The sequence below is a fragment of the Mesorhizobium sp. M1006 genome (assembly GCF_040318825.1).
GTDB lineage: Bacteria > Pseudomonadota > Alphaproteobacteria > Rhizobiales > Rhizobiaceae > Mesorhizobium.
Genome location: NZ_JAMYMZ010000011.1, coordinates 1 through 55,194 on the forward strand (window position 1 = coordinate 1; position 55,194 = coordinate 55,194).

54 protein-coding genes (1 of these 54 only partly in view) are annotated in these 55,194 nt (G+C 62.6%); 27 read left to right on the plus strand and 27 right to left on the minus strand.

Annotated features, from left to right (window positions below):
- Positions 1–132: 132 nt before the first annotated feature.
- Positions 133–912, minus strand: coding sequence for an SDR family oxidoreductase (locus NKH60_RS12805; protein WP_352816684.1), 780 nt, complete (start codon positions 910–912; stop codon positions 133–135).
- A 120-nt stretch (positions 913–1,032) separates the two neighbouring features.
- On the opposite strand from NKH60_RS12805, the gene NKH60_RS12810 reads away from it, so the two are divergent.
- Together NKH60_RS12810 and NKH60_RS12815 are read left to right on the plus strand one after the other, a co-directional pair.
- Entirely contained in the window at positions 1,033–1,854 is an 822-nt protein-coding gene (locus NKH60_RS12810; RefSeq protein ID WP_352471734.1) for a UDP-2,3-diacylglucosamine diphosphatase, read from the plus strand.
- Positions 1,855–1,981: 127 nt separating this feature from the next.
- On the plus strand, positions 1,982–3,199 hold the full coding sequence (locus NKH60_RS12815) for an MFS transporter (RefSeq protein ID WP_352872354.1): 1,218 nt from the start codon (positions 1,982–1,984) through the stop codon (positions 3,197–3,199).
- Here NKH60_RS12815 and dgcA read toward each other — a convergent pair.
- Complete coding sequence (dgcA, locus tag NKH60_RS12820) at positions 3,170–4,153, minus strand: N-acetyl-D-Glu racemase DgcA (protein WP_352872356.1); 984 nt, start codon at positions 4,151–4,153, stop codon at positions 3,170–3,172. The genes NKH60_RS12815 and dgcA overlap by 30 nt on opposite strands.
- 78 nt (positions 4,154–4,231) lie before the next feature.
- Between dgcA and NKH60_RS12825 the strand changes: the two genes are divergently transcribed.
- From NKH60_RS12825 to NKH60_RS12840, 4 genes are read left to right on the plus strand one after another with little or no spacing between them, the layout of a single operon-like run.
- Positions 4,232–5,416, plus strand: a complete 1,185-nt coding sequence (locus NKH60_RS12825; protein ID WP_352833125.1) for an ABC transporter permease — start codon at positions 4,232–4,234, stop codon at positions 5,414–5,416.
- Between the two features lies 1 nt (position 5,417).
- The gene (locus tag NKH60_RS12830; protein ID WP_352593549.1) at positions 5,418–6,236 is read left to right on the plus strand and encodes an ABC transporter ATP-binding protein; all 819 of its coding nucleotides are present in this window, start codon (positions 5,418–5,420) and stop codon (positions 6,234–6,236) included.
- Between the two features lie 13 nt (positions 6,237–6,249).
- Positions 6,250–7,623 carry an MlaD family protein gene (locus NKH60_RS12835; protein WP_352540616.1) on the plus strand — a complete coding sequence of 458 codons (1,374 nt, stop codon included), beginning with the start codon at positions 6,250–6,252 and terminating at the stop codon, positions 7,621–7,623.
- A gap of 37 nt (positions 7,624–7,660) precedes the next feature.
- Positions 7,661–8,314 (plus strand): ABC-type transport auxiliary lipoprotein family protein, encoded by a 654-nt coding sequence (locus NKH60_RS12840; RefSeq protein WP_352742602.1) that lies wholly within the window; start codon positions 7,661–7,663, stop codon positions 8,312–8,314.
- A 41-nt stretch (positions 8,315–8,355) separates the two neighbouring features.
- Here NKH60_RS12840 and NKH60_RS12845 read toward each other — a convergent pair whose 3' ends face one another.
- The 3 genes from NKH60_RS12845 to NKH60_RS12855 all read right to left on the minus strand — a co-directional run bounded on the left by NKH60_RS12845 (position 8,356) and on the right by NKH60_RS12855 (position 15,329).
- Positions 8,356–8,508, minus strand: a complete 153-nt coding sequence (locus NKH60_RS12845; RefSeq protein WP_352872359.1) for a macro domain-containing protein — start codon at positions 8,506–8,508, stop codon at positions 8,356–8,358.
- 15 nt (positions 8,509–8,523) lie between these two features.
- Entirely contained in the window at positions 8,524–8,811 is a 288-nt protein-coding gene (locus tag NKH60_RS12850) for a macro domain-containing protein (RefSeq protein ID WP_352872477.1), read from the minus strand.
- 131 nt (positions 8,812–8,942) lie between these two features.
- The gene (locus NKH60_RS12855; RefSeq protein ID WP_352850208.1) at positions 8,943–15,329 is read right to left on the minus strand and encodes an apolipoprotein A-IV repeat region-like domain-containing protein; all 6,387 of its coding nucleotides are present in this window, start codon (positions 15,327–15,329) and stop codon (positions 8,943–8,945) included.
- Between the two features lie 285 nt (positions 15,330–15,614).
- Between NKH60_RS12855 and NKH60_RS12860 the strand changes: the two genes are divergently transcribed.
- From NKH60_RS12860 to NKH60_RS12870, 3 genes are all read left to right on the plus strand, one after another.
- Positions 15,615–15,983 carry an Hpt domain-containing protein gene (locus NKH60_RS12860; RefSeq protein WP_292660938.1) on the plus strand — a complete coding sequence of 123 codons (369 nt, stop codon included), beginning with the start codon at positions 15,615–15,617 and terminating at the stop codon, positions 15,981–15,983.
- A gap of 97 nt (positions 15,984–16,080) precedes the next feature.
- Entirely contained in the window at positions 16,081–16,401 is a 321-nt protein-coding gene (locus NKH60_RS12865; RefSeq protein WP_023674833.1) for a 2Fe-2S iron-sulfur cluster-binding protein, read from the plus strand.
- Between the two features lie 81 nt (positions 16,402–16,482).
- Complete coding sequence (locus NKH60_RS12870) at positions 16,483–17,511, plus strand: NAD(P)/FAD-dependent oxidoreductase (protein ID WP_352766685.1); 1,029 nt, start codon at positions 16,483–16,485, stop codon at positions 17,509–17,511.
- Positions 17,512–17,538: 27 nt separating this feature from the next.
- Here the strand turns inward: NKH60_RS12870 and NKH60_RS12875 are convergent, their stop codons facing one another.
- Positions 17,539–19,020: an MDR family MFS transporter gene (locus NKH60_RS12875; protein ID WP_352833119.1), complete on the minus strand. Its 1,482-nt coding sequence runs from the start codon at positions 19,018–19,020 to the stop codon at positions 17,539–17,541.
- 200 nt (positions 19,021–19,220) lie between these two features.
- On the minus strand, positions 19,221–19,838 hold the full coding sequence (locus NKH60_RS12880) for a DUF922 domain-containing Zn-dependent protease (RefSeq protein WP_023674836.1): 618 nt from the start codon (positions 19,836–19,838) through the stop codon (positions 19,221–19,223).
- 96 nt (positions 19,839–19,934) lie between these two features.
- Here NKH60_RS12880 and folP point away from each other — a divergent pair, with 96 nt between their 5' ends.
- The 3 genes from folP to folK are packed head-to-tail and all read left to right on the plus strand — an operon-like array spanning position 19,935 to position 21,651.
- A complete protein-coding gene (gene folP, locus NKH60_RS12885) occupies positions 19,935–20,780 on the plus strand; it encodes a dihydropteroate synthase (protein ID WP_352502492.1) in 846 nt (281 codons plus the stop codon).
- Positions 20,781–20,783: 3 nt separating this feature from the next.
- Complete coding sequence (gene folB, locus NKH60_RS12890; protein ID WP_352471721.1) at positions 20,784–21,143, plus strand: dihydroneopterin aldolase; 360 nt, start codon at positions 20,784–20,786, stop codon at positions 21,141–21,143.
- Positions 21,127–21,651 (plus strand): 2-amino-4-hydroxy-6-hydroxymethyldihydropteridine diphosphokinase, encoded by a 525-nt coding sequence (gene folK / locus NKH60_RS12895; RefSeq protein ID WP_352833116.1) that lies wholly within the window; start codon positions 21,127–21,129, stop codon positions 21,649–21,651. The genes folB and folK overlap by 17 nt, the downstream gene beginning before the upstream one ends.
- A 24-nt stretch (positions 21,652–21,675) precedes the next feature.
- Here folK and NKH60_RS12900 read toward each other — a convergent pair whose 3' ends face one another.
- Together NKH60_RS12900 and NKH60_RS12905 are read right to left on the minus strand one after the other, a co-directional pair.
- Positions 21,676–22,224: a DUF924 family protein gene (locus tag NKH60_RS12900; protein ID WP_352471797.1), complete on the minus strand. Its 549-nt coding sequence runs from the start codon at positions 22,222–22,224 to the stop codon at positions 21,676–21,678.
- A gap of 20 nt (positions 22,225–22,244) precedes the next feature.
- Positions 22,245–24,080, minus strand: coding sequence for a monovalent cation:proton antiporter-2 (CPA2) family protein (locus tag NKH60_RS12905; RefSeq protein ID WP_352682898.1), 1,836 nt, complete (start codon positions 24,078–24,080; stop codon positions 22,245–22,247).
- A 134-nt stretch (positions 24,081–24,214) separates the two neighbouring features.
- On the opposite strand from NKH60_RS12905, the gene NKH60_RS12910 reads away from it, so the two are divergent.
- Positions 24,215–24,379, plus strand: coding sequence for a hypothetical protein (locus NKH60_RS12910; protein ID WP_352540610.1), 165 nt, complete (start codon positions 24,215–24,217; stop codon positions 24,377–24,379).
- Positions 24,380–24,442: 63 nt separating this feature from the next.
- Here NKH60_RS12910 and NKH60_RS12915 read toward each other — a convergent pair whose 3' ends face one another.
- From NKH60_RS12915 to NKH60_RS12930, 4 genes are all read right to left on the minus strand, one after another.
- Positions 24,443–24,997: a hypothetical protein gene (locus tag NKH60_RS12915; RefSeq protein ID WP_023674843.1), complete on the minus strand. Its 555-nt coding sequence runs from the start codon at positions 24,995–24,997 to the stop codon at positions 24,443–24,445.
- A gap of 87 nt (positions 24,998–25,084) precedes the next feature.
- A complete protein-coding gene (locus tag NKH60_RS12920) occupies positions 25,085–26,179 on the minus strand; it encodes a YcjF family protein (protein ID WP_352833113.1) in 1,095 nt (364 codons plus the stop codon).
- Positions 26,176–27,654, minus strand: a complete 1,479-nt coding sequence (locus NKH60_RS12925) for a YcjX family GTP-binding protein (protein ID WP_352833110.1) — start codon at positions 27,652–27,654, stop codon at positions 26,176–26,178. Before NKH60_RS12925 ends, NKH60_RS12920 begins: the two co-directional genes overlap by 4 nt.
- 62 nt (positions 27,655–27,716) lie before the next feature.
- On the minus strand, positions 27,717–28,220 hold the full coding sequence (locus tag NKH60_RS12930) for a SixA phosphatase family protein (protein WP_352471715.1): 504 nt from the start codon (positions 28,218–28,220) through the stop codon (positions 27,717–27,719).
- A gap of 260 nt (positions 28,221–28,480) precedes the next feature.
- On the opposite strand from NKH60_RS12930, the gene dksA reads away from it, so the two are divergent.
- Positions 28,481–28,897 (plus strand): RNA polymerase-binding protein DksA, encoded by a 417-nt coding sequence (gene dksA, locus NKH60_RS12935; protein WP_023674847.1) that lies wholly within the window; start codon positions 28,481–28,483, stop codon positions 28,895–28,897.
- Between the two features lie 82 nt (positions 28,898–28,979).
- On the opposite strand, the gene NKH60_RS12940 is transcribed toward dksA, so the two are convergent.
- Positions 28,980–29,732, minus strand: a complete 753-nt coding sequence (locus NKH60_RS12940; RefSeq protein WP_352502494.1) for a hypothetical protein — start codon at positions 29,730–29,732, stop codon at positions 28,980–28,982.
- Between the two features lie 203 nt (positions 29,733–29,935).
- Here NKH60_RS12940 and cckA point away from each other — a divergent pair, with 203 nt between their 5' ends.
- Both cckA and NKH60_RS12950 read left to right on the plus strand, forming a co-directional pair.
- Positions 29,936–32,509, plus strand: coding sequence for a cell cycle histidine kinase CckA (gene cckA, locus NKH60_RS12945; RefSeq protein ID WP_352742617.1), 2,574 nt, complete (start codon positions 29,936–29,938; stop codon positions 32,507–32,509).
- A gap of 83 nt (positions 32,510–32,592) precedes the next feature.
- A complete protein-coding gene (locus NKH60_RS12950) occupies positions 32,593–33,303 on the plus strand; it encodes a purine-nucleoside phosphorylase (protein WP_352502496.1) in 711 nt (236 codons plus the stop codon).
- 42 nt (positions 33,304–33,345) lie between these two features.
- On the opposite strand, the gene NKH60_RS12955 is transcribed toward NKH60_RS12950, so the two are convergent.
- The gene (locus NKH60_RS12955) at positions 33,346–33,741 is read right to left on the minus strand and encodes a hypothetical protein (protein WP_352502497.1); all 396 of its coding nucleotides are present in this window, start codon (positions 33,739–33,741) and stop codon (positions 33,346–33,348) included.
- 301 nt (positions 33,742–34,042) lie between these two features.
- On the opposite strand from NKH60_RS12955, the gene urtA reads away from it, so the two are divergent.
- From urtA to NKH60_RS12985, 6 genes are all read left to right on the plus strand, one after another.
- Complete coding sequence (urtA, locus tag NKH60_RS12960; RefSeq protein WP_352455694.1) at positions 34,043–35,353, plus strand: urea ABC transporter substrate-binding protein; 1,311 nt, start codon at positions 34,043–34,045, stop codon at positions 35,351–35,353.
- 100 nt (positions 35,354–35,453) lie between these two features.
- Complete coding sequence (gene urtB, locus NKH60_RS12965) at positions 35,454–37,070, plus strand: urea ABC transporter permease subunit UrtB (RefSeq protein ID WP_352613776.1); 1,617 nt, start codon at positions 35,454–35,456, stop codon at positions 37,068–37,070.
- Entirely contained in the window at positions 37,067–38,299 is a 1,233-nt protein-coding gene (gene urtC / locus NKH60_RS12970; RefSeq protein ID WP_352872367.1) for an urea ABC transporter permease subunit UrtC, read from the plus strand. Before urtB ends, urtC begins: the two co-directional genes overlap by 4 nt.
- A gap of 7 nt (positions 38,300–38,306) precedes the next feature.
- Positions 38,307–39,053 (plus strand): urea ABC transporter ATP-binding protein UrtD, encoded by a 747-nt coding sequence (urtD, locus tag NKH60_RS12975; RefSeq protein ID WP_023674855.1) that lies wholly within the window; start codon positions 38,307–38,309, stop codon positions 39,051–39,053.
- Between the two features lie 70 nt (positions 39,054–39,123).
- Entirely contained in the window at positions 39,124–39,819 is a 696-nt protein-coding gene (urtE, locus tag NKH60_RS12980) for an urea ABC transporter ATP-binding subunit UrtE (protein WP_126041867.1), read from the plus strand.
- A 211-nt stretch (positions 39,820–40,030) separates the two neighbouring features.
- Entirely contained in the window at positions 40,031–40,231 is a 201-nt protein-coding gene (locus NKH60_RS12985) for a hypothetical protein (RefSeq protein ID WP_023674857.1), read from the plus strand.
- Positions 40,232–40,276: 45 nt separating this feature from the next.
- On the opposite strand, the gene NKH60_RS12990 is transcribed toward NKH60_RS12985, so the two are convergent.
- The 9 genes from NKH60_RS12990 to NKH60_RS13030 all read right to left on the minus strand — a co-directional run bounded on the left by NKH60_RS12990 (position 40,277) and on the right by NKH60_RS13030 (position 47,934).
- Positions 40,277–41,083: a DUF72 domain-containing protein gene (locus NKH60_RS12990; protein WP_352816651.1), complete on the minus strand. Its 807-nt coding sequence runs from the start codon at positions 41,081–41,083 to the stop codon at positions 40,277–40,279.
- A gap of 28 nt (positions 41,084–41,111) precedes the next feature.
- Positions 41,112–41,576, minus strand: coding sequence for a GNAT family N-acetyltransferase (locus NKH60_RS12995; protein ID WP_352872369.1), 465 nt, complete (start codon positions 41,574–41,576; stop codon positions 41,112–41,114).
- Positions 41,573–41,983 carry a DUF302 domain-containing protein gene (locus NKH60_RS13000; RefSeq protein ID WP_352872479.1) on the minus strand — a complete coding sequence of 137 codons (411 nt, stop codon included), beginning with the start codon at positions 41,981–41,983 and terminating at the stop codon, positions 41,573–41,575. Before NKH60_RS13000 ends, NKH60_RS12995 begins: the two co-directional genes overlap by 4 nt.
- Positions 41,983–44,904, minus strand: coding sequence for an excinuclease ABC subunit UvrA (gene uvrA / locus NKH60_RS13005; RefSeq protein ID WP_352872371.1), 2,922 nt, complete (start codon positions 44,902–44,904; stop codon positions 41,983–41,985). Before uvrA ends, NKH60_RS13000 begins: the two co-directional genes overlap by 1 nt.
- Positions 44,905–45,600: 696 nt before the next feature.
- Positions 45,601–45,999 carry a hypothetical protein gene (locus tag NKH60_RS13010; RefSeq protein ID WP_352682877.1) on the minus strand — a complete coding sequence of 133 codons (399 nt, stop codon included), beginning with the start codon at positions 45,997–45,999 and terminating at the stop codon, positions 45,601–45,603.
- The gene (locus tag NKH60_RS13015; protein WP_352455702.1) at positions 45,996–46,601 is read right to left on the minus strand and encodes an ATP-dependent Clp protease proteolytic subunit; all 606 of its coding nucleotides are present in this window, start codon (positions 46,599–46,601) and stop codon (positions 45,996–45,998) included. Before NKH60_RS13015 ends, NKH60_RS13010 begins: the two co-directional genes overlap by 4 nt.
- A gap of 26 nt (positions 46,602–46,627) precedes the next feature.
- Positions 46,628–47,152, minus strand: a complete 525-nt coding sequence (locus tag NKH60_RS13020; RefSeq protein WP_352872373.1) for an SRPBCC family protein — start codon at positions 47,150–47,152, stop codon at positions 46,628–46,630.
- Positions 47,149–47,463 carry an ArsR/SmtB family transcription factor gene (locus NKH60_RS13025; protein WP_352448759.1) on the minus strand — a complete coding sequence of 105 codons (315 nt, stop codon included), beginning with the start codon at positions 47,461–47,463 and terminating at the stop codon, positions 47,149–47,151. The genes NKH60_RS13020 and NKH60_RS13025 overlap by 4 nt, the downstream gene beginning before the upstream one ends.
- 81 nt (positions 47,464–47,544) lie before the next feature.
- Positions 47,545–47,934: a cupin domain-containing protein gene (locus NKH60_RS13030; protein ID WP_352872375.1), complete on the minus strand. Its 390-nt coding sequence runs from the start codon at positions 47,932–47,934 to the stop codon at positions 47,545–47,547.
- Positions 47,935–48,142: 208 nt separating this feature from the next.
- Here NKH60_RS13030 and NKH60_RS13035 point away from each other — a divergent pair, with 208 nt between their 5' ends.
- A complete protein-coding gene (locus NKH60_RS13035) occupies positions 48,143–48,655 on the plus strand; it encodes a single-stranded DNA-binding protein (RefSeq protein ID WP_352448761.1) in 513 nt (170 codons plus the stop codon).
- A 122-nt stretch (positions 48,656–48,777) separates the two neighbouring features.
- On the plus strand, positions 48,778–49,203 hold the full coding sequence (locus NKH60_RS13040; RefSeq protein WP_352770376.1) for an OsmC family protein: 426 nt from the start codon (positions 48,778–48,780) through the stop codon (positions 49,201–49,203).
- Between the two features lie 8 nt (positions 49,204–49,211).
- On the opposite strand, the gene NKH60_RS13045 is transcribed toward NKH60_RS13040, so the two are convergent.
- Positions 49,212–49,841, minus strand: a complete 630-nt coding sequence (locus tag NKH60_RS13045) for a MarC family protein (RefSeq protein ID WP_023674869.1) — start codon at positions 49,839–49,841, stop codon at positions 49,212–49,214.
- A 74-nt stretch (positions 49,842–49,915) separates the two neighbouring features.
- Entirely contained in the window at positions 49,916–50,446 is a 531-nt protein-coding gene (locus tag NKH60_RS13050; RefSeq protein WP_352540597.1) for a hypothetical protein, read from the minus strand.
- A gap of 86 nt (positions 50,447–50,532) precedes the next feature.
- On the opposite strand from NKH60_RS13050, the gene NKH60_RS13055 reads away from it, so the two are divergent.
- Positions 50,533–51,360, plus strand: coding sequence for a helix-turn-helix transcriptional regulator (locus NKH60_RS13055; protein ID WP_352471698.1), 828 nt, complete (start codon positions 50,533–50,535; stop codon positions 51,358–51,360).
- A gap of 147 nt (positions 51,361–51,507) precedes the next feature.
- Positions 51,508–54,312, plus strand: coding sequence for a DNA gyrase subunit A (gene gyrA / locus NKH60_RS13060; RefSeq protein WP_352872377.1), 2,805 nt, complete (start codon positions 51,508–51,510; stop codon positions 54,310–54,312).
- Positions 54,313–54,365: 53 nt separating this feature from the next.
- Here gyrA and NKH60_RS13065 read toward each other — a convergent pair whose 3' ends face one another.
- Positions 54,366–54,518 carry a hypothetical protein gene (locus tag NKH60_RS13065; RefSeq protein WP_352502504.1) on the minus strand — a complete coding sequence of 51 codons (153 nt, stop codon included), beginning with the start codon at positions 54,516–54,518 and terminating at the stop codon, positions 54,366–54,368.
- A 195-nt stretch (positions 54,519–54,713) separates the two neighbouring features.
- Between NKH60_RS13065 and coaD the strand changes: the two genes are divergently transcribed.
- Positions 54,714–55,194, plus strand: partial view of a pantetheine-phosphate adenylyltransferase gene (gene coaD, locus NKH60_RS13070; protein WP_352448768.1) — the 5' portion only. Its footprint extends 20 nt past the window's final position; 481 of the gene's 501 nt are visible here — the first part of the coding sequence; the start codon lies at positions 54,714–54,716; the stop codon falls past the right edge of the window.

A 55,194-nucleotide genomic window follows, 5' to 3' on the forward strand; every position in this document is an offset into this window, starting at 1 on the left:
AGGCGAGGAGGTCGCGTCGACCTTAATCAAGACGCTTCGGTGCGAGTGGATCCACGGCTTCATCGCCGACTTCTTCAACACTATCGGTCGTTTCCCGCCGTTCCCAGCGGATACCAAAGCGTCAGATACCCACTAAAACGCACTGACATAGAGGCCGCCGTCGACCGGTATGTTCTGACCGGTCAGGTAACCGGCATGGACCGAGCAGAGGAAGGCGCAGATCTGGCCGAATTCCTCCGGTGTACCGAGCCGTTTGGCCGGAACGTTGGCTGCTGCTTGCGCTTTGCGCGCGGCGGCCGCTGCCGGATCTTCGGGCGTGCCGGCCTCCTTCGGATCACGCAGCCGGTCGGTGTCGAGCTTGCCTGGCAGCATGTTGTTGATCGTCACGTTGCGGTCGGCCACCGTGCGCGCGACGCCGGCGAGGAACGAGGTGAGGCCGGCGCGGGCGCCGGACGACAGGTCGAGGCCGGGGATAGGCACATAGACCGACAGCGAGGTGATGTTGACGATGCGGCCGAAGCCGCGCGCCGCCATGCCGTCGATCACGGCCTGAACCAGCTCGACAGGGGTCACCATGTTGTGGGTGACGCCCTCGAGGATCTTTTCGCGGTCGAGCGCGCGGAAATCGCGAAACGGCGGACCGCCATTGTTGTTGACGAGGATGTCGGGATCGGGGCAGGCGGCAAGCAGCGCCTTCTGGACATCGGGCTTGGATACGTCGCCGACGATTTCGGTCACCTTGACGCCGAATTTCTCGCGCAGTTCAGCGGCGGTTTTGGCCAGCACGTCGGCGTTGCGGCCATTGATCACCAGATCGCAACCTGCCTCTGCCAGTGCCATGGCGCAGCCGCGTCCCAAGCCTTTGCTCGAAGCGCAGACGATGGCCTTCTTGCCGCGAATGCCGAGATCCATGGTGATTTTCTCCTCTGATTGCCGCGGCAACCTATCCGGATGGCTGGACCAATCGCAACCGTCATACGGTTGTTGCATGAATCGGGGCATAGGCTCAGGCGAAAGCAACGGTGACAAATGATGTCCGGCGCAGAGCCTCGCACTTTCCGCAGCATGTTCATCTCCGACGTCCATCTCGGATCGAAGGCGGCGAAGGCCGAATTCCTGATCGATTTCCTGCGCCATCACGATGCCGATATCATCTATCTCGTCGGCGACATCGTCGACGGCTGGCGCCTGAGACGAAGCTGGCATTGGCCGCAAAGCCATAACGACGTGATCCAGAAATTGCTGCGCAAGGCGCGCAAGGGCGCCAGCATCACCTACATCGCCGGCAACCATGACGAGTTCGCGCGACAGTTCCAGGGCGTTCATTTCGGCGGCATTGTCGTCGCCGACCGCGCCATCCACGAGACCGCCGACGGCAAACGCCTTCTTGTCATCCATGGCGACCAGTTCGACACCGTCGTCCATAATGCGCGCTGGCTGGCCTATCTCGGCGACTATGCCTACGACGCGGCGATGCTGCTCAACCGCATCATCACACGTCTGCGCCAGGTGCTCGGCCTGCCTTACTGGTCGTTCTCGTCCTGGGCCAAGGTCAAGGTCAAGAAGGCGGTGAATTTCATCGGCTCGTTCCAGACCGTGCTGACCGAGGAGGCGCGCCGCTCGCATGTCGACGGCGTGATCTGCGGGCACATCCACCATGCCGCGATCGAAAGCTATGAGGACGTGCAATACATCAACACGGGCGACTGGGTGGAGAGCTGCACGGCGGTGGTCGAGCATTTTGACGGCAGGATGGAGATCCTGCACTGGGCGCATGTCCTGCCGGAGACTCCGGTCGGCAGCGAGGTGCTCGTGCCGATCGACATCAAGGGCAGGGCAGTCCAGGCGGCTTGACCAAATCCGGCCGCATCTCGCTTCAATCGGTTAGTCCAGCGGTTTCATCGACTTTTTCGCCGTGTTAAGCAGCGGCAGGTGTGGCGGGCCGACCCGGCTGAATGCCGTGCCGACGGATCGCCTGTCAATGTCCTCGCTGCCGCCGCTTTCGCCCGAACAGCTCGTCAAGCCACGCCATTTCGAACTGCGCATGAGCTTGATCTTCTTTACGCTCTTCGTTCCGCTCGGGACGCATGTGCCGTATTTCCCGCTGTGGCTGCAGGCGAAGGGGTTCCATGCCGAACAGATAGCCGTGATCCTCGCCGCGCCGATGTTCCTGCGCGTGGCGACGACGCCTTTTCTTACTGCGCTGGCCGACAAAGCGAGCGACCGCGCCAATGTCTATGTTGCGCTGGTCGCCGCATCGCTGATCCTGTCCGCCGGCTACCTCCTGCCGCCGACCTACGCAACGGTACTTGCCGTGTCGCTGGCCCTGACGGTCGTCTGGACGCCGCATTCGCCGATTGCCGATTCGCTCGCCCTTTCAGGTGTTCGCCGCTTCGGCTCGAATTACGCAAGCATGCGCAAATGGGGCTCGATCTCCTATCTCTGTGCCAATCTCGCCGGCGGTTTCATCCTGTCGGCGAGCGGTGCCCAGGCTGTCCCGGTGATCATCTTCGCGGCGCTGTGTGCCGCGCTAGCCGCCGGACTGATTGCGCCGCGCCTTGGTCGTCCACGCCGCGCCTCGCCGCTTTCGGCCGCCGATATCCAGCAATCGGCACCGAAACTCCTCAACCGGTACTTCCTCTATTTTTCGACAGGCGTCGGCGTCATCACCGCCAGCCACGCATTTCTCTACGGTTTCGTGTCGATCTACTGGAAGTCGATCGGCATCAGCGATTCGGGTGTCGGGCTTCTGTGGGGGTGGGGCGTCGTCGCCGAGATATGCATGTTCGTCGTTTTCACCCGCGCTTTCGCCTCCTTCTCGGTCGTCTCGATCATGCTGATTGCCGGGATCGGCGCGATCGTGCGCTGGTTCGCCTTTCCGCTGATCTGGCCGCTTGGGCTTGGCGTTGGCGGGTTTTTCGCGATCCAGACGCTGCACGCGGTTTCGGTGGCGCTGGTGCTGATCGGCCTGCAAAAGATGATCGGTGAGACGGTCGCGGAAGAACGCACCGGGGCGGCGCAAGGCATCGCCTACTTCTCCAATGGCTTCTTCATGGCGGCGGCGACGCTGATTTCCGGTCCTCTTTACGACCGCTTCGGCGCGAATGGCTTCTTTGCGATGATCCCGATCGCCCTGACGGGCCTGGCTCTGATCGGGCTTGCCGCGCGTTCAGCCCCACAGCGCCCGCTCGGGCGGTGACACCAGCGAACCTTGGTAGACGAGACCGGGAACGCGGTCGCGGGCCAGCAGCAGCGGACCGTCGAGATCGACGAAATCGGCATCCTGCGCCAACAGCACGGCCGGCGCCATCGCAAGCGATGTGCCGACCATACAGCCGACCATGACACCAAGAGCCAGTTCGCGGGCGCGGTCGCGAAGCACGAGTGCAGCGGTCAGGCCACCCGATTTGTCGAGCTTGATGTTGACGGCGTCGTAAAGGCCGACAAGTGCTTCAAGGTCCTTCGCCTCGTGCACGCTTTCGTCGGCACAGATCGGTACCGGATGCGCGATGTGGCGAAGAATACTGTCATGTCCCGCCGGCAGCGGCTGTTCGATCAAGGCGATACCGTGCTCGGCGGCAAAGGCGAGGTTTGCGACGATGTTGTCGTTATTCCAGCCCTCGTTGGCGTCGAGAATGATTCGGCTGTCGGGTGCTGCCGCCGTCACTGCACGGATGCGCGCGATGTCGTTGTCGCCGCCGATCTTGACCTTGAGTAGCGGGCGCTGGGCGTTGGCGCGGGCCTGCGCCGCCATCGCCTCCGGCTCGGCGAGCGACAATGTATACGCAGTCTCGAGCGGTCGTAACGGAACGGTTCGTATCGTATGCGCCACCGGTGTTCCGCTGATCTTCGCTTCCAGGTTCCAGAGCGCGCAATCGATGGCGTTGCGTGCCGCGCCGGCAGGCATGGCATCGAGCAGGGCGATGCGGCTGATGCCGCGCGCGATCTCGCTGCGCATCGCCTCGATCGCGTCGCGCACACCCTCCATGGTTTCGCCATAGCGCTTGTAAGGGACGCATTCGCCGCGTCCTGTACGGCCGTTTTCGGTGATGGCGCAGGAAATCACCTCCGCTTCGGTCTTCGAGCCGCGCGAAATGGTAAAGGTCCCGGCTATCGGAAAGCGCTCGGCCTCGACCGAAATGACACGCGCCATATTTTTCTGCTCCGGCTGTGCAACAAGGAGGATGTCGGCAAATCGACAGGTCGGCCCCGTCAGGCTAAACAGGACGCCATGTTGACCATCCGCAAACGCGACGCAAGCGGCCCTGCCAAGGAGCCCGACCACCAGCCGCGCATCGCGATCGGCGAGGAGGGCGACGTTCTCGGCTGCGCTTTCTCGGGAACCTGGACGACACGTACCGTGGCGCTGGTCGATGCCGAGATGCGCAAGATCGAGAAGCGCGGCGGCTTCAAGACGCTGGCGCTCGACCTTTCACAAATCGAGAAGATGGACACTGCCGGGGCGTGGCTGATCGACCGCCTGGTCAGCAGCTTCGAAAAAAAGGGCGTCGAGATCACGATGCAGGGGCAGAGCGAGATCGCCTCGATCCTGCTTGGCGCCGTCGGGGACGCCGTTCGTCGCGAGCCCGAATCAGGTCCGGCAAAGCCGCCCAACTTCATCATTCGCGGGCTCGAGGCGGTAGGTCGGCGCGTTTATGAGATGCGCGACGATTTCCTGGCCGCAATGAATATCCTCGGCGCCACGATACGCGGCTCGCAGATGAAGCTTGGCCGTGGCCATGCCGTCAACATGGCGGCGATCTTCAACCAGATCGATCGCATGGGTGTCGGCGCCATACCGGTAGTCGTGCTGATGTCGGCCATCGTCGGTGCGATCGTCGCCCAGCAAGGCGCTTATCAGCTCAGCTATTTCGGCGCCGACATCTTCGTCGTCGACCTGGTCGGGGTGCTGATCCTGCGCGAGCTCGGCGTGCTGATGACGGCGATCATGATCGCCGGCCGCTCCGGCAGTGCGATCACCGCCGAGATCGGCTCGATGAAGATGCGCGAGGAGGTCGATGCGCTGAAGGTGATCGGTCTTAACCCAATCGGCGTGCTGGTGTTTCCGCGGCTGGTCGCGCTGGTCATCGCGCTGCCTTGCCTGACGATCGTCGCCAACTTTGCCGCGTTGGGCGGCGGCATTTTGGCTGCATGGCTCTACTCCGATATTGCACCGGCAGCGTTCATCGACCGGCTGCGTGTCGCAATCGACCTCAGCACCATCTTTGCCGGCCTGATCAAGGCGCCGTTCATGGCCATGATCATCGGTATAATTGCCTCGGTCGAGGGCATGAAGGTTGGCGGCAGCGCCGAATCGCTTGGCCAGCATGTGACCGCCTCAGTGGTGAAGTCGATCTTCGTGGTCATTATCCTCGACGGGCTTTTCGCCATGTTCTATGCAGCGATCGAGTTCTGAGATGGCGCTGCCGGGCACAAACACGACCAAGGTGGCGGCGAAAGCCAAAGAAGACGAGATCGTGCTGTCGGCGCACGACGTCACGGTGTCGTTCGCCGATCAGGTCGTTCTCGACAAATTATCGCTCGATATCTGGCGCGGGGAGATTCTCGGCTTCGTCGGTGCCTCCGGTGCCGGCAAATCTGTTCTCTTGCGCACCATCCTTGGCTTGACGCGTAAGCAATCGGGAACAATCAAACTGTTCGGGGTCGACGTCGAGAGGGCAACCGAAAGGGAGCGCCTTCGCATCGACATGCGGCTTGGCGTGCTGTTCCAGCATGGTGCGCTGTTTTCGGCGCTGACCGTCCTCGAAAACGTCCAGGTGCCGATGCGCGAATATCTCGATTTGCCGAAGAAGCTGATGGACGAACTTGCCATGCTCAAGGTCGAGTTGGTGGGATTGCCGCCGGATGCGGCGCAGAAATTCCCCTCCGAGCTCTCCGGCGGCATGATTAAGCGTGCTGCGCTGGCGCGCGCTCTGGCGCTCGATCCGGATATCGTCTTCCTCGACGAACCGACTTCCGGGCTCGATCCGATCAGCGCGGCTGAGTTCGACGAATTGGTCGTCAAACTGCGCGATACGATGGATTTGACCGTGTATATGGTCACGCACGATCTCGACACGCTGTTTACCGCGTGCGACCGCGTGGCGGTGCTCGGCAACAAGAAAGTGCTGGTCGAGGGCACGATCGACGACATGCTCAGGAGCGAGGAACCCTGGGTAAAATCCTATTTCCGCGGAAAACGCGCCCGGCAACTTGATCTTGCGGCGCGCGCATAGCCATAAGTGAGCAATGGAAACCAGGGCCAACTACGTCATTGTCGGCATTTTCACGCTGGCCGCGATCCTCGCGGCTTTCGCTTTCGTCTATTGGACGGCGGCAATCGGCGAAAAGGGTGAGACGACGGTGCTGCGCGTGCGCATTCCAGGCTCCGCTTCGGGGCTCGGCCGTGGCAGTTTCGTGCTGTTCAATGGCGTCAAAGTCGGCGACGTGCGCCGTGTCTATATCGACGTCGACAATCCGACCGCTGCTATCGCCGACACCGAAATAGACCGGAATACGCCTATCACCAAGTCGACACAGGCCGATATCGGGCTTGCCGGCCTCACCGGCCAGGCCAACATCGAGCTCAAGGGCGCCGACCCCAAAGAGCCAAAACTTCTCGACGAGGCGGAAAAGGAAGGCCGTGTCGCCGAGATCGTTGCCAACCCGTCGGCGGTCACCAATCTGCTACAGACAGCGCAGAACATCTTCACCCGCGCCGACAAGGTCCTTTCGGAGCTCGAAGGCTTCACCAAGGATGTTCGCGGGCCGCTGACGCAGACCGTCAACAATGTCCAGACCTTCTCCGATGCACTGGCCAGGAATGCGGACGGCGTCGACAAGTTCCTGGCCAGCGTCAGCTCGCTGGCGGACGAACTGAAGGGTGTTTCGGGCAAACTCGACGGCACCCTGAAGGCGGCGGAAGGGCTACTCAACGCCGTCGACAAGGACCAGATCAAGAGCATCGTCGCCAATGTCGACACGGTCACTTCCAACCTCAAGGAAACCAGCAAGCAGTTCGACACGGTCATCAAGAACGTGGACACCGCGGTCGGCTCGATCAACGACTTCGCCCAGAAGACGCAAGGCACACTGGCCAAGGTCGACGGCGTTCTCGACGGCATCGATCCGGCTGAGGTTCGCACCGCGCTGGCCAATATCCAGAAGGCCAGCGAAAACGCCAACGAGGCTGCCGCCGACATCGCCAAGGTGACCAACAAGTTCGCCAACCGGGCCGACGACATCGACGAAACCATCAAAGACGCGCACCAACTCGCAGGACGCCTCAACGATGCCTCGGTGCGAGTCGACGGTATCCTTGCCAAGGTCGACAAACTGCTCGGCTCCGGTCAGGCCGACGGCGTCATGGCCGATGCCAGGGCGACGCTCAAATCGTTCAAGCAGGTCGCCGACACGCTGAACGCCCGCCTCGGCACCATCACCGACAATCTGGCGCGGTTCTCGGGACAGGGGCTGCAAAACGTCGAATCGCTGGTCCAGGACAGCCGTCGTTCGATCAACCGCATCGAAGAGGCGGTGACCGACCTCAGCCGCAATCCACAGCGGATCCTGTCCGGCGGCGAGGGTGAGGTCCGGCAGTTCGACGGCAGGGTGCGCCGTTGACTTCGGCCTGCGCCCACCGCAAGAACATAGCTTGCGGATGCGCATTGTTTCCACGATCCGGGGGGGATCGCGTTTGAAGTCGATCAGTTCAGGCAGCGTCAGATCGAGTGGGTTCAAGGCCGGAGTGGCACTGCTGGCGCTTTCGCTCGCCGGCTGCGCGGCGCTGGGCGGCAAGCCGGCGCCGCTGGATACATTCGAGCTTTCGGCGCCGTCGCTGGAAGCGCGTGCCCACAGCCGTCGCCAGATCCTCATCGCCCAGCCATCGGCGCTCAAGGCGCTGGACAGCCAGAACATCGTCATTAAGCCATCGCCGCGATCGATCCAGTATCTCAAGGGCGCGCAATGGGCCGACCGGCTGCCGATGATCGTACAGGCGCGGCTGGCAGAGACGTTCCAGCGCTCGGGCAGCTTCACCGGCGTTGGCAAGCCAGGCGAGGGGCTGGCGATCGACTATCAGGTGATCGTTGAGATCCGCTCGTTTGAGGTGCGTGTCGATGGCGGCGAACATGCCGAGGTCGAGCTGTTCGTGCGCCTATTGAATGACCGCAACGGTGAAGTGCGCGCTTCGAAGACGTTTAGCGCCATCGCGCCCGTTTCGGGCAACGGCAACCAGGCCTATGTCGGCGCGCTCGATGCCGCGTTCGGCGATGCGGCCGGGCAAATCGTCCGCTGGACGGACACCGTGATCTGAACCGGGCTAGCTGCTGTGAGGCGGCTGGAGACCGAAGCAGCTCACGGAGCGTATTCGACAAGCGTATGATCTTCGCCCGCGAGTTCATCGTTGATGATTGAGGCTATGGTTTCCCAATCACCTCCAGCCAGCCCTGCGCCAATTTTCGGGTAGCCGATTCTTTTGCCCGCGAATTTACCTTTGACGGCCTGCATGACTTTTCGAATTGCCTAGTAGTCGGCTTTCACGCCTTTGCCCTGCCAATGGAACTGAGTGTAGCCGTTGACAACATGGAAAATGCGGCTGCCTCGCTTGATTTCGGCAACGGATATGCTTCCCAGCTTGGCTGGGTCACCCTTCAATGTCGCGCAATCCGCAGCATATGCTTCGGGAAAACGCTGCTTTATGGAAAGAGCAATTCCTTTGCCCATCTGGCACTGGCAGTTGCATCCATGCACAATGACATCGAACGTTCCGTCGAGCGCAAGCTGAAGCAGATCACCGCGAATTGTCTGCATTGCCACGAGATACCGGCCTCTGCTCTGGGCGCAAACATCCGACCAAATCAGGAGATTTGCGGACTATCTTTTTCAGTATCGGGTCTAAGCAGAAAGGGCAGAGTGCACTTTCTGTTTTCCTGTCCCGCCGCTTAGTGCAGACGGCCGCTGGCATGGGCAAGCATGGTGTAGACCTTGCCGGTGTCCGACGTCAGGTAGGTCTGCGCCATGATGTTGTCGCGGTCGTTGCGCGACACGTCCTTGAGCAGCTTTTCGAAATCGTCGCAGTAACGATCGACAGCAGCGCGGAACTCCGCCTCTGACTGATATTTGCGGCGGATCTCGTCGAACGTCTGCTGGCCCTTCAGCGTGTAAAGTCGGCGCGTGAAGACGTCGCGCTCGCCGCGCCGGTAGCGGTTCCACAACTCGATCGAGGCGTCGTGATCGATGGCGCGTGCGATATCGACCGAGAGCGAGTTCAGCGATTCCACGACATGAAGCGGCGAACGCGCAGCGGGAGCCGGGCGCGGCGCTTCGGCAGGCGCTGCCGGCTTGGCGTCGTCTTCGCGCGATGCACCGGTCAGGAGGTCGCGCACCCAACCGCCCTGCGGCGTGCGGCCGTTGGGGTCGCGTTGGCGCGGCGCTTGGTCTGCGGGACGTTCGAGGTCGAGCGTGCCGCGCAGCGCCGTCTCGCCCGAAGGCGCCTGCGGTGCACGGCGCTGTTCGGGAGCCGGAGCCGGGCGACGTGGCGGTTCGGCGGGGCGTGCGGCAGGCGCTTGCGGCGCCGGACGCAGGTTGCGCTGTTCCGAACTGTCGGCGCTGCGGCCAGATTTCGCAACGATTTCAGAAAGTTCCTTCAGCGCGTTGATCTGCTCTGAAACGGCACGGCGGATAGCCGTGGTTGATTCCTTTGCCTCTTCCGGCATCTCGATGACGCCTTTCTTAAGCTCGGCCCGGGTGAGGTCGAGCTCGCTCTTGATCGAGCCGGCGGTACGCCGCATCTCCTCGGTCGCATCGGCAAAGCGCTTGGTTGCCGAATCGACCACTTCGGAAATCGCGGTACGGATCTTGTCGGCGGATTCCAGCGTCTTGCCCTCGGCGTTCTGCAGCGTCTGGCCGACCAAATTCTCGAACGAGCGCATGACCCTTTCGAGATCTTCCGACTTCTTGACAAGGCCGACGGCGAGGTCCTCCAGCGACGATTGCCTTTCGAGCGTGTGCTCAAGATTGCTCTGGGCCGAGCTCAACAGGTCCGAGGCACTGGAAAGCAACCGGCTGTGCTCGTCGAACTTGGTGGCGATTGAAGCAACCTCGCGTAAGGTCGACGACGACAGCTCGGTGAGCCGCGTCGTGTTCGAATCGACCAGACGCGCCGAACTGGCGAAGGTCTGCGCGGTCTTTTCCGTGGTCGCCGCGAAGCTTTGCGTGCTCCCGGTCAGGCGTTCGTCGACCTGGCCGAGATTGGTCGCCGCCTGCTCGATCAATTGACCGAGCTGCGAGCTGGAGGTGGTCATGCGGCCGATGAGGTCGGCAACGCTGTCGGCAAGCGTCGAGCGCGCGCCTTCGACGGCCGACAGGGTTTCGGCCGTGCGGCTGGCGATGGCGTCGACGAGGGCGGCGTTTTGATTGCGCAGCTTCTCGGTCGCACGTTCGGTGACCTCTTCCATGCTCTTTTGCAGCTCGGAGCCGCCCTGGGCGAAGCGCTCGACCAGAGGCCGCGCCGTCTCGTCCAGGATTTTCGATATTTCTGCCGAACGGGCCGCAAGCATCGTACTGAGCTCGCGAGTATTGGCACCGATGGTCTTTGCAGCGTCATTGGTGCTCTGACCGATATGCTGGCCGACCGCGGTGAAGGTTTCGGCGATGGTGTTGGCACGCGAGACCAGTTGCGCTTCGGCACCCGAGACTTGTTCGTTGAGCTTTTGGCCCATTGTCTCGGCGGAGTAAGCGAGGCGGTTCTCGACGCTGGCGACCTGCTCCTCGACGCGGGCCGCAGTGGCGGCAGCACTCGATGCCAGGCGTTCGTCGGCACCGGCAAGCAGTTGCTCGATTTCACGGGCATGGACTGCGAGTTCCTGGCCAGTCTGCCTGGCGCGTTCGGCAACCCGCTGCTCGGTGCTGGTGAAGGCACCGACAATGGTGTCGGCATGTTCGCCGATTGCGGTGCTGCTGTCAGCGATACGGGACACCAGGCGATGATCGGCCTCCTCGAAGATGCGGCCGATCTCGGACGCACGGGCCGAAAGTGCTTCGGAGCCCTCGGCAATGCGCGAAATAAGTTGCTGGTCGGCGGCATCGAAAATGCGGCCGAGATCCGACGCACGTGCCGCGAGCGCTTCGGCGGATTCGCCGATGCGCACGCCCAGCCGCTCGTCGGCTGTTTCGAAATTGCGCAGGATGTCGCCGGCACGTGCCGCCAGCGACTGGGCCGTTTCGATGGCGCGAGAGACCAGCCTGTGGTCCGCCGCGTCGAAGGTGCCGGCAATCTCACTTGCTCTGGCTGCCAGCTGATCGGCCGTTTCCTGGGCACGCGCGAGCAAGCTGTTCGACGTGTCGTCGACGCGGGCAATCAGTGCGCTCGACGTATCCTCGGCGCGGGCGGCGAGGCGACGATCCGCCTCTTCAAAGGTGCGGGCGATGTCCTCCGCCCTGGCGAGCAGGGCGGCCGAGGTCTGCTCGGCGCGCTCGGCGATCTTGCGGTCGGCATCGCTGAATGCCGCGCCCGCCTGCTCATGCAGCGCGCTGGTAACTTCCATGACCTTCTCGCGCAGCGCGCCGGCGACGAAGACCGCGCTTCTTTCGAGCACACTGCGCACATTGTCGACACCCGTCGACAGCGCCCGCTCCATTGTGCTGGCGCGCTCTTCAATGATGCCTGTCTGCCGGCTGAACGCCTGCTCGATCTTTTCTACGTCCGCAGCGATCGCATCAGAGATGTCGGTGCTCCTGGCGGCGATCTGATCGATATGGCCGGACAGCGAACGGTCGACATCCTTGCGCGTCTCGGCGAGCCTGGAGAGATCGTCCTGCAATGCGCGGGTCAGCATGTCGCGGCCCTCGCTCAGCTTGCCGACATGACCGGCGACAATCTCGTCGACCTCGCTGCGGCTCATTGCAAGCCTCTCCAGGTCGGCTTCCAACGCGCGCCTGAGGATGTCGCGGCCTTCCGCCAGTTTCTCGACCTGGCCGGCGACCAGCCCATCGATGCTCGAGCGGCTTTCGGCCAGCTTGGCGAGATCGTCCTCGAGCGCCTTCGACAGGGTCGAGCGGTCCTGGACGAGCTTCTCTGCGTGGGTTGCGACAAGGCTGTTGACGTTGCCGAGATCGGCTTCCAGCGCACGCGAAAACTGCGCGCGATTATCGGTCAATAGCTGCGACTGATCGGCGATGGCGCCCCTGATCGTGTTGAGATCGGCCTCCAAGGCGCGCTTGAGGATATCGCGGCCTTCGGCCAGTTTCTCGACCTGGCCGGAAACCAGTCCGTCGATGCTCGAGCGGCTTTCGGCCAGCTTGGCAAGATCGTCTTCCAAGGCGCGCTTGAGGATGTCGCGACCCTCAGCCAGCTTCTCGACCTGGCCGGCGACCAGCCCGTCGATGCTCGAACGGCTCTCTGCCAGCCTGGCAAGATCGTCCTCGAGCGCTTTCGACAGGGCCGAACGGTCTTCGGCAAGCTTGTTCATATGTTCGGAGACGACGCCCCGCACGGTCTCGAGATCGGTCTCCAGTGCCCGCGACAGCTGACCACGGTCTTCCGCCAGCTTTTCGGACTGGCTGGCGATGACGCCCTTGACGGTGCTCAGATCGGCTTCGAGCGCACGCTTGAGGATGTCGCGGCCCTCTGCCAGCTTTTCGACCTGGCCGGCAACCATCACATCGATGCTCGAGCGGCTTTCGGCCAACTTAGCGAGATCGTCTTCGAGCGCCTTCGAAAGGGTCGAACGGTCTTCGGCGAGCTTGTTCATGTGATCGGAGACAACGCCCCGCACGGCCTGCAGGTCGCTCTCCAGTGCCCGCGACAACTGGCCACGGTCTTCCGCCAGCTTTTCGGACTGGCCGGCGATGACGCCCTTGATAGCGTTCAGGTCCGATTCCAGCGCGCGCTTGAGGATGTCGCGGCCTTCGGCCAGCTTCTCGACCTGGCCGGCAACCAGCCCGTCGATGCTCGACCGACTTTCGGCCAGCTTGGCAAGATCGTCTTCAAGCGTCTTCGAAAGCAGGCTGCGATCATCGGCGAGCCTGCCCGAATGATCGGCGATCAGGCTCCTGATGTCGGACAGGTCGTTATCGAGTGACTGGGAAAGCCCGCTGCGGTCTTGCGCCAATTTCGCCGAATGGGCCTCGATGAGGCCATTGATGCCGGCAATGTCGGCTTCCAGCGCACTGGCGAGTATGGCGCGGCCCTCGGCGATCTTTTCGACCTGACCGGCGACGAGGCCGTCGATGCTGGCGCGACTCTCTGCCAGTTTGCCGAGGTCGGCCTCGAGCGCGCGCGAAAGGATGCTGCGGCCTTCGGCGAGCTTGCCGACATGCCCGGCAACCATTTCATCAATTATCGTGCGGGCTTGCACGAGTTTTCCAGAGTCTTCGTTCAAGGCCTGGGCAAGCCTGTTGCGACCCTCTTCAAGGCTTTCGAGATGGCTGCCCAGCGAAGCGTCGATCGCTGCGCGCGATTCATTGACCTTGCGCAGATCCTCTTCAAGGGCGCGCGAGATCAGGCCGCGGCCTTCGGCTAGCTTCTGCACCTGGTTAGCCACCGCTGCGTCGATTTCGGCGCGACCTTCGGCGAACTTCGCCAGATCGGCCTGCATTGCCGCCGCCATCCGGTCGCGGCTTTCGGAAAGCTTGCGGCTGTGGTTCTCGACGGCTTCCTCGATGCCGGCGCGAGCATCGGCAAGCCGCTCGATGTCCGTATCGAACGAACGCGATACGACATGGCGCGCCGCTTCCATGCGCCCGGCGAAATCGCCGGCGCGGGCTTCAAGCATGGTCGAGGTCGATGAAATGATATCGGCCATGTCGGCGCCGATCTGGGTCTTGCCCTGATCGATCATCGCCGACAGCGTCTCCTTGCTATCCTGGAAGGTGTGGGCGATTTCGCGCGCGCGCTCGACCAGCGTCTCGTTGATCTGGCGTGCGCGAGCCTCCAGCGCGGCGTTGAGCTTCTGCGTGCCGGTGTCGAGCGCCTCGGCGCGGGTCTGGAACTCGCTGATCAGCGCCTGGCCACGTTCAGCAAGCGTCCGTTCGATGCCGTTGAGACTGGCTTCGAATTCCGAATTGAGTGTGCGAGCGGCACCGCCGAGCAGCGACACCATGCCGCTCGTGCGGTCGTCGAGCAGGTCGGTCAGTGACCGCGTCAGGCCGTCGGTGGTGTCCGTCAGCTTGGCGATCCGGGTGTCGAGCAGGCTGGCGAAGGCCTCGCCCGACGTCGACAGCCGATCGGTGATCGATTCGAGCCGGCCTTCCACCGAATCGAAGATCGACATCGAGCTTCCGTTGATCCTGTCGATCAGCGTGTCGCCGGATTCGTTGATCGTCATCGACAGCTTGGTCGAGGCGTTGAGAATGCTGTCGCGAATGATATCGCTGGCGGCGTTGATCTCGTCTTTCAGTGTCTCGTGGGCGCCGGTGATCGAGGCGCGCACGCGCTCGGCATGGGTGACGACCGCTTCGCGCTCGCTGCCCAGCCCGTCGACCAGCGAGCGGATGCGGGACTCGTTCTCTGAATAGGAGCGCTCGATCTGGTTCACCTCGCTGTGGACCAGCGTTTCGAGCTCGACGGCACGCGCAAGCGTGCGTTCGATGCCTTCGCCCATGGCTGCCACCTCGCGGCGAACCGCTTGGCCGATCATCATGACGCGATCCTGGGCAAGATTTTCCGGCTCGGCCAGACGGAAGGCCACCTCGGTCATCGACTGCGCGGCAAGGCGCATCTCCTGAGCGCGGCGAATCATCACTGCGAATGCCCAGAACAGGATGACGGGCACGATTGCCGCGACCGCCAGGCCGATCAGCTCGGGACGGGCGAAAAACTGATCGAAGGTGCGGATGTTCCAGATGCCAGGTCCGAACAACAGGTTCGCAAGGCCGCCAGCGCCGGCGATCCAGGCCAGCGAAACGAGAGCCACGACCCAGTAGATCGTGTTCGAGGCGCGCCGATTGAGGGTGTGCAGGAGCGTCTTATAGTCTTTTTGACGATCGTCGTTGGCCGGCGAGAAAGCTGCCGGCTGGGAGCCATTGCGCGTTGCGACAGGACGCAACTCAGCCGGCTTGGTCTTTGGCGCGGGATTTGCGATCTGGCCTTGATTGGCGGCAGGTGCCGCGTTCTGGGTCTGGTCCGGGGCAGGCGCTTCGTTCTGGCTGCGACCTTCGCGCGCCAGCTCGTCGGCGGCTTGCGATATTTGCGCTTCGAGATCTTCCATGGATGCAGCCATGTCGAAGTCGCCGCCGGCATCGCCGCTCAGATCGATATCAAGTGCCTTTTCAAGTTCCCTGGCTACGTCGCTGTCGAGCGTTCTTGTCGTCGTTGGTTTCTTCGCCATGCCTTCGCTACCCTGTACAAGCTGCCGCGGGACCTATGGTTGTGCTTATTGATTCTGCCTAGCGTGTCCCGCGCAGGAGGCTGAAAATGGACCTGTCGTATCGTAATGACACAGCCGGGTAAAGAAAACATGCATTCCGCCCGATACGTAAAACTTTAAATATAAGGTTAACACAGCCGTGATTCCGGCGCCGTTATCGCGACATTTTTCCGGGCCAATCATTAACCCGTTGTCCACCGGATACGCCTAGTTTTTGCGGCGGTCGAAGAACGGAGTCTCAAAGTGATACGTGGCGAAAACGGCATTGCCTTCTCGATGCCCGGCGGCGACGTGTCGGGGACAGCCGGGGCGCGGCCGATCGACCTGGCGCATCTTGCGCGCCAGACGATGGGCGATCGGAGCCTCGAGCAGGAGGTGCTGGCTCTGTTCGTGCAGCAGGCGCTGTCGGTGCGCGACAAGATCGTCGATGCGGATGTCAGGCAGCGGCTGCTATTGGCACACGGGCTCAAAGGCTCGGCGCGCGGGGTCGGCGCCTTCGCCATTGCCGATTGCGCCAGCGCGATCGAATGCCGGCCCGAAGACGCCAGCACGCTGAAGCGGCTTGGCTCGCTGATCGAAGAAGTGCGCGACTTCGTCGCCGCCATCAGCCGATAGCGCTTATTCCCAAAACGCCACACAGCGGCGCTTTGGCGCCGCAGTTGACTTGTCCGGCAGAGTGATTATGTCGGCTCAGACTCCCTTCAGGTGACAAATGACCAAACTGACCTTCATCGCCCATGACGGCACGCATTTTGACGTGGATGCCGAAAACGGCTCGACCGTCATGGAAAATGCGATCCGCAATGCGGTGCCGGGAATAGAAGCGGAATGCGGCGGCGCCTGCGCCTGCGCGACCTGCCATGTTTATGTCGACGAAGCCTGGACGGCGGAGGTCGGCGAGCCGGAAGCCATGGAAGAGGACATGCTGGATTTCGCCTACGAGGTCCAGCCGAACTCGCGGCTGTCATGCCAGATCAAGGTGCGCGACGCCCTCGACGGGCTGGTCGTGCGCGTGCCGGCCCGCCAGGGGTGAAGCCGATTTTTGCCGCTGCCGCTTGGCAGCGGGCGAATGGTCATGCAGTGTCGCGCGTTTTCCCATAAAGGCGCATGCTTCATGACGGCTATCAACAAGACAGACGTACTCATTGTCGGGGCAGGGCCTGTCGGCCTGTTTGCGGTGTTCGAGCTCGGCCTCTTCGACATGAAGTGCCATCTGATCGACATACTCGACCGGCCCGGCGGGCAGTGTGCCGAACTCTACCCGGAAAAGCCGATCTACGACATTCCGGGCTGGCCCTCGATCTCGGCACAAGGTCTGGTCGACAAGCTGCTTGAGCAGATCGCGCCGTTCAAGCCCGAATTCACCTATAACCGCATGGTTTCGGGCCTGGAAAGGCTGGACGACGGCAGCTTCCGCGTCACCACCGACGAAAACGAGGTGTTCGAAGCCAAAATTGTGGTGATCGCCGCCGGCGGCGGCTCTTTCCAGCCGAAGCGGCCGCCGATCCCAGGCATCGAACCTTATGAAGGCAAGAGCGTGTTCTACTCGGTGCGCCGGATGGAGGACTTTCGCGGCCATGACCTCGTCATCGTCGGCGGCGGCGATTCGGCGCTCGACTGGACGCTGAACCTGCAGCCGGTGGCCAAGAGCGTGACACTGGTGCACCGGCGGCCCGAATTCCGTGCAGCACCCGACAGCGTCAACAAGATGTATGCCATGCAGGAGATGAAGCAACTGGAATTCCAGGTCGGACAGGTGACTGGCCTGGCCGGCGCCGACGGCCGGCTCGCCTCCGCCACCATCAAGGGGCCGGAGGGCGATATCGAAGTGCCGTGTACGCGGATGCTGCCGTTCTTCGGCCTGACGATGAAGCTCGGCCCAGTCGCCGAATGGGGCCTCAACCTCCACGAGAACCTGATCCCGGTCGACACCGAAAAATTCCAGACGTCGGTGCCCGGCATCTTCGCCGTCGGCGACATCAACTGGTACCCCGGCAAGCTGAAGCTGATCCTGTCGGGCTTCCACGAGGTCGCCTTGATGGCGCAAGCGGCCAAGCGCATCGTCAGCCCCGGCGAGCGCATCGTTTTTCAGTATACGACCTCGTCAACCAGTCTGCAGAAGAAGCTCGGCGTGGTCGACTGAACCTCGCCATATTTTTGTCGGGCCGGTCTACTCCGCCAGGGCTGGAGCCACAGCCTCGGCATGGCCGCGAAGCGTTTTCTCCGGCATCAGCCAGAGCGTGATGAGCGACAACAGCAAGATCGCGGCCGCGGCAAGAAAGATCATCACGAACGGCATGGCCGAGGCGATATGGCCGGCCGGCTGCGTGCCTTCGCTGGCCAGCGGCAGCCCGTAACCAAGGGCGACGGCACCGAGCATGGCGACGCCAAGCGCGCTGCCCAGCGAGCGGAGGAAGGTGAGAACGCCGGTCGCCACGCCAAGGTGCATACGATCGACGGCGTTCTGGACCGAGACGGTGGCAACCGGAAAGGTCGTGCCTGTGCCCAGGCCTACGCAGGTCGTCAACACCTCGACGAGCAACAGTGAGGCATGCCCGGCGACCAGGCTGAGCACGCCGAGGCACAGGATCGAGAAAACAGTTCCGATCATGGCAATGCGTTTATAGTGAAAAAAGCGCGGAATCATTCGCGCGCTAAAGGTCGCACCGGCCACCGTGCCGAGCATCAGCCCAAGCAATGCGGTGCCCGATTGACTGACCGACAGGCCGACGACCGACTGCAGGTAGACCGGCAGATAGACCGACAAGCCGACATTGGCGGCCTGCAGCAGGAACATCGACAATGTGCCGGCGAGAACGATCGGATTGCCGAGCACTTCGAGCGAGATCAGCGGTTCGGCCGCGCGCATGAGCCGCAGCGCGAACGCGCTCCAGAACACCGCCGAGCAGGCGAGCAGTCCAAGGATTTCAGGCGACAGCCACGGATACTCGCTGCCGCCCCAGTTCAAGGCAAGCAGCAGCAGCGAGGTGGCCGCGACCAGAAGCAGCGCGCCGAGGCCGTCGATGCGGTGATGTTTTGCGGCGATCGGCAGCTTCTTGAGCGGGTTGTTGATGATCGCCATGGCCAGCAGGCCCAGCGGAATGTTGATCCAGAAGATCAGCGACCAATGCAGATGTTCGGCGAAGGTGCCGCCGAGCAGCGGCCCGGCGATGCTGGCGACGGCCCATGTGCCCGAGATCCAGGCGGCGTATCGGGCCCGCTCGCGCGGCGGCACGAGGTCGCCGATCACGGTCTGCGTCAGGGCGAACAGACCGCCGCCGCCGGCGCCCTGGATCGCCCGGCCGACAACCAGGACCAGCATGTTGGGGGCCGTGGCGCTGACCAGCGAGCCGGCGAGAAAGATCAGGATTGCAGCATAGACGGTCGGCCGGCGACCATAAATATCGGAGATCTTGCCGTAGAGCGGCGCCACGGCGGTCGCGGTCAGAAGATAGCCGGTCACGATCCATGGCAGATATTCGGCATGCCCGAGCAGACGTGCCATCGTCGGCATCGCCGGCGCGACGATGGTCTGGTCGAGCGCCGCCAGCAGCATCGACAAAAGCACGCCGCCGATGATGGCGTTTTTCTCGGTTTCGGTCAGCGGCGCGCTGGTTTCCACCATCGTTTGCTTGTCGACAGTCTGGTCCATATCCGTTCATCCATTATGCCTGCGTGCACGTCCGCGACGGGCTGGGAAGCATCTAGTACGCCGATTGGCGTTGCCGGAGGCTGATCCCTGCGAACCTGGCATATGTCGTTCGCTATAGGCCGATTTCGACAGCGGCTCGAAAGTTTTCCGAAGCTGGCACTATGTTTCGGCAAAATTGGCTTTGTCCGACGACGCGGAGTTCAGCCGGGAGCGAGCCGGCCGTTCTCAATGCGCTCGATGCGATAGTGCAAAAGCCGCAGGATGCGGCTTTGGAAATTGGCGCTTTCGACACGATCGAAGCGCATCTGGTCCTGGTCGTGTTTGGCAAGCATGGCCGCAGTGATTTTTGCGGCCTTGGCCTTTGCCAGTTCGCAGGTCTTTTCCGGGTAGCTCGCCTTCAAGGCGTCTTCTAGTTCGCGGCCGTGGTTCTTGGCAATCTCGACGTGGCGTTCCTCATGGCGCTTGATGTCGGCGGACAACGTATCCCAGAACAGCCTGACGCCGGCATCGGCTTTGCGCGGGCGGCGCCACTCAGGAAGGATGACCTTGACCTTGACGGTGACGACAGCGTCGGCAATCCAGCACGAGCCCGGCTTTTGCGCATAGCTGACGCGGGTGGTGAACGCCATCTGGGTAGCTCCCGGATGCCGCGACCCGGTGCTTTTCACCTGAGGCCCGAGTTTCGACAGCTGGGTCTCGATGTCGTCGAGCGTCCTGCCGCCGATCGGGAAATAACTATATGTCTTGACGAGCGTTGCAGCGCCGGCCGGGAATGCGGTCAGAGCGAGCATCAGGGCGCAGAGGAGGGATCGTTTCATCGTGTTGCCTCTTTCCCCACCTTGCTTTACCGCCGTCCTCGGCGCAACGGAATTGATCCCCCGCCACGCCGCGGGATCGAACATGGTTGATGGGCAATGATGACAGGGCGATGGCAGTTGGCGCACGGACGCCATGTCGACCTTGGCGGCAAGGCCGTGGTCGTCGGCATCCTCAACATCACGCCGGACAGTTTTTCCGACGGCGGCCTGTTCGATGCGCCGGAAAAAGCAGTGGCCCAGGCGCGCCGCATGGTCGAGGAGGGGGCCTCCGTCATCGACATCGGCGGAGAATCGACACGTCCCGGGGCGTCTGCGGTCTCCGCAAAGGAGGAACAAACCCGCATACTGCCCGTCATCGAGGCGCTGGTGAAGGCCGGCGGAACGCTGATCTCGGTCGATACCTATCGCGAGGATACGGCCCGGCTTGCCGTCCAAGCCGGCGCGCATATCGTCAATGACGTCTGGGGCCTGCAGCGCGAACCGGGCATTGCCCGCGTCGCGGCCGAAACCGGCGCTGGCCTTGTCGTCATGCACACGGGACGGGACCGGCAGAAACTGCCCGACGTGATTGCCGATCAGCTCTTCTTCCTCAGGAAGTCGCTGGAAATCGCGCGGCGGAGCGGTGTTGCCGACGATCATATCGTGCTCGATCCGGGCTTCGGCTTTGCCAAGGAGACGGCAGCGGAAAATCTTGACCTGATGGCACGGTTTTCCGAACTTCATGCGCTGGGTTTTCCACTGATGGCCGGCACATCGCGAAAGCGCTTTATCGGCACCGTGACCGGCCGCGACGCAGCCGCAAGAGGCGCCGGGACCGCGGCCACCAGCGTCATCCTGAGGCTCAAAGGCGCGCATCTCTTTCGCGTCCACGATGTCGCAATCAACGTGGATGCGCTGGCCATCGCCGATGCTATGCTGGCACGTGAGATCGGGGAAAGCTGAGCCATGTATGTCATCCGCATGAAGAACTGCGCCTTCTTTGCCCGGCACGGTGTGCTGGACGAAGAAGAGACGCTCGGCCAGCGCTTTTATGTCGATGCGGCACTCATGGTGGATCCCGGGCGGGCGCTGGTCGAGGATTCCATCGAGGACACCGTCAATTACGGCATCGCCTTTGCGGTCATCGAGAAGATCATTACCGGCGAACGGCGCTTTCTGATCGAAGCGCTGGCGCTCGAAGTGGCGAGGGCGCTGACGGCGCGGTTTCCGCAGATCAAGAAGGCCGAGATCACCGTGCGCAAGCCGAACGCCCCGGTGCCGGGTGTGCTCGATCATGTCGAGGTGACCGTTGTCTGGCCAGAATAGTAACAACAACAACACCGTCTATCTCAGCCTTGGCGGCAATCTCGGTGATCCGGCGAAGTCGATGGCTGCGGCACTGGGCATTCTGGATGCCAACGAGAGAACACGCGTCGTTGCCGTTTCGTCGCTCTACCGCACGCCGCCCTGGGGCAAGCTCGATCAGCCGGATTTCCTCAACGCGGCGGCCGGAATCTCGACCGCGCTCGCGCCGCGGGCCTTGCTCGACCTTTGCCTCGACGCCGAGCGAAAACTGAAGCGGGTGCGCGAGGAGCGCTGGGGTCCACGCCTGATCGATATCGACATTCTGGTGTTCGGCGACCGCATCATCCACGAGACCGGACTGGAGGTGCCGCATCCGCGCATGCTGGAGCGCGCCTTCGTGCTGGCGCCGCTGGCAGAAATTGCGCCGGAGCTTGTGGTCGACGGCAAGAGCGTATCGGAGCGGCTGGCCGCCGTCGACACATCGGGCATTGAACGGCTGGCGTCAGGCCGGGATTGGTGGAAAACCTGATGCTGTCGCCATCGGTGCCTGAAATCAGCCGGAGAACCCACCTCCGTCGAGGAACATTTGTTCGTCCGGTGTCGTCTCGCGGCCAAGCATCCTGTTTCGATGCGGAAAGCGGCCGAAGCGCTGGATGATGTCGCGATGCTCGATCGCATATTTCAGATAGATCGGGGCTTTGGCGGCGGTAAGCTCTACCGATTTGAGCTGATCGGCGAGGTCCTCCGAATGCTCATAGGGCAGATAGAGAAAAACGCGGAGCTCTTCGTCGAGTGCCAGGTCATGGCCGGCAGCGATCGCTTTCCCGGCGAAATGCCGCGCCAGCGGGTCCGTGGCGTACATGTGGCCGGTGGCGCGAAAGCAGTTTCGCGGAAACTGGTCGAGCAGGATCATCAGTGCCAGCGACCCTTCGGCGTGTTCGGACCAGCCGTCGCATTCGCGGCGGGCGGCGGCAAAGTGCAGATCGAGAAACCGGGTGCGGAAGTCGGCATCAAAGGCGTCGTTCTTCTCGAACCACGCGTCCTCCCCGGCATCGCGCCAGAATCTGGTGATGGAGACAGCGCGGTCGTCCAGTTCGTTCATCATTCGCGTCTTTCCAACGTTTAATCGGCCGGTTCGGATTTCTGCAGCACGCCGGCGGTCTCCTCGTTGAGCGCCTGGCCCACGCGCCGTGGCGTGCTGAGCGGCGTCGGGATGGGGGTGCCGATATTGCCTTTGAGGAAGCGCCGCCCGGCGCGGATGCCTTCTGCCTGTTGAAGTTCGAAACGGGCAGCATCGCGGCGGCGGACGTCCTCGACTACCTCGGCGACCTCTTCCGGATCGACGCCGAGAGCTTCCAGTGTCGAGCCGCCGAAGACAAGCGCCGATTCGAACGTCTCGCGGAGCTGATAGTCGACGCCGGCACGAATGAGCTGCAATGCCGTGCCGCGGTCGAAAGCCCGCGCCAGCACCGTCAGCAATGGAAACTCCGCCTTGATGAGCTCGGCGATGCGCACGGCGGCATCGGGCTTGTCAACGCAGATCAGCACGGCGCGTGCGCGCCCGGCTCCCGCGGCACGCAGAATGTCCAGCCGCGTGCCGTCGCCGTAATAGACCTTGAAGCCGAAATCGGCCGCCGCCTGGATCATCTCGACCTCATTGTCGATGATCGACACATCAATCCCGCGCAACAAAAGCGGCTGGCTGGCGATCTGGCCGAACCGGCCAAAGCCGATGATCAGCACGCTGCCGGTCAGGCCTTCGGCGACATCGACGCCTTCAAGCGACTGCTCGTCGCGTGGCGTCAGATACCGCAATGCTATGATCGCTAAGGGCGTCAGCACCATGGAAATGATGACGATGGCGGTCAGCATCGCATTGGCCTGGCTATCGATGATACCGACAGCCGCCGCTGCGGAATAGAGGACGAAGGCGAATTCGCCGCCTTGCGCCATGAAGACCGCGCGCTCGAGCGCTTCCCGGTGGCCGGTTTTGAGAATGCGGGCGACGATATAGATGCCGATCGCCTTCATCATCATGTAGGCGACGACATAGATGGCAATGAGCTGCCAGTTGACGACGACCACATGCAGGTCGAGCGACATGCCGACGGCGAGGAAGAACAGTCCGAGCAGAATGCCACGGAACGGTTCGATGTCCGCCTCCAGCTGATGGCGGAAGGTCGATTCCGACAAAAGCACGCCGGCCAGGAAGGCGCCCATCGCCATCGACAGGCCGGAAAGCTGCATGGCGAGCGCCGACCCGAGCACGACCAGAAGGGCGGCTGCGGTCATCACCTCACGGGCGCGCGCATCCGCCAGGATACGGAAGAACGGATTGAGCAGATAGCGTCCTGCAAGCACCAGCCCGACGATCGCGGCAAGGCCGATGCCGACCTCCGTCAACCGATCCGACAGGCTCATGTCGGCGCCGCCCGGCGCGAGGAAGGCGATCAGCGCCAGCAGCGGCACGATGGCCAGGTCTTCCAAAAGCAGGACCGAGACGATGCGCTGGCCCTTGGGCGTGGCCAGGTCGCCGCGTTCTTCCAGCAATTGCATGACGATTGCCGTCGAGGTGAGTACGAAACCGGCGCCGGCGACGAAGGATTGCGCGATCGGGAAACCTCCCGCCAGGCCGACGCCGGTCAGCAGGACCGCGCAGACGCCGACCTGCAGCGCGCCAAGCCCGAAGATCTCGCGGCGCATGCCCCATAGCCGTGACGGCTGCATCTCCAGCCCGATAATGAACAGGAACATGACGACGCCGAGTTCGGCGACATGAAGAATGGCTTCCGATTCGGAAAAAATGCGCAGCCCGAACGGACCGATCACGACGCCGGCCGTCAAATAGCCGAGGATGGAGCCAAGTCCGATACGCCTGAAGATCGGCACCGCAACGACGCCGGCGGCAAGCAGCGCCACCACCTGGATCAGATCGCCGTTTGATGCCTCTGCCGCCATGCCTGCCGTTCCGCTCTCTTGCAACAAGCGGCCAAGATAGGGGCTTCGGGGCGGATCGAACAGTGCGAATCCGGCGCGTTGTGAAGGCGATATTGCAGGCGCACTGAACAGGATAATGGGCTCCCGCGCGTTGCTTGTTCCAGCAATCCGGCGCTAAGGACCCGGCTTCGGCCAGTGAAGGGCGAGCGACGATCAAGTCGCGGCCCTTTCAGGCGGTGACAACCAAGTATCAGGGCGGCACGACAGCAGCCGAGGCCTGCAAGGCCTATGACGAGGTGATTGCCGCGATCAAAGGCTGAGCATTTATTTGCAAATCAAAAGAGGGCGGCGCCGTTTGGCCGCCGCCCTTCTCACGCTGAAAGTCAGTTCGGAGTTATGGAGCCGACCTCGACTGCATCGATCCGCTTCAGCTTCATGCCGATGACCGGGACCAGCTGCTGGTCGACGCGCACGGCAACGGTCACTGTCATCGAATTGTCGTCGGGGACAAGCGCCTGCATCACGCCGCGCAACTGATTGCGATTGATGGTGAAAACCACCTTGTGCGCATCGACGACATTGCCGCCGATAATGTCGAGGCCGGAGCCGGCGGCCCCGCCCATAAAGCTGCCCTTGTAGCCCTGCCGGCCCTTGTGTTCGATCGTTGCCGACATCTGCTGGGTGAACATGCCTACCCGACAGCCGCCGTCGAGCGACATGCCGACCTTGCCGTCAGGCGTCGAGCCGATGAAGCTGCAGGTGAATTTCGTGCCCTTGTATTTGCCGGCAACGATTTCCCCGGGGCCGACCCATTTGCCTTCGACCGACCGAAAGAACTGCTTGTCCGGTTCCGCCGCCGAGGTCTTTCCGGCAATGCCGACGGTTGCGACAAGCGCGAGCGCCACGGGCAGCCCGCTGGACAGAATAACGCTTTTCATCGACGACACCCGGCAACAAAGAGACTGGTTTGGACGCTTCCGACCATGGACAAGATTGGTTAATGCTTTGTCACCCCAAGGCAATAGTCACGTTCCGGAAGCGGATGTTTCTTTTTCTTTCTTTGCTGCAAAGGAGGTCAGCGCGGAGAGGAAATCGCCCAATCCGGGCCGCCTGACCGCGCAAAAGGGCAGGGGCCTTGCGGTTTCCATCGCTGCAATGCCGATGCGCGCAGTCATCATGCCGTTGACGACGCCTTCGCCGAGCTTGGCCGAGAGCCGGGCGGCAAGGCCGTGGCCGACGATCTGCTGGACGAAACTGTCGCCGACGGCGATCGACCCGGTGACCGCGAGATGGGCCAGAACGCTGCGCGCCAGGCGAAAAAAGCCAAGCGTGCCGGGGCGGCCGCCATAAAGCTCCGACAGCCGGCGAATCAACCGGCCGGCTTCGAACACGACATAAGCGACGTCGACCAGCGCGCGGGGGCTGACCGCGGTCACCAGGGAGACGCGCTTCGCCGCTTCGAGGATCATCACCCTGGCGCGGGCATCGAGCGGGCCGAGTATCTCGGTCTCGGCCAGCCGCACCAGATTGCCGCCGTCAATGATCTCGCCGCGCAATTCGGCCAGCGAGCGCCTGCCGGCCGCGGTTTCAGGCTTGGCCGAGACAAAGACCGACAACTCGTCGGCCACGGCGCGGGCGGCCTTCGGATCGTCACGGGCAATCGCATCGAGCGCCCGCTTCTGCAACTTTTCGACCTCGGCAAGGCGGGCAATCGCCATGAATTCGCGCACGAGGATGATCAGAAGCGCCAGGATGGCGATCGCGGCCATAGCGGCAGCCAGCCAGCCCAGCCACTCGGCGCGCTCGAACAGATCGCGAATCAGCTGGTCGGTCCAGAGGCCGACGGCGAGCGAAACCAGAACGCCCAGCGCGCCGAAGAACAGGCTGCCAAGCAGCGAACGTTTTCGCGGCGCAATCGCCGGCGGCGGTTCGGCAACGACGATATCAGGCTCGTCGAAGACGTCGGTCTCCGCCGGTGTGACCACGGCAAGATCCGCCGTCACGGTACGCGGCTTTCGCGCCGGCGCGGTCTCGGACGGAGCATGGTGAGCCGTCGAGTCTTCCTTCTGCTGGGGCTCCGGCTCTATGCGAAAGGCCGCCGGTCTGCGGGGCGCACTCATGCGAGATGATCTCCGATCAGGAACTGCAGCGCGCGGTCGAGCCTGATATGTGGCAGCGACAGCGTCACGCCCTCGGCGGTGCGCTCGAGTTTCGGCGGGCGAAAGCGCACGAAGCGGATCGCGGGGTCGTCATTGTTCTGCCGGCGGGTCGATTCGGAAACGTCGAACACCGCATCAACTTTCTCCGGCAAATCACCGGGAAATATGGCTGTTTCGGTCTTTCCGTCAAAGGTTTCGCCATCGATGTTTTCGCCGCGCAATGGCGTGCCGATAATGACCGGCAAAGTCTCGCGGTCCTGCTTGACCGTGCCTTCCCGGGTCGCGCGCATGGCAGCCAAAGCGACGACGTCGACGTCGGCGCCGGTGAAATTCGCCCGCGCCACGGCTCGGTCGGCTAGCCGCCGCACGATCGCCTGCAGCCGGTCGTGGCTTTCGTGGTGCAGATGGTCGGCCTTGGTCGCGGCCACCAATATACGGTCGATACGCCTCGAAAACAGGTCGGTCAGGAAATTGCCCCGGCCGGGCCGGAAACAGGACAGAATTTCGGTGACCGCGCGCTCCAGATCGGCCATCGCACCGGGGCCGGCATTCAATGCCTGCAATGCGTCGATGAGCACGATCTGGCGGTCGAGACGCGTGATGTGTTCGCGAAAGAACGGTTTGACGACATGCGTCTTGTAAGCCTCGTAGCGCCGCTCCATCATAGCCTGCAGCGATCCCGAGCGGGCGCGCCGGCCGCCCAGATTCGGCAGCGGCGCGAAGGTGAGAGCGGGCGAGCCTTCAAGATCGCCAGGCATCAGGAAGCGGCCGGGCGGCAAGGTCGAAAGCGCCCGCTCGTCGAGTTTGCAGGCCTTGAGATAGGCCGCGAAGCTCTCAGCGAGACGGCGCGCCGTCATCTCGTCGGCCTCGGCGTTGGGGTCGACCGGATCGGAGAGCGCCCGCCATTCCCGCGAAAGGTCGACACGCACCGCCAACACGGCCATCTCGAAGGCCTCACGCGAAAAATCGGCGTAGGACTTGCCGAGCAGCGGCAGGTCGAGCAGCCATTCGCCGGGATAATCGACGATGTCGACCGACAATTTGCCGGCGGAAAACATGCGGCTCCAGCCAGAGGCCGATTCGTATTCGATGGTGAGCCTCAGTTCGGAAATCGCACGCGTCGAATCCGGCCAGACGCGATCGTCGACAAGAGCTGCGATGTGATCCTCGTACTGGAAGCGTGGGACCGCGTCGTCCGGCTGCTCTTCGAGAAAAGCCCTGGCGATGCGCCCCGATTTTTGTGCCTCAAACAGCGGCAAGCGTCCGCCATGGACGAGATTGTGCACAAGGGACGAGATGAACACCGTCTTGCCGGCGCGGGACAGCCCGGTCACGCCAAGACGCAGTGACGGAGCGAAAAGCCCGGCAGCGCGGCCTGACAATGTATCCAAGGCAATCTTCGCCTCGTCGGTAAAAGTCGTCAGCGCTGATGGCAAATCTGTTCTCGCGGGCCGGTCAGGATCCGATATAGGCTTTGATGCGCGGCTTTGAAATGGCCTCAGATATCGGCAGGCGTCAGGAAGGCTTCGAGATAGCCGGTGCCTGGCGCAGCCTCGGCAAGTCTGCCGTTGAACCGGACCACCGCAAGTGCGGAGGTCGGGAAGCCGTGGTTCAGCATGGCCCGCGCGGTCTCGTCGCCGTCGCCCGAGAGCGCCATGGCGAGATCCTCAATCATCGGATTGTGGCCGATGACGAGCAAGGCATCCAGCCCGCCATTCTGCCGGATGGCAGTGAGGTACGCGGCGGCATCGTCGCTGTAGAGGGTGTCACAGAACAGCACCCGGCCCGTGTCGGTGTGGCCAGCCAGGCTTTCCAGCGTCTGGCGGGCGCGCTTGGCGCTTGAGCAAAGGGTGAGGGCCGGTGCGTATTTGCGGGAACGCATCAGGACGCCCATCGCTTCGGCATCGGCGAAGCCGGATGGATCGAGCGGGCGGTCGAAGTCAGCCACGCCAGGCAGCGCCCAGCCGGCCTTCGCATGCCTCAGCAGGTACAGTCTGGTCACCGGATCCCCGTTGTGCCGGGCACCGAACCCGTCAGCACGCCGCAGGATTTGCCATCAGAAGAGCTCCGTGCGCAATGGCAAGCGCCCCTCAAGCATAGCGAATCATGTACGGATTCGGTCGTATTCTTCGCAAAAAGGGCATCGCCGATGCCGTTTTGTCCGAGACTAACAATTGCGTGAAACTGTCGTCGATTGACCTTGTGCAGCTTTCGGTCCGCGAATATATAGGCGCCAAATTTGGGGTTTGTTGGGTGAGTCGAATGAACGACATCGTTACCGCCGATTACGTACCCTCCGAAGACGAGCCGTTCATGAACGAGCGGCAGAAATCCTACTTTCGCATGAAGCTCGTCACCTGGAAGAACGACATCTTGCGCGAAGCGCGCGAAACTCTCGAAATCCTGCAGCAGGAAAACGCCAACCACCCCGACCTCGCCGATCGCGCCTCCTCAGAAACCGACCGCGCCATCGAACTTCGCGCCCGCGATCGCCAGCGAAAACTCATCTCCAAGATCGATTCGGCCCTCCAGCGCCTTGACGAAGGCACTTACGGTTATTGCGAGGAGACGGGCGAGCCGATCGCGCTGAAGCGGCTCGACGCGCGCCCGATCGCCACCTTGTCGATCGAGGCACAGGAGCGCCATGAGCGGCGCGAGAAGGTCTACCGCGACGACTGAGTCGCCGGGAAAACAGCGGCATCGGTAAAGCGTTCACAATGGCCGGTTTTCCGGCCATTTTCATTGGCCGTTCGCTATCGGCCTATCTTTTCTGATTGGACAACTCGCCGAGGAGCTTCGTCATCTCGTCGTCGAGAGAGGGTGATGCCTTCGCCACCGGCTTGCTCGGCGTTTGGCTGAAGCGTGGCTCGTCAAGGGAAACCTCCAGCTCCTTCATCAGCGCATCGTCAATCGACTCGTGCTGTGCCGGCGGCTCGTATCTTGCCGGGGAGTCCTGTCTTGCCGGCGGCTGCGCATGCCGCGAGGCACTGGCGTTGACGGATCCATAACTTGGCAACGGCGTGACGTTCGATGCCGGTTTCGGCGCCGGCGCCGGCATTGTTGCCGGCATCGTCGCCGTCTGGCGGGCTCGGACAGGGGTCGCGGTTACGCTTGCCGGCTGCGGTGGCGCTTGCCTCACCGGCGCGGCTGTGGTCGAAGCAGACCTTGCTGCCGGCTGGTGGCCGTTGTCTCCGGTCAATGCCGGGCGCCGCAACGCCGAGAGCCTGATGTCGCGCTCGACGACGACGTCGGTCGGACCACCGATCAAGAGCAGGTGCTCGATATCGTCACGGCGCACCAGCACCAGCCGCCGGTGACTGTCGACCGCTGTGGCATCCATGACAGCCAGCCGCGTCTTGCGGTTCCTGCCGCCGGCGACGAATGTCCCGAACGTCAGGCTGCGGATCAGCCTGATGATAAGAAGAATGATGAGCAGAAGGACAAGTACTGCAAACGTCCATAGGATTGCTGCGGCATAACCAGGACCCGCCACGCCATCCAGCCATTGCAGCATTGGTTCCCCCAAAATCAGCTTTCGAAGAGAAGCGACACTAGACTGTTGCGGCAGGCCACCGCAAGTTGCCTTTCACGCTTCGTGAACAGCTTGAAACGCCGGGAGCCGAACGGCGTCATTTTTAGCGGACATCTGCAGCCGGGCCTTTTCCCAACCCTGAGAATATGATTCAACCGACACCGGAATTCACGAGCAGGGGGCACATGGCCAAGGAAGCGCGCGGCGATTTCTATCCGGTACCTATCGTCGACCAGAACACGCGACCGGGAGCGGTCACCCGGCTCATCGTCTTCATCGTCGTCCTGACTGGGGCAGCGATCGTCTTCGGCCTTTTCCGCGAGCGCCTTGGCGATCCATTCCTGCTTGGCATGCTTGGCGTGCTGGCGATGATCGGCGTCGGCTTTCTATTCGCCACTGCGATCGGCTTCGTGCACATCACGCCGCGCTCGACAAGCGACGAACTGTCGAAAGCTTTCGTCGATTCGATGTCGCAAGGTCTCCTGGTCACCGACACCAAAGGCCGTATCATCTACGCCAACCGGACCTATGCCGATATGACGGGTGCCGAGTCGGCCGCCGACCTCAAGACCGTCGAAGGTTTGCTTTCAGACGTTCCCGAGGCCTCGGTGACCATATACCGGCTGGCGTCCGGCCTGCGGGACGGCCAGCCGGGCGACGGCGAGTTTCGGCTCGCGCAGTCCATTCGGCCAGGCGCCGAACCGGGCGCGCGCTGGTACCGCGTTCGGGCTCGCGCCTTCAGCGTTCCCGGCCAGCGGCTGCCCATGCTTGCCTGGCAGCTTGCCGATATCTCGCGGGAACGGGCCGAGCAGGAGCGGTTCTTTCTCGACCTCCAAAAGGCGATCGATCACCTCGACCATGCGCCGGCCGGTTTCTTTTCGGCCGACCAGGAAGGCCGCGTCACCTATATCAACGCGACTCTTGCGGAGTGGCTGGGCATCGACCTGGCCAGCTTCACTCCCGGCGCCATCACGCTGCCGGAGATCGTCGCCGGGGACGGCATGGCGCTGGTCCGTTCGGTCAAGGCCGACGCTGGTACCACGCGCAATGCCGTTATCGACCTCGATCTGACGACGATGACCGGCGAGGCGCTGCCGGTGCGCTTCATGCATCGTGTCTCGGCCAGCCGAGAGGGGCTCAACGGCCCGACTCGCACCATCGTGCTCAACCGGACGCAAGGCGAGGACGCTTCGGCCGACCTCCGCGCATCGGAAATACGCTTCACGCGGTTCTTCAACTCGACGCCGATGGCGATAGCCGGCGTCGACCATGCCGGCCGCATCCTGCGCACCAATGCGCCATTCCTGTCGCTGTTTTCCTCGGTCGTCGACCGCGACGCGGTCGATCGGCGTGTGCGGCTGGATACGGTGATCCACGAGCGCGACCGGCCGGCTTTCGCCGCGGCCTTTGAAAAGGCACGCCAGCAACAGGCTGACATCGAGCCGATCGATACGGTGCTGCCCGGCAATGAGGAGCGCCACATACGCTTCTACGTCAACGCGGTCGCAGACGGTACCGGTGGCGAGGGCGCCGAGGAATCGGCCATCGTCTATGCCGTGGAGACTACTGAGCAAAAGGCCCTCGAGGGCCAGATGGCGCAGAGCCAGAAGATGCAGGCGGTCGGCCAACTCGCCGGCGGCATCGCGCATGATTTCAACAATGTGCTGACCGCCATCATCATGGCCTCGGACCTGCTGTTGACCAACCACCGGCCGTCCGATCCGTCATTCCCGGACATCATGAACATCAAGCAGAATGCCAACCGGGCGGCCTCGCTGGTGCGGCAGTTGCTGGCCTTCTCGCGCAAGCAGACGCTGCGGCCGGAGGTGCTCAACCTGACCGACGTGCTCGCCGATCTCAGAATGCTGCTTGCCCGGCTGGTCGGCAACGATATCAAGCTCAAGATCGACCATGGCCGCGACCTGTGGCCGGTCAGGGTCGATATCGGGCAGTTCGAGCAAGTGGTGGTCAATCTGGTGGTCAATGCGCGCGATGCAATGCCGGCCGGCGGCGACCTCACGGTGCGCACCCGCAACGTCAGCGCCGGGGAATGCAAGACCTTTTCCTACCGCGAACTTACTCCGGCCGACTATGTGCTGGTCGAGGTCGAGGACAGCGGCAGTGGTATCGCGCCTGATGTGCTGAAAAAGATCTTCGAGCCCTTCTTCACGACAAAGGAGGTTGGCAAGGGAACTGGCCTCGGCCTGTCCATGGTCTATGGCATCATCAAGCAGACAGGCGGCTTCATCTTCTGCGATTCCGAAGTTGGCAAGGGATCCGTGTTCCGCATCTTCCTGCCGCGGCACATTGCGGAGGCAAGGAAGGCGGGCGAGGCTGGAGAAGTGCCGGCCGCTCCTGCCAAGATCGCCGACTCAGCCAAGGATCTGTCGGGCTCGGCCACGGTGCTGCTGGTCGAGGACGAGGACGCCGTGCGCATGGGCGGCATGCGGGCGCTGAAATCGCGCGGCTACACCGTCCACGAGGCGTCGTCGGGCGTCGAGGCGCTTGAAGTCTACGAAGCGCTCGGCGGCAAGGTCGACGTCGTGGTGTCGGACGTGGTGATGCCGGAAATGGATGGTCCGACGCTGCTTGGCGAATTGCGCAAACGGCAGCCCGACATCAAGTTTATCTTCGTGTCCGGCTATGCCGAAGACGCGTTCGCCAAGAACTTGCCGGCCGACGCGCATTTCGGCTTCTTGCCGAAGCCGTTTTCGCTCAAGCAATTGGCCACGATCGTAAAGGACATGCTGGAATCCTGACCCTTCCAACGCTCCGCTTGCGCAATGTCGTGAGACTGCCATGATTACAGGCGAAACGGGCGACGGGTTTTGGAAAGCATGCCGTGACGCCACACAACGAGGCTAGCAAAGGCGACTACGCAAGCACGGTGCTGCTGCCGGGCGACCCGCAGCGCGCTGAATGGATGGCGGAGACCTTTCTGGAAGCGCCGCGCTGCGTCAACCGCCGCCGCGGCGCGCTCGGCTTTACCGGGTTGTTTCGCGGCAAGCCTGTCAGCATCCAGTCCACCGGCATCGGCGTCCCGTCATTCCTGGTCTACGTGCACGAGCTGCTGGACTTCTACGGTGCGAAAACGTTGATCCGCACCGGCACCTGCGGTGGCCTGACCGCCGAGATGGCGCTGCGCAGCCTGGTGATCGCACAATCGGTGCGCGGCGAAAATGCGGAGAGCGGCCAGGTTTTTGGTCTCTATCGTGCCGATGCCGGCCCCGATCCTGCATTGTTGGCCCAGGCGTTGGCCCGCGCTTCGGAACTCGGCATCGACCATCGGGCCGGACTGACGATCTGCAGCGATATTTTTTATCATCCGCTGGGGCGCGAACGCTTTGCCGAAGCACAGGCACAGGGGGCGCTCGCCGTGGATATGGAAACCAGCGCACTCTACCGCATTGCGGCCGATTTCGGCGCCCGGGCGCTGTCCATCCTGACCGTCGTCGACAATGTGGCAACCGGCGAGCAGACCGACTATTCCGAACGCCAGGGGCTTTTCACCGATATGACCCGGCTGGCGCTCGACATGGCAGCGGAGAGCTAGGCGGCTTCTACTTCGGAGTACGGAACCTCGCCAGGTTCCTTTTCAACGCTTCGTGCAGGTCGAGGCGGTAAAGGCGCCGTCTGGCTGCTTCATGATGATGTCGAAGGACGGGGTGGTTCCGCTTTCCAGCGTCGCTTGCGTAAGCGAGATCGAGTTGCCACCGCTGGTGTAGCCGCCCAGCGGACCCAGCCAGGTAATCACCCCGTCTGCATCCATCTGGTAGTTATAACTCTGCGGCGCGGTGCCGAAGCTAACCGGACCGCTATAGACGTTTCCCTTGATGGTAATGTCGCCGAGGCTGAGGAACATGCCCAGCAGATAGACTTCGCAATGATAGGAGCCGTCCGGCAGCTTGCCGTCGCTGAAGCCGGCGCGCGCTACGGTCGTCGTCGCCAGCAGAAGCATGGTGATGAAAATGCAAGACGTTCGGAAGGCCATGGCGTCGCTCGTTTAAGGGTTCGAACTTGCCCCATTTCGCTGCGGCGCTGCAATCCTCGCCAGCGCTCATATGATGCTGCTCAAAATTCGGGCATTGGCCTGTATATGAGTAAAACTTAGGCTGATACGAGTGATCTTTTCTCATTTCAAACCTGGCAGGCGAGGTTCATCTCCTGCGGCTAATACATTAACCGACTGACAGGGCTGGGAAATCTCAAACCCTCCGATCTTTCGCCGGTGATTGGCACAGCCGTTGCATGGTCTGTTCCGATGCAGTTAACCAGCTTGGGAGTTTAAAAGTATGAGGGGCAGTTTCTCGACAATAACAAAAATGTTTTCGGCCGGCGTGGTCACCGCCGGCCTGCTGATGAGCGTTCCCGCCAAGGCGGCCGACGACACCATCAAGGTCGGCATCCTCCATTCGCTGTCGGGAACCATGGCGATCTCGGAGACGACGCTGAAGGACGCCATGCTGATGCTCATCGAAGAGCAGAATGCCAAGGGTGGCCTGCTCGGCAAGAAGCTCGAGGCGGTGGTCGTCGATCCGGCTTCCAACTGGCCGCTGTTCGCCGAAAAGGCGCGCGAGCTGATCTCCAAGGACAAGGTCGCGGCGGTGTTCGGCTGCTGGACCTCGGTGTCGCGCAAATCGGTGCTGCCGGTGTTCAGCGAACTCGACAACATCCTTTTCTATCCCGTCCAGTATGAGGGCGAGGAGAGCGAACGCAACGTGTTCTACACCGGTGCGGCGCCGAACCAGCAAGCCATTCCCGCGGTCGACTATCTGATGAGCGAGGACGGCGGTTCGGTGAAGCGCTGGGTTCTCGAAGGCACCGACTACGTCTACCCGCGCACCACCAACAAAATCCTCGAGGCCTATCTGAAGGCCAAGGGCGTCGCTGCGGAAGACATCATGGTCAACTACACGCCGTTCGGCTTCTCCGACTGGCAGACCGAAGTTTCGGCGATCAAGAAGTTCGGCTCGGCCGGCAAGAAGACCGCCGTGGTCTCGACCGTCAATGGCGACGCCAACGTGCCGTTCTACAAGGAGCTCGGCAACCAGGGCATCAAGGCCGAGGACATCCCGGTCATGGCCTTCTCGGTCGGCGAGGAAGAGCTTGCCGGTCTGGACACTGCGCCGCTGGTCGGCCATCTCGCCGCCTGGAACTATTTCGAGAGCGTCGACACGCCCGAGAACGCGAAGTTCATCGCCGACTGGCACAAATTCATCAAGAACGACAAGCGCACCACCAACGACCCGATGGAAGCCCATTATATCGGCTTCAACATGTGGGTGAAGGCGGTCGAGAAGGCCGGCACCACCGATCCGGACAAGGTAATCGACGCCATGGTCGGCGTCTCGGTGCCGAACCTGACCGGCGGTTATTCGACGATGATGCCGAACCATCACATCACCAAGCCGGTGCTGATCGGCGAAATCCAGGCCGACGGCCAGTTCGAAACCGTTTCGCAGACGCCCGGCCTGGTGATGGGCGACGAGTGGTCCGACTATCTGCCTGACTCCAAGGACCTGATCTCCGATTGGCGCGCGCCTCTGTCCTGCGGCAACTTCAACGTTGCCACCGGCAAATGCGGCGGCAAGGGAACCAACTGATCCTCCCGGTCTGTCCTCCCAGACCCGCAAGCCTCCGGGCAGGCTCCTCCTCCAGCCTGCCCGGAGGCAACATTCAATCTTCAAGAGCCACCAGAAACCAATGATCCTGATCCGCGCGATTGGCCTGATGCTGCTCCTTCTCCTGGGGACGCTGCTGCCGTCGAACGCCAGCGAAGCAGATCTGCGTGTCGTCATCGCCAAATTCGCCACCGCCGCCAATTTTCCGGCGATAGAAGCCGTGGTGCGGGAGCTTGCGGCTTCCGGCGATCCGGCCGTAGAACGGCCGCTTGCCGCGCTTGCGGAGGGCAGCCTTTACGTGCGCAAGGCCGATTCACTGGTTTTTGTCGGCAAGGAGAGCGGCGACGGCATCGAGCTGCTCGATGCGCTTACCGGCGAAGGATCGGGCGAAGCTGCCAAGGCCGACATCACCAAGATCAAGGTCAACAACACGCTGCGCCGCGTCATTCGCGATGCGTTGGGCACGCTGACGCTCGGCTCCAAGGACCCGGCCGTGCGCATTGCCGCCGCCGACACCATGTTCAAGACGCCGGACGCGGCAAACATCGAGCCGCTCGACACCGTGATCGCCAATGAGAGCGTGGCAAGCGTCAAGGCGCTGCTAGAACAGGCCCGCGCCGCGTCGATTCTCGTTTCCGACAGGCCGGAGGCCGACAAACTGGGCGCGATCGCGCTCATCAGTGCGCGCGGCGACCGCGATGCGGTGTCGCTACTCACGTCGGTAGAGGCCAGTTCCGAAGGTGCGGTGAAGGACGCGGCGACCGCGGCGATCGCCGACATCAATTCGACGCTGGCGCTGTGGGATGCCGGCCAGAACATCTGGTACGGCATATCGCTCGGATCGGTGCTGCTGCTGGCGGCGATTGGCCTTGCCATCACCTTCGGCGTCATGGGCGTCATCAACATGGCGCATGGCGAGATGGTCATGCTCGGCGCCTACACGACCTTCGTCGTGCAGGAGGTTATTCGCAATTCCTTTCCCGGCCTGTTCGACTGGTCGCTGGTCATCGCCCTGCCGCTGGCCTTCCTGGTGGCGGCGCTCGTCGGCCTTGTCATCGAGCGCGGGCTGATCCGCTATCTCTACGGTCGGCCGCTGGAAACCCTGCTGGCGACATGGGGTGTGTCGCTGATCCTGCAGCAGGCCGTACGCACCATCTTCGGGCCGACCAACCAGGAGGTAGGCAACCCGTCATGGATGTCCGGCTCGTTCAATATCGGCCAGCTTGCCGTGACCTGGAACCGGCTCTGGATCCTGGTATTCGCGCTCGGCGTGTTCGCGGTGCTGCTCTACGTGATGAAACGGACGCCCTGGGGGCTGCAGATGCGTGCCGTCACCGCCAATCGCCGCATGGCTGCCTCGATGGGCATCAGGACGCCTTGGGTCGATGCGCTAACGTTTGCACTCGGCTCCGGCATTGCCGGCATCGCCGGTGTCGCGCTCAGCCAGATCGACAACGTCTCGCCCAATCTCGGCCGCGGCTACATCATCGACAGCTTCATGGTCGTCGTTTTCGGCGGTGTCGGCAATCTTTGGGGCACGCTGGTCGGCGCTTTCTCGCTCGGCATCGTCAACAAGTTCCTCGAGCCTTATGCCGGAGCAGTGCTCGGCAAGATCGTCGTCCTGGTGCTGATCATCCTGTTCATCCAGAAACGCCCGCGCGGTCTGTTCGCGCTAAAGGGCAGGTCGGTGGAAGCATGATCACGGGACGCTTCTTTGCCGCCGACGCCGACCGCCGCGTCGCCATCACCATCTTCATCCTGCTGGCGGTTGCAATCGTCGTGCCGCTGCTCAATCTTGCGGTCTCGCCGACAAGTGCGTTTTACGTGCCGTCCTATATCGTTGCGCTCACCGGCAAATACCTCTGCTACGCGCTGCTCGCCTTGGCGCTCGATCTCGTCTGGGGCTATTGCGGCATCCTCTCGCTCGGCCACGGCGCCTTCTTCGCGCTCGGCGGTTATGCGATGGGCATGTATCTGATGCGCCAGATCGGCTCGCGCGGCGTCTACGGCAATCCGCTGCTGCCGGATTTCATGGTGTTCCTTAACTACAAGGAATTGCCATGGTTCTGGTATGGTTTCGACCATTTCTGGTTTGCCGCGGTCATGGTGCTTGCGGTGCCCGGCCTGCTCGCCTTCGTCTTCGGCTGGTTTGCCTTCCGCAGCCGCGTCACCGGCGTCTATCTGTCGATCATCACCCAGGCGATGACCTATGCGCTGCTGCTTGCCTTTTTCCGCAACGACATGGGTTTCGGCGGCAATAACGGCCTGACCGATTTCAAGGACATTCTAGGGTTCAACGTGCAGGCCGACATGACGCGGTCGGCGCTGTTCGCGGCCAGCGCCGTCATGCTGGCGTTTGCCGTCTTCGTCACCTGGGCAATCGTCGGTTCCAAGTACGGCAAGCTTTTGATGGCGGTGCGCGACGCCGAAAGCCGCACACGCTTTCTCGGCTGGCGGGCGGAGAACGTCAAACTGTTCGCATTCACCGTGTCGGCGGTGATGGCCGGCATCGCCGGTGCGCTTTACGTGCCACAGGTCGGCATCATCAACCCTGGCGAATTCGAGCCGTCCAATTCGATCGAGGTGGTGGTGTGGGCGGCCGTCGGCGGGCGCGGCACCATCGTCGGGCCGATCATCGGCGCGCTTCTGGTCAATGCCGGTAAATCCTGGTTCACCGGCGTGCTGCCTGAATTCTGGCTGTTTGCGCTGGGCGGACTGTTTGTCGCCGTCACGCTGTTCCTGCCCAAGGGCATCATCGGCATGTGGGATTCCTGGCGCGGCAACGCCAAGGCGCTGCGGGCGGCCTCGGTTGCCGAAGAAGCCGGCATCGATCCCGATGCGCCGGTGCCGCCGAAAACCGACCGCTCGGCGGCGAGAAGGCCGGGCGACTGGTCGGCCTCCGGCGCCGAACCGCAGCCGGCGGAGTGATGGCCTGATGTCGAAGAGCAACACCATCCTCTATCTCGACGGCGTGTCGGTTTCCTTCGACGGGTTTCGCGCCATCAACAACCTTTCGCTGGTGCTCGACAAGGGCGAGATGCGGGCGATCATCGGCCCCAACGGCGCCGGAAAGACGACGATGATGGACATCGTCACCGGCAAGACGCGGCCCGACGCGGGTGAAGTTTTCTTCAACGGTGAGGTCGACCTAACCAAACACGACGAGGCCGAAATCGCCATGATGGGCATCGGCCGTAAATTCCAGAAGCCGACCGTCTTCGAAAGCCACACGATCGAGGACAATCTGATGCTGGCGCTGAAAGGCCCGCGCTCGATCTTCCCGGCACTGTTCCATCGTCGCTCGGCCGCGGACGTGCGGCAGATCGACGACATCCTCGGCATCATCCGGCTTGGCGACAAGCGTGACGAACTCGCCGCCAATCTGAGCCACGGCCAAAAGCAATGGCTCGAGATCGGCATGCTTCTGGCGCAGGATCCGAAGCTGCTGCTGGTCGACGAACCGGTTGCCGGCATGACCGACGCCGAGACCGAGGAAACCGCGCGGCTGCTCAGGGATATCGCGCGCGACCATTCGGTCATCGTCGTCGAGCACGACATGCATTTCGTGCGCGAGCTCGGCGTCAAGGTTACCTGCCTGCACGAAGGCTCGGTGCTTTCCGAGGGCAGCCTCGACTTCGTTTCGGCCGACGAGCGCGTCGTCGAAGTCTATCTGGGGAGATGAACATGGTCTGGCGCGTTCCGTTCCATCATTTCGACCTTTCGTTCTTCACGCGTTGGAGAAAGCGCTGACCATGCTCGAAGTCTCCAATGCCACGCTGCACTACGGCGCTGCCCAGGCGCTGCGCGGCGTCTCGCTGAAGGCCGGCGCCGGCAAGATCACCTGCGTGCTCGGCCGCAACGGCGTCGGCAAGACCAGTTTGATGAGATCGATCGTCGGCCATCACCGGCTGACGAGCGGAAGCGTTGCCTTCGAGGGGAAGGCGCTCGACCGGAGCGCGGCGTATGATCGCGCCCGGTCGGGCATCGCATTCGTGCCGCAGGGCAGGGAGATATTTCCGCTGCTTACGGTGCGGGAAAACCTCGAATCGGGTTTTGCGCCGTTGAAGCGCGCCGATCGCAACATTCCCGGTCACGTCTTCGAATTGTTTCCGGTGCTGAAGCAGATGCTCGCGCGCCGCGGCGGCGATCTTTCCGGCGGCCAGCAGCAGCAGCTTGCCATCGGCAGGGCGCTGGTGATGCGGCCGAAGCTGCTGGTGCTCGACGAGCCGACCGAAGGCATCCAGCCGTCGATCATCAAGGACATCGGCCGCGCCATCCGCTATCTGCGCGACCAGGCCGGTATCGCCGTGCTTCTGGTCGAACAATATCTCGACTTCTGCCGGGAATTGGCCGACGAGGTCAACATCATGGACCGCGGTCAGATCGTCCATACCGGCCCCGCCGAGGATCTCGACCGGGCGGACGTCCGCAAATTCCTGACTGTCTGAATTCTTATTGATTCCATTACTTTGCAACTCTGGCGCGCTGCAGATTGCGTGCTAGATTTTGCTTGGCCTTGGTGAGTCGGCCGCTTTCCGTAGCAGTTTCAACTTGGCAGATCAGGGGAAGGCGCGGCTGCGTCCGCACGCTTGCGCGCAAGCCCTTCCAGCGATCTGTTGTCGTCCAACATTTCGGGTGCTTGGGAGCCAGGGCCAGACGATGGAGCGCTATGTCGAGGACTACCAGAAACGACGGCTCACGGAGCGCGTCGATATCCTGACAGCCATCAACATTCTGAAATCGCAGGGGTATGACCATGACGAACTCATCGCGGAGATCACCAAGGTCTTCTATGTCGATCTCGATGCTTTCAACGAGATCGTCAGGGTTGATCGGCGTCCGGACGAACGCGCCGCATAGCCGGTAGTTTAGGACCAAGCCAGGCGGACCACCGACAGCGGGGCGTCAGCCTGCGACCCGCTTCATCAGCGCGATGGCGCCGAATGGAGCGCGGACCTTGCCCTCGGTGATGAAGTAGACAAACACATCGCGTGGCTTGACCGGCGCGTCGGTTGAAGGATCGGCGCGCGACAGGTCGGCCGGCACCTTGCCTTCCGCCCAGGTTTTTGCGCGCGCCGCCCATTCGTCGAGCGCCTTTGGCGTGTAGCAATCGGGATTGTCGTCGCTACCGGTCTGCAGCCGCGCATAGATGAAATCGCCGGTAACGTCGGCAATCCCCGGATATTTGGCGTGGTCGGCATAGACGATGGCGGCCTTATGCTTTCGCGCCAAGGCGGCGAACTCCGGCACGACGAAGCTGTCGTTGCGCACCTCGACCGCGTGGCGCAGCGCAACGCCGTCCTGCTTTTCCGGCAACAGCTTGAGGAAGGCCTCGAAATCGTCTGGGTCGAATTTCTTGGTCGGCGCGAACTGCCACAGGATCGGCCCGAGCTTGTCGCCAAGTGCCGCGACGCCCGACCCGAGGAAGCGCATGATCGATTCCCCGGCCTCGCCGAGCACGCGGCGGTTGGTGACGAAGCGGTTGCCCTTCAGCGAATAGACGAAACCATCCGGCGCCTCGTTGGCCCATTTGACGAAGGTCGGCTCCTTGAAGCTCGAATAATAGGTGCCGTTGACCTCGACAGTGGGCACCTGCCGGCTGGCATAATGCAGTTGCTTGGCCTTCGACAATTTGTCCGGGTAGAAGGACGTGTCCCACGGCTCGAAGGTCCAGCCGCCCATGCCGGCGCGGATTGTTCCTGATTGAGTCATGGTCGTCCTCCCGGTTTGCAGAAAAGGATCACGCGATGGCGGTCGTCTCGACGGCTTTCGCCATGTCGACGACCGTCCATCCTGGCCGATATGGATTGGGCCGGCGACCCGTTTCGCGAAAGCCGTAGGCCTTATACAACGAAACGTTCCGTTCCATTCTGGCATTGGTGTAGAGTCGGATTTCAGGCAAGCTCCACAGGCGCGTCTGTTGCTCGGCCCAGTCGAGCAGCCCGATGCCGAAACCCTTGCCCTGAAAGGCGGGCGCAACGGCGACGCTGAAGATCATTGTATGGTCCGCATGTCGTTCGAGAACGATCAAGCCGGCCGGCTGTCCGTCCTGCTCCGAAAGCCAGACCTCGCCGCGTTCTATGCGCGGCACGTAGTCCTCGGGGATCGGCGGTGCGCCGAGCAGGGCAGTGTAGGGCGCGTAGGCGTCGGTGGTGAGCGAGATCACCGTGGGGAGATCATCGGCCCGAGCGGCTCTCATGATCAAAACTGGCCCGCGCCGACAGCGGCCGCAATCACCTTGTCCATGCCGGCCGCTATCGCGGCGACGGCATTGCGACTGGCGTCGCCCAAGCCGTGGCGCTCAGCGAGCCAGTGCGCGTCATTGTAGGAGAGCCAGACCTTGCCTTGCTCGTCCTCCCAAGCCAGTGCCTTGACCGGCAGATCGATGCCGGCAAGTTGCCGGTCCTGCATCAGCGGCGTGCCGCCTTTCGGGTTGCCAAAAATCAGAAGCTGGGTCGGACGCAGGGAAGCTTCGACACTGCGCGCACCGGCGGCGTGGTCAATGCGGGCGAAGACCAGCAATCCTGCGCGTTCCACGGTCCCGACCAGGCGATCGATCGTTTCGGCCACGCCGAAGCGGCTTTGGACCGTGATGAGACCGTTCTTTACCATCACTCCGCCGCTTCGCGCTTGCCTCCGGGGCGCCGCTCCAGCAATTCCCTCAGGAACTGTCCGGTATAGCTGCGTTTTTCGCGGACGATGTCCTCCGGCGTGCCGGACGCCACCAGCTCACCGCCGCCGTCACCACCTTCGGGGCCAAGATCGAGTACCCAGTCAGCCGTCTTGACCACCTCGAGATTGTGCTCGATGACGACCACCGTGTTGCCCTGGTCGACCAGCTCGTGCAGCACTTCAAGCAGCTTGGCCACGTCGTGGAAATGCAGGCCGGTGGTTGGCTCATCGAGGATGTAGAGCGTCTTGCCGGTCGCCTTGCGCGACAGTTCCTTGGCAAGCTTGATGCGCTGCGCCTCGCCGCCCGACAAAGTCGTTGCCTGCTGGCCAACATGGATGTAGCCGAGGCCGACCCGTTTCAGCGTCTCCAGCTTGTCGCGCACGCCAGGCACGGCGGCGAAGAAATCGACGCCTTCCTCGACCGTCATGTCGAGAACGTCGGCGATCGACTTGCCCTTGAACAGCACGTCCAGCGTTTCGCGGTTGTAACGCTTGCCGTGGCAGACGTCGCAGGTGACGTAGACGTCGGGCAGGAAGTGCATCTCGATCTTGATGACGCCGTCGCCTTGGCAGGCCTCGCAGCGGCCGCCCTTGACGTTGAACGAGAAGCGCCCCGGCTGGTAGCCGCGCGCCTTGGCCTCCGGCAGGCCGGCGAACCAGTCGCGAATCGGCGTGAAGGCGCCGGTATAGGTGGCAGGGTTGGAGCGCGGGGTGCGCCCGATCGGCGACTGGTCGATGTCGATGACCTTGTCGAGGAATTCCAACCCCTCGATGCGGTCGTGCTCGGCCGGATGCTCGCGCGAGCCCATGATGCGGCGCGACGCCGCCTTGAACAGGGTCTCGATCAGGAAGGTCGACTTGCCGCCGCCGGATACGCCGGTGACGGCGGTAAACGTGCCGAGCGGGATTTCGGCGGTGACGTTCTTCAGGTTGTTGCCGCGCGCGCCGACGACCTTCAGCCGGCGGTTCTTCTTGGCCTCACGCCGCGCTGCCGGCGTCGCCACTTCGAGCTCGCCCGACAGGTATTTGCCGGTGATCGAAGCGGGCGTCGCCATGATCTGCTGCGGCGTGCCCTGGGCGATGATGTGGCCGCCATGGATGCCGGCCGCCGGGCCGATATCGACGACGTAGTCGGCATGCAGGATGGCGTCCTCGTCATGCTCGACGACGATGACCGTGTTGCCGATGTCGCGCAGATGCTTCAGCGTGTCGAGCAGGCGGGCGTTGTCGCGCTGGTGCAGACCGATCGACGGCTCGTCGAGCACGTAAAGTACGCCGGTCAGGCCGGAGCCGATCTGCGACGCCAGACGGATGCGCTGGCTCTCACCGCCTGAAAGCGTGCCGGAGTTGCGCGACAGCGTCAAATAGTCGAGACCGACATCGTTGAGGAAGCGCAGCCGCTCCCGGATTTCCTTGAGCACGCGCACCGCAATCTCGTTCTGCTTGTCGTTGAGCGAAGCGGGCAGATCGGTGAACCACTGGTCGGCCTTGCGGATGGACAGCTCGGTGACCTCGCCAATGTGCTTGCCGGCGATCTTGACCGCGAGCGCCTCGGGCTTCAGCCGATAGCCGCGGCAGGCCGGGCAGGGCGTGGCCGACATGAAGCGCTCGATCTCCTCGCGCATCCAGGCGGATTCGGTTTCCTTCCAGCGGCGCTCGAGATTGGGGATGACGCCCTCGAAGGTTTTCGTCGTTTTGTAGGAGCGCAGACCGTCATCATAATGGAAAGTGATTTCGCGCTCGCCGGTGCCGTGCAGGACGGCTTGCCTTGCCTCCTCGCTCAAATCCTTGAACTTGTCGCCGAGCTTGAAGCCATAGGCAATGCCCAGCGCTTCCAGCGTCTGCGCATAATAGGGCGAGGTCGACTTCGCCCACGGGCTGACGGCGCCGGCGCGCAGCGAGACATTCTCGTCGGGCACGACCAGGCTGGCGTCGATGGCGCGTTGGCTGCCGAGCCCGTCGCAGGTCGGGCAGGCGCCGAACGGATTGTTGAAGGAGAACAGCCTGGGCTCGATCTCGGGAATGGTGAAGCCGGACACCGGGCAGGCGAACTTTTCCGAGAACAGCATGCGTTCATGCGTCTCGTTCTTCGATTTGTTGACCGAATCCTCGCCGGTCTGGCTGGCGTCGAGCGGCTTGTCGGCAAATTCCGCCACCGCCAGCCCGTCGGCCAGCTTCAGCGCGGTCTCGATGGAATCGGCGAGCCGCGTCGCCAGATCGCCGCGCACGACGATGCGGTCGACGACGACGTCGATGTCGTGCTTGTACTTCTTGTCCAGCGCCGGCACGTCGGCGATCTCATAGAAGACGCCATCGACTTTGACGCGCTGAAAACCCTTCTTCTGCAGCTCCAGCAGTTCCTTGCGGTACTCGCCTTTGCGGCCGCGCACCATCGGCGCCAGAATGAACAGCCGGGTGCCTTCCTCGACCGCAAGCACCCGGTCGACCATCTGCGAGACCGTCTGGCTCTCGATCGGCAGGCCGGTGGCCGGCGAATAGGGTACACCGACGCGGGCGAACAAAAGCCGCATATAATCGTAGATCTCGGTGACGGTGCCGACCGTCGAACGAGGGTTCTTCGAGGTGGTCTTCTGCTCGATGGAGATGGCCGGCGACAGGCCGTCGATCTGGTCGACGTCCGGCTTCTGCATCATTTCGAGGAATTGCCGTGCATAGGCCGAAAGGCTCTCGACATAGCGGCGCTGGCCCTCGGCGTAGATGGTATCGAAGGCAAGCGACGACTTGCCCGACCCCGACAGGCCGGTCATGACGATCAGGCTGTCACGCGGCAGGTCGAGATCGACATTCTTCAGATTGTGTTCGCGTGCCCCGCGAATGGAGAGATATTTATGGTCGGCCATCGCCGGTCGCCGCCTCAGAATCTGGAATTCGTGGGATGGGCGGGTTTTCCCGACCACCCCCTATGTAGGTAATTTCGCCGCCTTTTCGAGAGACGCCACAACTCCCGACCAAAGCGTTTAACCGCCTTTCGCGCGAACGGGCAAGCGGAAAGAACAAAGGCCGAACACGCTCCTGACAAAAGCTGCCCGCGCAGCCGGCTTCACAAAGCGTCTCGCGATCACATTTTTCGGCAACCCGGCTATTCAAGGTTGACGTCCCCGCGTCATGGGGGCAGAATCCAATTGTCAACGAAGCCGGCCGTCTTTCGATGGCCTTGCGGCCTGGGGCTAGCCTGCGAGACGCCGCGGGTTATGCGATGAGCGCTTCGACGACAGTCGCAACGAACAGAAGGAGAGCAGAGGCATGACTCCACCGGATTGTTCCTTGAGGCTCCACGTGTCGCTGGAGCCGCGGCAGGTATAAGTAGCCAGGTCAGGCGTTTAGCGCTACCTGCCCACGTTGACCTGCCGATCCCCACAACAATCAGAGACTGCTAGTCGGATCGTCGGCTGAACGCCGCGAAGCATCCGAAATAAAAAGCCGGCAGTACACTCCCGGCAATTTGGATTTCAGATCCAAGAAAGCCCCGCCAGTTGCAAAGCAATGGCGGGGCTGTTCGTTTGAAGCGCAATATTTGTGGTTCACACCAGGCGAACTTAGCGGCTGGAGGGCCTGATCCCGCCGGTAGCGACATCAATGGTGATGCTACCGGAAATCCGAACGTCGGTATCGCCAATCTTGAAGGTGCCGTTGCCGCTGCCTAGAGCCATATCGTCAGGCTCAGGCCGCGGCGCTGGCTCGGCGATGCGATAATCGCTGGTCACACCGGGCAGAGCGCGCTTTTGCGAAGACGTCGAATTATCTTGGGCAAGTGCCATACCCACCAGCATGTTCGTGCCGGCAACGGTAGCGATGGCAAGGCATAACAGGCTGGATGAGCGGCTGGCGGTCATCGCCGGACTATAGTGCCGCGATAGCGGCAAGACCAGACCGATGGCGCTGAAATTGCGGGCGCTCAATCGCCTCAGTTCCGTCCGCCGGCCCGGCTCGTTCATGCGGCCTGCTTGCGAGTGTCGAAAACATGGTCGACGAGGCCCCAATCCTTGGCCTCCTGCGCGGTCATGAAAAAGTCGCGGTCGAGCGTGCGTTCCACTTCTTCGTAGGTGCGGCCGCAATGGCGGGCGTAAAGATCGGTCATGCGCCGCTTGGTGCGAAGGATGCCCTCGGCATGGCGCTGGATATCGGAGGCTTGGCCCTGGAAACCGCCGAGAGGCTGATGCAGCACGATGCTGGTGTTGGGTAGCGCGATGCGCCGCCCCGGTGTGCCGGCCATCAAAAGGAACGAGGCCATCGAGGCGGCGAAGCCCATACAAACCGTGGAGACCGGGCAGCTGATATACTGCATCGTATCGTAGATGGCGAAACCGCTGGTCACCACGCCGCCCGGCGAGTTGATGTAGAGCGAGACCTCCTTGTCGGGATTGTCGGATTCCAACGACAGAAGCTGGGCGCACACCAGCGCCGAGGTGCCGTCATCGATCGGGCCGTTGATGAAGACGATGCGCTCGCGCAGCAGCCGCGAAAATATGTCGAAGGCACGTTCGCCGCGGCTCGACTGCTCGATCACCATCGGCACCAGATTGGCAAGGCCGCTCATCGGTTGTCTCCGTTGACTGTTGTCGTTCAGGCCGCGCGCAGGAAGAGGCGCGGGGTGTTTGCGGCGATCTGCTTGTGCCTGGGAGTGCGCGCTTCAAAGGAAAGCCGGCAACCGGCGCCTGCCATCGCGATCTCTGGCACTGCTGCCCGAGCAAAACCGTCATGGACGATGCGTAGATGCGTGCCGCCGGAAACGGTGCGGTCGAGCGTAAAGGTGACGATGCTGTCCACTGGGCTGTCGTTCATTGCGCTGTCCAGGGGGCTGCCGGGCGGCACCTGCGTATCGCCGGGCGCCGGGCGCTCCCGCCAGGAATAGCGCAGCAGCCGTCCGGGATCCGCGTCGAGGATTTCGCACTCGATCGGCGCATTCGGCGCTTTGAAGGCAAAGCGGTTGCCGATTTCGGGCTTGATGTCGTTCGGCATCATCCAGGCCGCGAGCAGGTCCGGCACCGTCAGTGCCCGCCACACCTTTTCCGGCGGTTCGGGCAGCTCGCACTCGAACTCGATCTTGTCTGCGGCCATTTCGGCGCGTTCTTTGCCTCGGTTGGTCATTGGTCCATGTCCTTCAAAACCGTCTTGAGCCTTTCGATGCGCTCTGGCCAGAACGCACGGTAGCGTTCGATCCAGCCGAGCAGTGGCGCAAGCCCCTTCGGATCGACGCGGTAATAGGCGTTGCGACCGGCCCGGCGCTCGACCACGAGGCCGGCGCCGCGCAGCACTGCGAGATGTTGCGATACCGCCGGCTGCGATACCGGTATGCCAGTGCGCAGTTCCGACACCGTCATCTCGCCGTCGGCGAGCCGCTCATAGACGGCGCGACGCGTTGGATCCGCTAGTGCCCGAAAAATGTCTGCTTCGATCATGCCGAAGAATAAGTCAATACTTATCGGTTTGGCAAGCCGTGTTTTTTAAGACAGGCGGTATTTTTTAAGACAGGCGAGGTTTTACGAACTCGCTGGAAGCCAGCGTCTCACCATGTCGGGGGATCCGTTGAACGTCGCCTCGAAAACTGGTGACGCGAGCACAGCATGAATATGAAGCAATTCGGAGCCGACGTTTCGGAAGCCATGTTGCCTGTACGCGGCGACAACAAGCGACTGTCCGGCAGTCAAGACGAGATGCTCTTCGTCGATCCACATCTCGGCCCTGCCAGCGATGACGGTAAGTACTTCCTCGACCGGGTGCCAATGTGTCGGGGCGCCAACGGTGGGTTCGACCCATTGTTCAAACATGCAAAGTTGAGTTGCGCCGTTGCGGGCAGAGACATGCATGCGGGTCTTTACTCCCGTCCGCCACTCTTCTTGCGGCTGATCGTTATGCGCAACCATCTTCATGCGTTCGCCTCGATCCCATGGTCTGTGGAAATTCGACGCCAAGACACTACTTCTTACTGACAACTATTGACAGTGCAGGGCCTCTCCTATAGAACGAAAAGAGAACAAAAACCTTGTGGGAAAAGGCAGCGACGGCAGGCAGGGATTGTCCATAGCCTGTAAGGTGCGGCGACAAAAATTCGGTTTCGGATGAGCGCGGAGAAGTATCATGGCGGGTAGCGTCAACAAGGTCATTCTGGTGGGCAACCTCGGGGCGGACCCTGAAATCCGCCGCCTGAATTCGGGTGACCCGGTCGTCAACATCCGCATCGCGACGTCGGAAAGCTGGCGCGACAAGACGTCCGGAGAGCGCAAGGAAAAGACCGAGTGGCACAATGTCGTGATCTTCAACGACCAGATCGCCAAGGTGGCCGAGCAGTATCTGAAGAAGGGCATGAAGGTCTATGTCGAGGGCCAGCTGCAGACGCGCAAATGGCAGGACCAGACCGGCAATGACCGCTATACGACCGAAATCGTGTTGCAGAAATTCCGCGGCGAGCTGCAGATGCTCGATGCGCGGGGCGAGGGCGGCGGCCAGGTCGGCAACTATGCCGGTGGTGGTGCGAGCCGCGGTTCCGATTTCGGCCAGTCCGGCCCGGGCGAAAGTTTCAATCGCGGTGGCGCCAACAAGGGCGGCGGCGGTGGTTCGTCGCGCGAGCTGGACGACGAAATCCCGTTCTGATTTCTCGGGCGGACTGCCCTTGCGGCGAAAAGCGCCGGCACCTTGGCCACGAAATGGCGTCCCGAAAATCTGTCTTGGATTTTCGGGACGTTGTGCGTTTGAGCGGTGAAAGGACGTATCAGGTGAAGGCAAGGGTCAAATGGGTCGAGGAGCGCACTTTCGTTGGCGAGTCCGCCAATGGGCACAAGCTGGTGCTAGGCACTGCGTTCGGGCCGGAGGGCAAGACGCCGGGGCCGAGCCCAATGGAACTGGTGCTGATCGGCACTGGCGGCTGCTCGGCCTATGACGTGGTCCATATCCTCGAAAAGGGGCGCGAGGCGGTCGAAGATTGCGTGGTCGAACTCGATGCCGACCGTGCAGAAGCCGATCCCAGGGTGTTCACCCGCATTCACATGCATTTTGTCGTCAAGGGCCGGGCGCTATCACACGCCAAGGTGAAGCGGGCGATCGGGCTTTCGATCGAGAAATACTGCTCGGCCTCGGCAATGATGGCCAAGACTGCCGAGATTACCCACGACTTCGAAGTCATTGAAACGACAGCGAAGTAGGGCTGTTCCTACGTCGCCATCAGCGCCTTGATGCCGTCGGCGACGAACTGTACGGCGAGCGCCGCCAGGATGACGCCGAGCAGCCTTGTCAGGATCGAACGGCCGGTTTGGCCGAGGATACGGTCGATGCGCTCTGACAGCACGAACACCAGGTAGGTGATGACGAGGCAGATGGCGATGATGCCGACAAGGGCTGTCTGCGCGCCCAAACCCTGAAACGAGCTTGAGAGCAGGACGGTCGCCGAAATCGCGCCGGGACCGGCAATGAGCGGGATCGCCAGCGGAAAGGCGGCGATGTTGTGGATCATGTCCCTGGTGATGGCGACGTCGCCGATCTTCTCCTTGCGGTCCTGCCGGCGCTCGAACACCATTTCGAAGGCGATGAAGAACAGCAGAAAGCCGCCGGCGACGCGGAAGGCCGGCAGAGTGATGCCGAAGACTGACAGGATCGACGCGCCGGCGATTGCGAACAACGCCATTACCAGGAAGGCGATGACCGAGGCGCGCACGGAGACCTGGTTGCGCTCCTCGCGGTTCATGCCGCGGGTCACGGCGAGGAAGAGCGGCGCCAGGCCGGGCGGATCGATCGTCACCAGTATGGTGACGAAGGCGTTGAACAGGCTGTCGAAGCTCGGCATGCTGACCCTCCCCGCCGGCAAAGCCGGATAACGGGATTGGTAGAGCAAAGCGGAGCCAGTGGAAACCGTGCGGATCAGGGGCTGACGGCCCGGCGCGCCAGAAACTCGACTTCAAGACGCCAGGCGGCGCCGTCGTCCTGTGAGCGTTCGCCCAGCCAGCGGAACGAATTTTCGGTGATGCGCGAAAAGCTCCAGCGTACAGCAGATCCGGTGCCGTCTGCGCCTTGCTGGATGATGGTGTCGCCCTCGGCACGGCCGAGCTGGCGGCTGTAGTACTGATTGCGCGGATCGCTCCAGAAGATGTGCCAGGCGTCAACGCCGGGATCGTAGACGCGCAACGTCGTGCCATAGAAGGTCCATTTGCCGAGCGAGGGCGAGGGGCCGGCGTCACGGGCAGGCAGGATCCATACGTCCTGGATCGCGCGGCCTTCGAGCACCCAGCCGAAATGCACTTCGCCGCGCCCGGTCAGCACCTGACCGTCCTCGAGATGGCGCGTGGCGTCGAACGTCCAGGCGCCGACGAAGCGGCCATAAAGATTCAGTTTCTCGGCAAGGGCCGGTACGGGCCCATCGCTGTGCAGGACCTTGGCAAAGGAATTGGACATGGCTTCGCTCTCATCTTGTCAGGAGACCGGCAAGCATAGAGGCCGACAGGGGTTCTGCGCTTGGGAAAAGTTGCTATGTTTCGGCGATGACGACGAGCGCGCACAGGCTGGCGTCGGGCCGAGGCTGGCAGGTGTCGGATGTCATCTGCACCGCCAGCGCCGCCGACAGGCCATTCGAGGAGGAGCATCGGGATTTCTGCGTTGCCGCCGTAACCAACGGCACCTTCCGCTATCGTGCGCGCGAGGGCACGGCGATGCTGGCGCCGGGCGCGCTCCTGCTCGGCAATCCCGGCACATGCTACGAATGCGGGCACGAGCATGGCGCCGGCGACCGTTGCCTCTCCTTCCATTTCGGACCGGCCTATATGGAGCGGATCGTCGCCGACGTGCCGGGCGCCAAGACGCTCGATTTCGGAACGCCGCGCCTGCCGCCCTTGCCGGCGCTGGTGCCGCTGCTTGCCGAAGCGGAGGCGGCGCGCGAGATGGCCGACACCGGCGTGTTCGAGGAACTCGCCCTGCGCATTGCCGGTGCCGCGGTAACTGCGGCTTGCAGCGCTACGGATCGGGGACGGACGCCGAGCCGCCGTGACCAGAAGCGTGTCGCCGAAGCGGTGCGGCGCATCGAAGTCGATGCCGACCGGCCGATCTCGCTTGCCGAACTCGCCGACGAGACCGCCACCAGCCCTTACCATTTCCTGCGCACCTTCCGGCACGTTGCCGGTATGACGCCCTACCAATTCCTGCTGAGAGCGCGGCTGCACAGGGCAGCCGTGCGGCTGCGGACGTCGGATCAGACGATTTCGGCGATTGCCTTTTCGGCGGGATTCAACGATCTATCAACCTTCAATCGCCGTTTCCGGCGGCTGATGGGCGAGGCGCCGGGTACTTATCGCGCCCGCCGGCGACGCCCGTGAAAGGGTGCACGGCCATATCGTCGCAATTGGTTTATCCTTTTGAATTTGCCGCTAAAAACCACACTGGAAAACTGCCGCGATTGTTGGAGTTTCAGGCTGGCTTCCTATATAAGCACCAAGTGATTCCTGATTAGATTGTGATCCGATTTGACCGACCAAAAGACACCGCGCGGCGCCGACGGCGGCCCCACCGGCATCGAGCCGATATCCATCATCGAGGAGATGCAGCGCTCCTATCTCGACTACGCCATGAGCGTGATCGTCAGCCGCGCGCTGCCGGACGTGCGCGATGGCCTCAAGCCGGTGCATCGCCGCATCCTCTACGCCGCCTATGAGAGCGGCTATCACTGGAACCGCAAATATGTGAAATCGGCACGCCCGGTCGCCGACGTGATGGGTAAATATCATCCGCATGGCGACGCCTCGATCTACGACGCTTTGGTGCGCATGGCGCAGGATTGGTCGCTGCGCGTGCCGCTGATCGACGGGCAGGGCAATTTCGGCTCGATCGACGGCGATCCGCCGGCGGCGATGCGCTACACGGAATCGCGGCTGACCAAGGTCGCGCATGAGTTGCTGGAAGACATCGACAAGGACACCGTCGATTTCCAGGACACTTACGATGCGTCCGGCAGCGAACCGAAAGTCCTGCCGGCGCGCTTTCCGAACCTGTTGGTCAACGGCTCCGGCGGTATCGCCGTCGGCATGGCCACCAACATCCCGCCGCACAATCTGGGCGAGGTCTGCAACGGCGCCATTGCCCTCATCGACAATCCGGCGATCGACCTTCCGGCGCTGATGGAGATTATTCCGGGACCGGATTTCCCGACCGGTGGCATCGTGCTTGGCCGTTCCGGCATCTATAGCGCCTATTCGACCGGTCGCGGCTCCATCGTCATGCGCGGCCGCGTCAACGTCGAGGCGCGCGGCAACGATCGTGAATCGATCGTCATCACCGAGGTTCCCTATCAGGTGAACAAGGCGTCGATGATCGAGAAGATGGCCGAGTTGGTGCGCGACAAGCGCATCGAAGGCATTTCCGACATTCGCGACGAGAGCGACCGCCAGGGCTACCGCGTCGTCATCGAACTGAAGCGCGACGCGGTCGCCGATGTCATCCTCAACCAGCTTTACCGCTTCACCCCGCTGCAGACGTCCTTCGGCGCCAACATGGTGGCACTGAACGGCGGCAAGCCGGAATTGCTGACTCTGACCGACATGCTGAAGGCATTCGTCGCCTTCCGTGAGGAGGTGATCAGCCGGCGCACGAAGTTCCTGCTGCGCAAGGCGCGCGACCGCGCCCATGTGCTGGTCGGCCTTGCCATCGCTGTTGCCAACATCGATGAAGTCATCAAGCTGATTCGCAGCGCTCCGGACCCGCAGACGGCGCGCGAGCAGTTGATGGAGCGGCGCTGGCCTTCGGGCGACGTGGAATCGCTGATTCTTCTGATCGACGACCCGCGCCATCGCATCAACGAGGACGGTACCTACAATCTCTCCGAGGAGCAGGCGCGCGCCATCCTCGAACTCCGCCTGCAGCGCCTGACCGCGCTCGGCCGCGACGAGATCGCCGACGAGCTGAACACGATCGGCGACGAGATCAAGGACTACCTGGACATCCTCTCGTCGCGCGCCCGCGTCCAGCAGATCGTCAAGGACGAGCTCATCGCCGTGCGGGACGAGTTCGGCACGCCGCGCCGTACCGAGCTCGCCGAGGGCGGGGCGGACATGGAAGACGAGGACCTGATCCAGCGCGAGGACATGGTCGTCACGGTCAGCCATTCCGGCTACATCAAGCGCGTGCCGCTGTCGCTCTACCGGGCGCAGCGCCGCGGCGGCAAGGGCCGCTCCGGCATGTCGACCAAGGAAGAGGATTTCGTCACCCGGCTGTTCGTGGCCAACACGCACACGCCGGTGCTGTTCTTCTCCTCGCGCGGCATCGTCTACAAGGAAAAGGTCTGGCGCCTGCCGATCGGCAACCCGCAATCGCGCGGCAAAGCGCTGATCAATATGCTGCCGCTCGAACAGGGCGAGCGCATCACCACGATCATGCCGCTGCCGGAGGATGAGACGAGTTGGGGCGAGCTCGACGTCATGTTTGCCACCACGCGCGGTACCGTGCGCCGCAACAAGCTGTCGGACTTCGTCCAGGTCAACCGCAACGGCAAGATCGCCATGAAGCTGGACGAGGAAGGCGACGAGATCCTCGGCGTCGAGACCTGCACCGACAATGACGACGTGCTTTTGACGGCAAGTTCCGGCCAGTGCATCCGCTTTCCGGTTAGCGACGTACGCGTCTTCCAGAGCCGCAATTCGGTCGGCGTGCGCGGCATTGCGATGGCCGATGGCGACCGGGTGATCTCGATGGCGGTGATCGAGCATGTCGATGCGCCGCCGGCGGAGCGTGCCGCCTACCTCAAGCGGGTGGTGGCCGAACGCCGGCTCGCTGCTGACATCGCGGCCGGCGAGGAGGAAGAAATCCAGCTCACCAATGAAGACGTCGGCGAAGAGGCAGAGCTTTCCGACGACCGCTATGAATTCCTCAAGGCGCACGAGCAGTTCGTGTTGACGGTGACGGAATATGGCTACGGCAAGCGTTCATCGTCCTACGATTTCCGCCTGACTGGCCGTGGCGGCAAGGGTATTCGCGCCACCGACGTCTCGAAAACGGCCGAAATCGGCCGCCTAGTGGCGACCTTCCCGGTCGGCAATGACGATCAGATCATGCTGGTTTCGGATGGCGGCACCGTTATCCGTGTTCCAGTGAACGGCATTCGTTTCGCCAGCCGCGCCACCAAGGGCGTTACCATCTTCAATACCGCTGAGGGCGAGAAGGTCGTTTCGGTCGAGCGAATTTCAGAACCGCAAGCGGATGAAGAGATCGAAGAGAATGCTGAAAGCGGCGCTGTTGCCGATGCCGATGGTAGGGAGCCCGATACTTCCGTCGAGTGAGTTTGGCACGACGACGCCAGCCCTGTGGGCCGGCGTGTGAAGACACCCGCAATCTAGAAGCGGCGATAAGGCCTGCGGTTGCCGAAGCCCTCGAACCGCTTGGTATTGGCCTTGGCGCGGACGCGCTGTGCTTCCTGATGCAACCCGAATAGGGTGGCGATCAGCATGGCGACGGTCATTGCGGTGGCGAGCATGTAGATCAGCATGTGCGTGTTCTCCTGCGCCTAACAACGATTAGATGGGTGTTTGGTTTCATCTCCTGCAGCTGCAACTTAGTGAACACTGCGTGAAGCTGTTGTGAGCGGCACATTCATCTGTCGTTCACGTCGGCCAAAAGGTTCACGGCGCGGGCTGGCGATCGGATTTGCCTTTAGGAGAGAGGCTCGCTAGAAGCACCTGCCATGACCGAACGCATCGCCCTTTATGCCGGCTCTTTCGACCCGCTGACCAACGGCCATCTCGACGTGCTGAAGGCGTCGCTGGCCGTGGCGGATACAATCTATGCGGCGATCGGCATCCATCCCGGCAAGAAGCCGTTATTTTCCTTCGAGGAACGGGTTGGCCTGATCGAAACGGCCGCGAAGGCGGAATTCGGCAGCGACGGTGCGCGTATCAAAGTAGTCGCCTTCGACGGGTTGGTAATCGACGCGGCCAGGAAGCATGGCGCCTCGATCATGATCCGCGGCCTGCGCGACGGCACCGACCTTGACTATGAGATGCAGATGGCCGGCATGAACGAGACCATGGCGCCGGAGCTGCAGACGGTGTTCCTGCCCGCCAGCCCTTCGGTGCGCACCATTACCGCCACACTTGTGCGCCAGATAGCTTCGATGGGAGGCGACATCCGTCCCTTCGTGCCGGCGGCCGTGGCCGGCGCGCTCA

What these genes read in the sequence shown, in the direction of transcription:
- NKH60_RS12805 (WP_352816684.1), bottom strand. Translation starts at nt 912, where the DNA reads ATGGATCTCGGCATTCGCGGCAAGAAGGCCATCGTCTGCGCTTCGAGC.
- NKH60_RS12810 (WP_352471734.1), top strand. Translation starts at nt 1,033, where the DNA reads ATGTCCGGCGCAGAGCCTCGCACTTTCCGCAGCATGTTCATCTCCGAC.
- NKH60_RS12815 (WP_352872354.1), top strand. Translation starts at nt 1,982, where the DNA reads ATGTCCTCGCTGCCGCCGCTTTCGCCCGAACAGCTCGTCAAGCCACGC.
- dgcA (WP_352872356.1), bottom strand. Translation starts at nt 4,153, where the DNA reads ATGGCGCGTGTCATTTCGGTCGAGGCCGAGCGCTTTCCGATAGCCGGG.
- NKH60_RS12825 (WP_352833125.1), top strand. Translation starts at nt 4,232, where the DNA reads ATGTTGACCATCCGCAAACGCGACGCAAGCGGCCCTGCCAAGGAGCCC.
- NKH60_RS12830 (WP_352593549.1), top strand. Translation starts at nt 5,418, where the DNA reads ATGGCGCTGCCGGGCACAAACACGACCAAGGTGGCGGCGAAAGCCAAA.
- NKH60_RS12835 (WP_352540616.1), top strand. Translation starts at nt 6,250, where the DNA reads ATGGAAACCAGGGCCAACTACGTCATTGTCGGCATTTTCACGCTGGCC.
- NKH60_RS12840 (WP_352742602.1), top strand. Translation starts at nt 7,661, where the DNA reads ATGCGCATTGTTTCCACGATCCGGGGGGGATCGCGTTTGAAGTCGATC.
- NKH60_RS12845 (WP_352872359.1), bottom strand. Translation starts at nt 8,508, where the DNA reads ATGCAGGCCGTCAAAGGTAAATTCGCGGGCAAAAGAATCGGCTACCCG.
- NKH60_RS12850 (WP_352872477.1), bottom strand. Translation starts at nt 8,811, where the DNA reads ATGCAGACAATTCGCGGTGATCTGCTTCAGCTTGCGCTCGACGGAACG.
- NKH60_RS12855 (WP_352850208.1), bottom strand. Translation starts at nt 15,329, where the DNA reads ATGGCGAAGAAACCAACGACGACAAGAACGCTCGACAGCGACGTAGCC.
- NKH60_RS12865 (WP_023674833.1), top strand. Translation starts at nt 16,081, where the DNA reads ATGACCAAACTGACCTTCATCGCCCATGACGGCACGCATTTTGACGTG.
- NKH60_RS12870 (WP_352766685.1), top strand. Translation starts at nt 16,483, where the DNA reads ATGACGGCTATCAACAAGACAGACGTACTCATTGTCGGGGCAGGGCCT.
- NKH60_RS12875 (WP_352833119.1), bottom strand. Translation starts at nt 19,020, where the DNA reads ATGGACCAGACTGTCGACAAGCAAACGATGGTGGAAACCAGCGCGCCG.
- NKH60_RS12880 (WP_023674836.1), bottom strand. Translation starts at nt 19,838, where the DNA reads ATGAAACGATCCCTCCTCTGCGCCCTGATGCTCGCTCTGACCGCATTC.
- folP (WP_352502492.1), top strand. Translation starts at nt 19,935, where the DNA reads ATGATGACAGGGCGATGGCAGTTGGCGCACGGACGCCATGTCGACCTT.
- folB (WP_352471721.1), top strand. Translation starts at nt 20,784, where the DNA reads ATGTATGTCATCCGCATGAAGAACTGCGCCTTCTTTGCCCGGCACGGT.
- NKH60_RS12900 (WP_352471797.1), bottom strand. Translation starts at nt 22,224, where the DNA reads ATGAACGAACTGGACGACCGCGCTGTCTCCATCACCAGATTCTGGCGC.
- NKH60_RS12905 (WP_352682898.1), bottom strand. Translation starts at nt 24,080, where the DNA reads ATGGCGGCAGAGGCATCAAACGGCGATCTGATCCAGGTGGTGGCGCTG.
- NKH60_RS12915 (WP_023674843.1), bottom strand. Translation starts at nt 24,997, where the DNA reads ATGAAAAGCGTTATTCTGTCCAGCGGGCTGCCCGTGGCGCTCGCGCTT.
- NKH60_RS12920 (WP_352833113.1), bottom strand. Translation starts at nt 26,179, where the DNA reads ATGAGTGCGCCCCGCAGACCGGCGGCCTTTCGCATAGAGCCGGAGCCC.
- dksA (WP_023674847.1), top strand. Translation starts at nt 28,481, where the DNA reads ATGAACGACATCGTTACCGCCGATTACGTACCCTCCGAAGACGAGCCG.
- NKH60_RS12940 (WP_352502494.1), bottom strand. Translation starts at nt 29,732, where the DNA reads ATGCTGCAATGGCTGGATGGCGTGGCGGGTCCTGGTTATGCCGCAGCA.
- cckA (WP_352742617.1), top strand. Translation starts at nt 29,936, where the DNA reads ATGGCCAAGGAAGCGCGCGGCGATTTCTATCCGGTACCTATCGTCGAC.
- NKH60_RS12955 (WP_352502497.1), bottom strand. Translation starts at nt 33,741, where the DNA reads ATGGCCTTCCGAACGTCTTGCATTTTCATCACCATGCTTCTGCTGGCG.
- urtA (WP_352455694.1), top strand. Translation starts at nt 34,043, where the DNA reads ATGAGGGGCAGTTTCTCGACAATAACAAAAATGTTTTCGGCCGGCGTG.
- urtB (WP_352613776.1), top strand. Translation starts at nt 35,454, where the DNA reads ATGATCCTGATCCGCGCGATTGGCCTGATGCTGCTCCTTCTCCTGGGG.
- urtC (WP_352872367.1), top strand. Translation starts at nt 37,067, where the DNA reads ATGATCACGGGACGCTTCTTTGCCGCCGACGCCGACCGCCGCGTCGCC.
- urtD (WP_023674855.1), top strand. Translation starts at nt 38,307, where the DNA reads ATGTCGAAGAGCAACACCATCCTCTATCTCGACGGCGTGTCGGTTTCC.
- urtE (WP_126041867.1), top strand. Translation starts at nt 39,124, where the DNA reads ATGCTCGAAGTCTCCAATGCCACGCTGCACTACGGCGCTGCCCAGGCG.
- NKH60_RS12985 (WP_023674857.1), top strand. Translation starts at nt 40,031, where the DNA reads ATGGAGCGCTATGTCGAGGACTACCAGAAACGACGGCTCACGGAGCGC.
- NKH60_RS12990 (WP_352816651.1), bottom strand. Translation starts at nt 41,083, where the DNA reads ATGACTCAATCAGGAACAATCCGCGCCGGCATGGGCGGCTGGACCTTC.
- NKH60_RS13000 (WP_352872479.1), bottom strand. Translation starts at nt 41,983, where the DNA reads ATGGTAAAGAACGGTCTCATCACGGTCCAAAGCCGCTTCGGCGTGGCC.
- uvrA (WP_352872371.1), bottom strand. Translation starts at nt 44,904, where the DNA reads ATGGCCGACCATAAATATCTCTCCATTCGCGGGGCACGCGAACACAAT.
- NKH60_RS13010 (WP_352682877.1), bottom strand. Translation starts at nt 45,999, where the DNA reads ATGAACGAGCCGGGCCGGCGGACGGAACTGAGGCGATTGAGCGCCCGC.
- NKH60_RS13015 (WP_352455702.1), bottom strand. Translation starts at nt 46,601, where the DNA reads ATGAGCGGCCTTGCCAATCTGGTGCCGATGGTGATCGAGCAGTCGAGC.
- NKH60_RS13020 (WP_352872373.1), bottom strand. Translation starts at nt 47,152, where the DNA reads ATGACCAACCGAGGCAAAGAACGCGCCGAAATGGCCGCAGACAAGATC.
- NKH60_RS13025 (WP_352448759.1), bottom strand. Translation starts at nt 47,463, where the DNA reads ATGATCGAAGCAGACATTTTTCGGGCACTAGCGGATCCAACGCGTCGC.
- NKH60_RS13030 (WP_352872375.1), bottom strand. Translation starts at nt 47,934, where the DNA reads ATGAAGATGGTTGCGCATAACGATCAGCCGCAAGAAGAGTGGCGGACG.
- NKH60_RS13035 (WP_352448761.1), top strand. Translation starts at nt 48,143, where the DNA reads ATGGCGGGTAGCGTCAACAAGGTCATTCTGGTGGGCAACCTCGGGGCG.
- NKH60_RS13045 (WP_023674869.1), bottom strand. Translation starts at nt 49,841, where the DNA reads ATGCCGAGCTTCGACAGCCTGTTCAACGCCTTCGTCACCATACTGGTG.
- NKH60_RS13050 (WP_352540597.1), bottom strand. Translation starts at nt 50,446, where the DNA reads ATGTCCAATTCCTTTGCCAAGGTCCTGCACAGCGATGGGCCCGTACCG.
- NKH60_RS13055 (WP_352471698.1), top strand. Translation starts at nt 50,533, where the DNA reads ATGACGACGAGCGCGCACAGGCTGGCGTCGGGCCGAGGCTGGCAGGTG.
- NKH60_RS13065 (WP_352502504.1), bottom strand. Translation starts at nt 54,518, where the DNA reads ATGCTGATCTACATGCTCGCCACCGCAATGACCGTCGCCATGCTGATC.